This window comes from Streptomyces sp. NPDC058662 (assembly GCF_042716255.1).
Classification (GTDB): domain Bacteria; phylum Actinomycetota; class Actinomycetes; order Streptomycetales; family Streptomycetaceae; genus Streptomyces.
Genome location: NZ_JBHXRU010000022.1, coordinates 1 through 55348, shown reverse-complemented (window position 1 = coordinate 55348; position 55348 = coordinate 1). Strand labels below are relative to the sequence as shown.

Here is a 55348-nt window from a genome sequence, read left to right as displayed (position 1 = left end):
AAACTGACCTACCGGGCAACCGGGCGGCCGCCCTTCCCTCACGAAGGGATTCGTGAAAGCGTTCACATTCACAAGCAACTTGCCCGCAATACAAGGAGATGGAGCAGCCATGGACTGGCGTCACAACGCCGTTTGCCGCGAAGAAGACCCCGAGCTCTTCTTCCCCATCGGCAACACCGGTCCTGCGCTGCTGCAGATCGAGGAAGCCAAGGCCGTCTGCCGCCGTTGCCCCGTCATGGAGCAGTGCCTGCAGTGGGCGCTTGAGTCCGGTCAGGACTCCGGCGTCTGGGGCGGTCTCAGCGAGGACGAGCGCCGCGCGATGAAGCGCCGCGCCGCTCGCAACCGGGCGCGCAACGCCAGCGCCTGACAACGACTTTCGAGCCTCGACGCGCAGCGCGCAGTACCCGTATGAGCGCTTAGCAACGTGCTCCGAGCCCCGGACCGGGATTCTCCCCCAGCTACCGCTGGGAGTGGTTCCCGGTCCGGGGCTCAGTGCTTTCCGGGTTCCGTTCCGTCACGCACGGTGACGCTCGGGTAGGACCCCGGCGTCACCCCGGCGTCACTTCTGGGGGCTGGACGGTATGTCGAGGACGACCTTCGTACCGCGCGGCTGCGCCGGGAGCATGTCGAACGTACCGCCGAGCTCACCCTCCACGAGGGTCCGCACGATCTGCAGCCCGAGGTTGCCGGCGCGCTGCGGGTCGAAGCCCTCGGGCAGGCCGCAGCCGTCGTCGAGCACGGTGATCAGCAGGCGCCCGTCCGCCCGGCCGCTGCCGGTCCGGGCCGCGGCGACCTCGACGGTGCCCCGCTCCCCCTGGGTGAAGGCGTGTTCCAGGGCGTTCTGCAGGATCTCCGTGAGCACCATCGAGAGCGGTGTGGCGACCTCGGCGTCCAGGATTCCGAACCGGCCGGTGCGCCGGCAGTCGACCTTGCCCGGGGAGATCTCGGAGACCATCGCGATCACGCGGTCGGCGATCTCGTCGAACTCGACCCGCTCGTCCAGGTTCTGAGACAGCGTCTCGTGCACGATCGCGATCGAACCGACGCGGCGCACGGCCTCGTTCAGCGCCTCGCGTCCGGTCTCCGAATCCATCCGGCGGGCCTGCAACCGCAACAGTGCGGCCACGGTTTGGAGGTTGTTCTTCACCCGGTGGTGGATCTCCCGGATGGTCGCGTCCTTCGTGATCAATTCACGTTCGCGACGTCGCAGTTCGGTGACGTCGCGGCAGAGCACGAGGGAGCCGATCCGGATCCCCTTCGGCTTGAGCGGGATGGCGCGCAGCTGGATGACTCCGCCGTTGCCCTCGACCTCGGTCTCCCGGGGGGCCCAGCCGCTGGCCAGTTTCACGAGGGCCTCGTCCACCGGGCCCCGGATCGGGGCGAGTTCGGTGGTCGTGTCGCCCAGGTGCTGGCCGACCAGGTCGGAGGCGAGCCCCAGCCGGTGGTAGGCCGAGAGGGCGTTCGGGGAGGCGTAGGTGACCACGCCCTCGGCGTCGAGGCGGATCAGTCCGTCCCCGACACGCGGGGAGGCGTCCATGTCGACCTGCTGGCCGGGGAACGGGAAGGAGCCCGCGGCGATCATCTGGGCGAGGTCGGAGGCCGACTGGAGGTAGGTCAGCTCCAGCCGGCTCGGTGTACGCACAGTGAGCAGGTTGGTGTTGCGCGCGATCACGCCGAGCACCCGGCCCTCGCGGCGCACCGGGATGGACTCGACGCGGACGGGCACCTCCTCGCGCCACTCCGGGTCCCCCTCGCGGACGATGCGGCCCTCGTCGAGCGCGGCGTCGAGCAGGGGGCGGCGGCCCCGCGGCACCAGGTGGCCGACCATGTCGTCCTGGTACGAGGTGGGGCCGGTGTTCGGGCGCATCTGCGCGACCGACACGTAGCGGTTGCCGTCGAGCGTGGGAACCCACAGCACGAGGTCGGCGAAGGAGAGGTCGGAGAGCAGCTGCCACTCCGAGACCAGCAGGTGGAGCCACTCCAGGTCGGTTTCACTGAGAGCGGTGTGCTGGCGTACGAGGTCGTTCATGGAGGGCACGTGGCGAGCGTACCCCGGGTACGGCGCATGACTTTCCCCACGAGCTCTACTCAGGAGTATCCAGGAGGGGCCGGGGCCGCGTAGTGTTGGAGGAAGTGACGGTATTCCAGGTGCCGTCATTGGATAGACAGAACAGAATGGTCTAGTCCACAATTGAGTGAAGCTTCCGCCCTCCCCGCACAGGAGGACGGATCGAGGTAACCGCGCGCTCTGCCCTGACCGCGCTGGCACCTCCCCCCGGCCGGAGGGAACCGCACACCCGCCGGCCGTAAGTACTCCGGGCTGCGGTGCCGGGTGGGCTGAGGGTCCCGCCTCGGCACCGTGGCCCAGAGGAAATCGTGCGACGCGAATCGTGCGACGCGGCGACGCCGCCCCGCGGACTCAGGCCGGCCAGGCCGCCAGGGCCCGCCGTGCGACCGCTGCCAGCTCCTCGCCGGTCGCCCCGTCGCGCGCCTGCTGGGACATCCCCTGGAGTACCGGGCCAGCTCCCGCGCGTCGGTGTCGCCGGGCAGCACGCCGGCGGCCACATCGGCCCGGATCCGGCGCTCGAACAACGACCGGATCCACGCGCTGAACGCCAAAGCCGCCTTCTTCGTGATCCAGCACGGGCTGGACCGACTGCGCGAGGGCGGGCGGATCGTCACGTGGTGGCCTTCCTGGCCTCGCCGGACTCCCGCTGGGTCACGGGCCAGCACCTGGACGCGACGGGCGGCCTGCAGCCAGCGCTGCTGTGAGCGGAGCGGTCACGGGTCACGGGCAGTCGGCGGAGCGCCCGGCGGCAGTGAGTACGGCGGCGGTGGGGTGCGCGCGGCGGTGGAGCGCCACCGCGGCCCGGCCGCGGGGGCGTTCCGGCGGCTTTCCGGGCCTCCGTCCGGGAAGCCGCCACCGCCGATCGGGACGACGATGGAAAGGGGCGCGGAGCCGGGCGCCACAGGCCCCGTTCTGCTAGATTGGTCTATACCACATCCGTCCACACCTCTCAGATCGGCAGGCCCCGCGTGGAAGTTGTCATCGTCCCGGACGCCAAGGCAGGCGGCGAGCTCATCGCGGAGGCCATGGCCGCCCTGGTCCGCCGCAAGCCCGACGCCCTGCTCGGCGTGGCGACCGGCTCGACCCCGCTGCCCATCTACGAGGCCCTCGCGGCCAAGGTCGCGGCCGGCGAGGTGGACGCCTCGCGGGCCCGCATCTGCCAGCTCGACGAGTACGTCGGCCTCCCGGCCGGCCACCCCGAGTCCTACCGCGCCGTGGTCCTGCGCGAGGTCGTGGAGCCCCTGGGCCTGTCCGAGGCCTCGTTCATGGGCCCGGACGGCTCGGCCGCGGACATCGTGGGCGCCTGCGAGGCCTACGACCGGGCGCTCGCCGAGGCCGGCGGCGTCGACCTCCAGCTGCTGGGCATCGGCACGGACGGCCACATCGGCTTCAACGAGCCCTGCTCCTCGCTGGCCTCCCGGACCCGGATCAAGACGCTGACGGAGCAGACCCGCGTCGACAACGCGCGCTTCTTCGACGACGACATCGAGCAGGTGCCGCACCACGTCATCACCCAGGGCATCGGGACCATCCTCGACGCCCGCCACCTGGTCCTCCTGGCCACCGGCGAGGGCAAGGCGGAGGCCGTCGCGCAGACCGTCGAGGGCCCGCTGTCCGCGCTGGTCCCGGCCTCGGCGCTGCAGCTGCACCGGCACGCGACCGTCGTCGTGGACGAGGCCGCCGCCTCGAAGCTGAAGCTGGCGGACTACTTCCGCCACACGTACGCCGCCAAGCCGTCCTGGCAGGGCCTGTAGCCCCGCCGGCACGCCGAAGGGCCGGACCCCCGGGAGGGTCCGGCCCTTCGGCGTACGCGGGCGGGAAGCGCCGCTGCGCGGGGTGCGGGGCGTTGCCCCCGGCAGCGGTGCCGGCGCTCCGGCCTAAGCCCCCGCGATGACCTCGGCGGCGGCGCGGCCGCAGACGCGCGAGGCGCCGTGCGTGGCGATGTGGAGCGCGCCGCGCGGCTCGGCGCGCGGGAGGCCCATCTCGACCACGACCGTGTCCGGCCGGGCCGCGACCAGGGCGTCGAGCGCCTCGGTCATCCACGGGTGGCGGTGCGCGTCGCGGACCACGGCGACGACCGTACGCCCGCCCGCCGCGGCCAGGACCTCCCCGGCCACGGCGCCCTGCGGGTACGTGCCCGAGGCCGTCCCCGGCATCAGGGCGGCGAGTTGGGCGGCCACCCCCCACGGGGTCTCGTCGCCCACCGCGATGTTCGCGACCGGGGTCAGCGTGGCCACGTACGGAGGCGCGGCGACCGGGGTCCGGACGCCGGTGACCGTGAGCGCGCGGCGGGCGGCGGTCAGGCCGATGCCGGACGCGCCGCTCCCCTCCTGCCGCGCGTCCGGACGGACCCGCCGGGTCCACTCCGCCAGGGACCGCACCCGGGCGGCGGCTTCGGCGAGGCGGTCCTCGGGCAGCGTGCCCTCGCGGACCGCGGCCACGAGCGCGTCGCGCAGCCTCAGGACGGTCGCCTCGTCGGCGAGCCCGCCGCCCACGCAGATGGCGTCGGCGCCGGCCGCGATGGCCAGGACCGAACCGCGCTCGATGCCGTACGTCCCGGCGATGGCGTTCATCTCCATGCCGTCGGTGACGATCAGGCCCTCGTAGCCGAGCTCCTTGCGCAGCAGGCCCGTGAGGATCTGCGGGCTGAGCGTGGCGGGCCGGGTCGGGTCGAGGGAGGGCACCAGGATGTGCGCGCTCATCACGGCCTTGGTGCCGGCCGCGATGGCCGCCCTGAAGGGGACGAGCTCGCGGGCGTGCAGGGTGTCGAGGTCCACGTCGATGCGGGGCAGCGCGTGGTGCGAGTCGACGTTGGTGTCGCCGTGGCCCGGGAAGTGCTTGGTGCACGCGGCGACGCCGGCGGCCTGGAGGCCCTCGACGTACGCGGCCGTGTGCCGGGCCGTCAGCCGGGTGTCGGCGCCGAAGGACCGGACGCCGATGACCGGGTTGTCCGGGTTGGAGTTGACGTCGGCGGACGGGGCCCAGTTGAGGTTGACCCCGCACGCGGCGAGGCGGCGGCCGAGCTCGCGGGCGACGTCCCGGGTCAGGCCGGTGTCGTCGACGGCGCCGAGGGCCAGGTTGCCGGGGAAGGACGAGCCGCCCCGGACCTCCAGGCGGGTGACGTCGCCGCCCTCCTCGTCGATGGCGACCAGGACGTCGTCGCGCTCGGCGCGCAGCTGCGCGGTCAGCGCGGCGAGCTGCTCCGGCGAGGCGATGTTGCGGCCGAACAGGCCGACGGCGGTGAGGCCCTCGCCGACCTGGCGCAGCAGCCAGGCGGGGGCGGTGGTGCCTTCGAATCCGGGCTGGAGGACCGCGAGGGCGTCACGGGTGACGGCGTCGTTCGCGGCCGTGCGGTGCGCAAGGACAGTCATGGGGCCGTTATCCCTTCACGGCGCCGGCGGTCATGCCGCCGACGGCCTTGCGCTGGAGGAAGATGAAGATCAGCAGGACCGGGACCGCGAAGAGCGAGGACGCGGCCATGGTGGCGCCCCAGTCGTTGCCGAAGGCCGACATGAACTCGGTCAGCCACAGGGGCAGGGTCTGCGCGGACTTGTCCTTGTTCAGGATCAGGACCATCGCGAATTCGTTCCAGGCGGTGATGAAGCCGAAGAGCGAGGTGGACATCAGGCCGGGGGCCAGCAGCGGGAAGATCACCTTGCGGAAGGCCTGGCCGCGGGTGCAGCCGTCGATCTGGGCGGCTTCCTCCAGCGTCACCGGGACGGCGGCGATGAAGCCGCGCAGGGTCCAGATGGTGAAGGGGAGGATCATCGCGAAGTAGATCGCGGTGAGCAGCGGGAGGCTGTTCAGCATCTCGCTGTCGCGGGCGATCATGTACATCGCGATGACCATGACCTCCCAGGGGGCCATCTGCGCCATCATCACGGTGAGGACGAGGCCCTTGCGGCCCTTGAACTGCATCCGGGCGAGGGCGAAGCTCGCGGCGAGGGCGACGAGCAGGGACAGCGCGACGGCGCCGACGGTGACCAGGACGCTGTTGGTGACGTACGTCCAGAAGTTGGGGACCCCGGTGGCCTTGGTGAAGTTCTCCAGCGTCGGGGTGAAGACGAAGACCGGGTCCTTCGTGAGCATCTGGCTCGACGGCTTGAGGGCCGAGGAGAACATCCAGTACACGGGGAAGACGAAGACCAGGGCGAGAAGGAGCGCGCCGAGGTTCTTGGCCACTGCGGCGGGGCGGACCGGCTTGCGCGTACGCAGCTGCTGCGCGGGCTTCGGCGCGGTGGGGGTGGTGGCGGTGCTGCTGCTCACTGCTCCTCCTCCTGCTTCAGGATCAGGCGGAAGTAGAAGGACATGACGACCACGAGGATCAGGATCGTCAGAACGGAGATCGCGGCGGCGAGGCCGTAGTGCGCCTGGCTCTGGCCCTCGACGTAGGCGAAGACCGGGAGGATCTCGGAGGCGCGGTCGGGGCCGCCCTTGTTCATCGCGTAGACCTGGGTGAAGGCTTTGAAGACCCAGATCACCTCAAGGAACGTGGTGATGAGGAAGAACGGCTTGAGGTTCGGGAAGACGATCTTCCAGAAGGTCTGCCAGCCGTTGGCGCCGTCCATGCGGGCGGCCTCGTACAGCTCGGCGCCGACCGTGGTCAGTCCGGCGTACATGTTGAGGGCGACGAAGGGGATGGAGCCCCAGACCACGAGGATCGTCACGATCGTGAGCGTGGACAGGCCCGTCTGCATCCAGTTGTGCTGCTCGTAGCCGGCGAAGCCGGCGCTGCGCATCACCCAGTTCATGACGCCGAACTGCTCGTCGAAGAGCCACCGGAAGACCTGCACGGAGGCGACGATCGGCATGGCCCAGGCCATCACCAGCGCCATCGACAGGACCAGGCGCATCTTCTTGCCGAGCCGGTTCAGCAGGATGCCGACCAGGCTGCCGATCACCATGATCAGTACGACGTTGGCCGCGGTGAAGGCGAAGCTGCGGACGACCACGGTCCAGAAGTCCGCGTCGGCGATGAGCTCGGCGTAGTTGGAGAACCCGGCGAAGGGGTACTTCCGCTGGATGAACTCGACCTTGTTGATGTCCTGGAAGGACAGGATCACGTTCTTGATCAGCGGGTACAGCAGCAGTGTCGCGAGGGCGAGCACCGCGGGCCCGACCAGCAGGTAGGGCAGCCACCCCGAGGGGAGCGAGGTTCGGCCCCCGCGAGGGGACTGGGGACCGGGACCGGTCGGGGACACGGTCTTCCCGGGCCGTCCGGCGGACTTCTGTGGTGCGTCCTGTGGAGCGTCGGTCATCGCCCCGGGGGAGTGCACGGTCATGGCGTGGCTTCCTCGCGGTTGACTGTGGAGTCAAAGACGCGACCGGGGGCACGGCAGGCGGCTGGGCGCCTGCCGTGCCCCCGGTGCGATCACACTGCTGGGTGGTGCGGGAACTGCGGGGTGGGACTACTTGTTGATGCGGTTCGCGATTTCCTTGTCCGCGTCCGCGCCCGCCTTGGCGGCGTCCTCACCGTTCAGGACCTTGGTCATGAACTCCTTGATGGGGTTCGGCTCGGTCTCGACGTTCGCCCAGCCCGCGGTGACCGGGGTGATCTTGCCGTTGACGCCGGCCTTGGCCATGGCCTCGGCGAAGGAGCCCGCGGCCGGGGTGAAGTTCGCGCCGGCCTGGTTCGGCAGCAGGGCGCCCTTGGTCTCGGCGGCGTACTTGGTCATCTGGTCCTTGCCTGCGGCGAGGGCCAGCCACTCCTTGGCGAGGTCCTTGTTCTTGGAGCGCTCGGCGACCGCGAGGTTCGAGCCGCCGAGGAAGACGGTGCCGCTCTTGTCGGCGGTCTTGCCGGGGATCGGGAAGTAGCCGAAGTCGGCTTCCTTGCCCGCCTCCTTCAGGGCCTTCTCGGCGCCGCCGGCCTCCCAGCCGAGACCGATCCAGGACGCGACGCCGCCCTTGGGGACGATGTCGGTGGACTGCTGCGGGTTGGCCTCGTCCTTGTCCTTGGGGGCGGTGGAGAAGGACTGGATCTTCTTGTAGAAGTCCATCGCGGAGGCGGCCTGCGGGGTGCCCAGTCCGCCCTTCCACTTGCCGCCGTCCTTGACGGCGAGGTCGCCGCCCTCGTCCCAGACGAGACCGGCGAAGACGTACCAGCTCTGGCCCGGGAGGTAGATCGGCTGCGAGGCCGGGTCGGCCGCCTTCAGCTTCTCCAGACCCGCGACCCACTCCTCGCGGGTCTTCGGCGGGGTGACGCCGGCCTTCTCGAAGGCCTTCTTGTCGTAGATGACGACGCGGCTGGCGGCGTACCACGGGGCGGAGTAGAGCTTGCCGTCGACCTCGGCCGAGGCGAGCATGCTCTTCTGCCAGGCGTCGGCGCCGAGCTTGGCCTTGTCGCCGCTCAGGTCGGCGAGGCCGCCCGTGACCGCGTAACCGGCGGTCTGGGTGTTGCCGAGCTCAATGACGTCCGGAGGGGTGTTCTCGGAGAGGGCCGTGGTGACCTTCTCCTGGATGCCGGTCCACTTCTGCTCCTCGACCTTGACCGTCACACCGGGGTGCTTGGCCGAGAACTCCTTGTTGACCTCGTCGATCCAGGCCTTCGGCGCGGAGCCGTCCATCACCCAGACGGTGATTTCCTTGGGGCCCGAGTCGGCCTTGGCCTTGTCGTCGCCGCCGTTGCCGCACGCCGCGACTCCGGCCATCATGCCCGCGACACTGACCGCCACGATGAGCTTGCGCTTCACGCCACCCTCCTCAGGGATGCCTGCCTGCACTTCCCTTGCCCGCCGCGGTGACATACGCGAAGTACTGCCGTGGGGCCGGGATCTGATCCATATTGGTTTAGACCAGTAGCTGGAGCTTGGCCTAGACCTTTAGGGGTGTCAAGGGTCTAATGAGCGGGTGCTCGGTCCGTTATCGGACCGACACCTGGGGAGAGAGAAGGCCTGTCCCCCCACACGTGTCACGATGTGACCGCACATATCGGAGGAGCCGGTGACGGCAGCGAAAACGGAGTCGGGAAGGCGGGCGGCGATGGCCACCGAAGGGGCGATCACAGAGCCGGAGAGCGGGGCAGCCACCCGCACCGCGCGCGTTCCCAAGTACTACCGACTCAAGCGGCACTTGCTCGACATGACCGAAACCCTGCCGCCCGGCACCCCCGTGCCCCCGGAACGCACGCTCGCGGCCGAGTTCGACACCTCCCGGACCACCGTCCGGCAGGCGCTGCAGGAACTCGTGGTCGAGGGCCGGCTGGAGCGGATCCAGGGCAAGGGCACCTTCGTCGCCAAGCCCAAGGTCTCCCAGGCGCTGCAACTCACCTCGTACACCGAGGACATGCGGGCCCAGGGACTGGAACCCACCTCCCAGCTCCTGGACATCGGCTACGTGACGGCCGACGACACCCTCGCCGGACTGCTCAAGATCACCACCGGCGGCCGGGTCCTGCGCATCGAGCGGCTGCGGCTGGCCAGCGGCGAACCGATGGCCATCGAGACCACACACCTCTCGGCCAAGCGCTTCCCCGCCCTGCGCCGCTCGCTCGTCAAGTACACCTCGCTCTACACCGCTCTCGCCGAGGTGTACGACGTCCATCTCGCCGAGGCCGAGGAGACGATCGAGACCTCCCTGGCCACCCCGCGCGAGGCGGGACTGCTCGGCACCGACGTCGGCCTGCCGATGCTGATGCTCTCCCGGCACTCCCTGGACGCCGACGGGGAACCGGTGGAGTGGGTGCGCTCGGTGTACCGCGGGGACCGCTACAAGTTCGTCGCCCGGCTCAAGCGCCCCGCCGTCTGACCTCATTTTCTCCGGACCGGTATACGGACGGGGGCTTACGTTCACCGGTCCCTCTCCCGTAGATTCCCTGCGCTCACGCAGATGATCTACGAGGGGACGAGGATCATGCCGGAACCGGTAGCAACGGGAACAGAACGGGACGCGGCGAGTCCGGACAGCAGGCCGGGCTCGCCGTCTCCGAAGTCCATCGCCGCGTGGGTGCTCGTCGGACTCGTCGGCGCCATCGGCTGGGGCGTGCTCGCCCTCTCCCGCGGCGAGGAGATCTCCGCCGCCTGGCTGCTCGCCGCGGCACTGGGGTCGTACGCCATCGGCTACCGCTTCTACGCCCGGTTCATCGCGCGGCGCGTACTGAAGGTGGACAAGACCCGCGCGACGCCCGCCGAACGCCTTGACAACGGTGTCGACTTCCACCCCACCGACCGCCGGGTGCTCTTCGGCCACCACTTCGCCGCCGTCGCCGGCGCCGGGCCGCTCGTCGGACCCGTGCTCGCCGCGCAGATGGGCTACCTTCCCGGCACCATCTGGATCGTCGCCGGCGTCATCTTCGCGGGCGCCGTCCAGGACATGGTCACGCTGTTCTTCTCCACCCGCCGCGACGGCCGCTCGCTCGGCCAGATGGCCCGGGACGAGATCGGCCCCGTCGGCGGAGCCGCCGCGCTGGTCGCCGTGTTCGCCATCATGATCATCCTGCTGGCGGTGCTGGCGCTGGTCATCGTGAACGCGCTGGCCCACTCCCCCTGGGGCGTCTTCTCGATCGGCATGACGATACCGATCGCGCTCTTCATGGGCTTCTACCTCCGCGTGCTGCGCCCGGGCCGGGTCACCGAGGTCTCCGCCATCGGCGTGGCCCTGCTCCTGCTCGCCATCGTCTCGGGCGGCTGGGTCGCCGAGTCCTCCTGGGCGGACACCTTCACCCTGGAGAAGGAGACCCTGGTCATCTGGATGGTGGCCTACGGCTTCTTCGCCTCGGTGCTGCCGGTGTGGATGCTGCTGGCACCCCGCGACTACCTGTCCACCTTCATGAAGGTCGGCACCATCGCGCTGCTCGCCCTGGGCGTGGTCATCGCGATGCCCACCCTGAAGATGCCCGCCGTCACCGAATTCGCCACCCGCGGCGACGGCCCGGTCTTCGCGGGCTCGATGTTCCCCTTCGTCTTCATCACCATCGCGTGCGGGGCCCTGTCCGGATTCCACTCCCTGGTCTCCTCGGGCACCACGCCCAAGATGATCCAGAAGGAGACCCAGGTCCGGGTCATCGGCTACGGCGCGATGCTCACCGAGTCCTTCGTCGCCATCATGGCGATGATCGCGGCCTGCATCATCGAGCCCGGCCTCTTCTTCGCCCTGAACTCCCCTCCCGGCGTCATCGGCACCACCGTCGAGACCGCCTCGCAGGCGGTGACCAACTTCGGCTTCGCCATCAGCCCCGAGGCCCTCGCGCAGGCCGCGAAGGACGTCGAGGAGTCGAGCCTGCTCTCCCGTACCGGTGGCGCACCGACCTTCGCACTCGGAATGTCGGAGATCTTCTCGGCCGTGATCGGCGGCACCGCGATGAAGGCCTTCTGGTACCACTTCGCCATCATGTTCGAGGCGCTGTTCATCCTGACCACGGTCGACGCCGGTACCCGCGTCGGGCGGTTCATGCTCCAGGACACCCTGGGCAACGTGCACAAGTCCTTCAAGGACGTGAGCTGGAAGCCCGGCGTCTGGTTCGCCAGCGCGATCGTCGTCGGCGGCTGGGGCTACTTCCTGTGGGTCGGCATCAAGGACCCGCTCGGCGGCATCAACCAGCTCTTCCCGCTGTTCGGCATCGCGAACCAGCTGCTCGCCGCGGTCGCCCTCGCGGTCTGCACCACGCTGCTGGTCAAGTCCGGGCGCCTCAAGTGGGCCTGGGTGACGGGCCTGCCGCTCGCCTGGGACGTGTCGGTCACTCTCACCGCGAGCTACCAGAAGATCTTCTCCGAGGACGTGAAGGTCGGCTTCTTCGCGCAGCGCGAGAAGTACCAGGCGGGCATCGACGCGGACAAGGTGCTGCCGCCCGCCAAGACCATGGACGAGATGCACACCGTCGTCACCAACGCCACGGTGGACGGCGTGCTGTCGGCGCTGTTCGCGGTCCTCATCATCATCGTGCTGATCGACGCGGCCCGGACGTGCTTCAAGGCCATCGCCCACCCGCAGTCGGTGAAGCTGTCCGAGGTCCCCTGGACCGAGTCGAAGATCATCGCCCCGGCCGGTCTCATCCCGACCGCGCAGGAGCGCGCGGAACTCGCCGCCGCCGGCCTCGACCCCAACGGCGGCCGGGTGAAGGAGCCCGCGGCCTCATGAGCACGCTGCGCGGAGTCCTGGCCAAGACCTGGTTCTACCTGCGGGAGTTCTCGGGGGAGGCGGCGTACGACCGCTACGTCGCCCACACGCGCTCCCACGACCCCGACGCGGAGGTCCTGACGCGCAGGGCCTTCGAACGCGCCCGCACGGACTCCCGCGAGGCGGACCCCCGCGAGGGCTTCCGCTGCTGCTGAACACACCCGCGACGAAGGGCCCCGCCGGATCCGGCGGGGCCCTTCCGGTCTGTCAACGCACCCAGTCCTTCAGGGGCTCGGTTCGGAGCGTGACACCGACCGGATCGGGGAGCTCCACATCCTTGCCGAAGGGCACGGTCCTGACCGCCTCGTAGCAGTGGCCGTCGGGCTCGCTGTGGACCACGACCTGGCACGCGGTCCGGTCGATCAGCAGATAGACCGGAATGCCCGTCTCCGCGTAGGCGCGAGGCTTCTCCCGCCGGCCGCGGCGGTCGGTGTCCGAGTCCCACGAGGTCACCTCGACGACCATGAGGACAGGACTCGGATCGACCCACTCACCCTGCCCGGCGAAGGCTTCGGCGGGAGCCAGCGCGGCGTCCGGGATCGCCCGGCCTCGGTGAGCATGTGCGGCCGGTCGATCATTGCGGTCACGGAGGGCTCGCCTCCTTCGACGGTCTGCTTCGACCATAGCGGAGAGGTACGTCACGCGAACGCCGCGTCGCGTCCGACACAACATGTGGGGGCCAACGCAGACACCCGCCCCCACATGTATGCTCAAGGCTGCTGTCGCCGCAGGGGAATCCGGTGCGAATCCGGAACTGTCCCGCAACGGTATGAGATGCACCGATCAGTGCATCGCAAGTCCGAAGGCCTGCCGACAGCGCGCCCGGCTCGACCGAACCGGGCGTCGTACGTCCGGGCCTCGCGGTTGGGCCGAGGGACGCCATGCGGTGCACGTACTGCCTGCCCTGTCCGGGCCGACGCGTGCCCAGGCCCGCATGCGCCCGCTCGCGCGCCGATCCGACGAGGACCGGACCGAGCGAGGGAGAGCTCCCCCCGTGACCATCGCGCCTGCCGCACCGCGCTCCGAGTCCGCCGGCACCGAGACCGCGGCCGAGCCCGGGGGGCCCGGGGCCGCGCTGCTGCGCACCCTGACCGAACTCACGGCCGACCTCCCCGACACCGACCCCGGTCGGGTCGCCGCCGCCGCGCTGCGCGGCCGCAGCGCCGCCGCCGACGAGGCCGAGCTGCGCGGACTGGCCACCGAGGCCGCCGCCGGGCTCATCTCCGAGGACCCCGCGTACTCCCGGCTCGCGGCCCGGCTGCTGACGCTGGCCGTCGCCGACGAGGCGGCGGGCCAGGGCTCCACCTCCTTCTCCGCGTCCGTCGAGGTCGGCCACCGCGAGGGGCTCATCGCCGACCGCACCGCGGAGTTCGTCCGCACCCACGCGAGCCGGCTGGACGCGCTGGTCGAGCACACCCTGGCCGAGGGCGCCGACGACCGTTTCGGCTTCTTCGGCCTGCGGACCCTGCACAGCCGCTACCTGCTGCGCCACCCGATCACCCGCCAGGTCGTGGAGACCCCGCAGTACTTCATGCTGCGTGTCGCCTGCGGCCTCGCCGAGGACCAGAGCGTCCAGGCCGTCGAGGAAGTCGCCTCGCTGTACCGGCTGATGAGCCGCCTGGACTACCTGCCGTCCTCCCCCACCCTCTTCAACTCCGGCACCCGGCACCCGCAGATGTCCTCCTGCTACCTGCTGGACTCCCCGCTGGACGAGCTCGACTCGATCTACGACCGCTACCACCAGGTCGCACGCCTGTCCAAGCACGCCGGCGGCATCGGCCTCTCGTACTCCCGCATCCGGGCCCGCGGTTCGCTGATCCGGGGCACCAACGGGCACTCCAACGGCATCGTGCCGTTCCTGAAGACCCTCGACGCCTCCGTCGCCGCCGTGAACCAGGGCGGCCGCCGCAAGGGTGCCGCCGCCGTCTACCTGGAGACCTGGCACGCGGACATCGAGGAGTTCCTGGAGCTCCGCGACAACACCGGCGAGGACCAGCGCCGTACGCACAACCTGAACCTCGCCCACTGGGTGCCGGACGAGTTCATGCGCCGCGTGAACGCCGACGCCGACTGGTCGCTGTTCTCCCCCTCCGACGTGCCCGAGCTCGTGGACCTGTACGGCGACGACTTCGACGCCGCGTACCTGAAGGCCGAGGCCGCCGGCCTCGCCAAGAAGTCCATGCCCGCCCGCGACCTGTACGGCCGGATGATGCGCACCCTCGCGCAGACCGGCCAGGGCTGGATGACCTTCAAGGACGCCTCCAACCGGACCGCGAACCAGACCGCGCTGCCCGGCACCGTCGTCCACTCCTCGAACCTCTGCACCGAGATCATCGAGGTCACCAACGACGGCGAGACGGCCGTCTGCAACCTCGGCTCGGTCAACCTCGGCGCGTTCGTGCTGCCGGAGTCCGGCGAGATGGACTGGGAGCGCCTCGACGAGACCGTCCGCACCGCCGTGACGTTCCTCGACCGCGTGGTGGACATCAACTTCTACCCGACCGAGCAGGCCGGCCGCTCCAACGCGAAGTGGCGCCCCGTGGGCCTGGGCGCGATGGGCCTGCAGGACGTGTTCTTCAAGCTGCGGCTGCCCTTCGACTCCGCCGAGGCGCAGGCCCTGTCCACGAAGATCTCCGAGCGGATCATGCTGGCCGCGTACGAGGCCTCCTGCGACCTCGCCGAGCGCAACGGCCCGCTCCCGGCCTGGGGCGAGACCCGCACCGCCCAGGGCGTGCTGCACCCGGACCACTACGGCGTCGAGCCGACCTGGCCGGAGCGCTGGGACGCCCTGCGCGCCCGGGTCGCGACCTCCGGCATGCGCAACTCCCTGCTGCTCGCCATCGCCCCGACCGCGACGATCGCCTCCATCGCCGGCGTGTACGAGTGCATCGAGCCGCAGGTGTCCAACCTCTTCAAGCGCGAGACGCTGAGCGGTGAGTTCCTCCAGGTCAACGCCTACCTGGTGGACGAACTGAAGGAGCTCGGCGTCTGGGACGCGCAGACCCGCGAGGCGCTGCGCGAGTCCAGCGGCTCGGTCCAGGGCTTCGGCTGGATCCCCGCGGAGGTCCGCGAGCTGTACCGCACCGCGTGGGAGATCCCGCAGCGCGGCCTGATCGACATGGCGGCGGCGCGCACCCCGTACCTCGACCAGTCCCAGTCGCTGAACCTGTTCCTGGAGACGCCCACCATCGGCAAGCTCAGCTCGATGTACGCGTACGCCTGGAAGAAGGGTCTGAAGACCACGTACTACCTGCGCTCGCGCCCGGCGACGAAGATCGCCCGCGCGGCGTCGGGCGCGGCCGCCGTCCCGGCCGCCGCCACCGCCCTGCCGCAGGCCGTCGAATCCGACGCGCTGGCCTGCTCCCTTGAGAACCCCGAGTCCTGCGAGGCCTGCCAGTAATGAGCTCCACCCAGAAGAACCTGCTCGACCCGGGCTTCGAACTGACCCTGCGTCCGATGCGCTACCCGGACTTCTACGAGCGCTACCGCGACGCGATCAAGAACACGTGGACGGTCGAGGAGGTCGACCTCCACTCGGACGTCGCCGACCTCGCGAAGCTGACGCCCTCCGAGCAGCACATGATCGGCCGGCTCGTCGCGTTCTTCGCGACCGGCGACTCGATCGTCTCGAACAACCTGGTGCTGACGCTCTACAAGCACATCAACTCCCCCGAGGCGCGCCTGTACCTGTCGCGCCAGCTGTTCGAGGAGGCCGTGCACGTCCAGTTCTACTTGACGCTGCTCGACACCTACCTGCCCGACCCGGACGACCGGGCGGCCGCCTTCGACGCGGTCGAGGAGATCCCCTCCATCCGCGAGAAGGCGCAGTTCTGCTTCAAGTGGATGGACTCGGTCGAGAAGATCGACCGGCTGGAGTCGGCGGCCGACCGCCGCCGCTTCCTGCTGAACCTGATCTGCTTCGCCGCGTGCATCGAGGGCCTGTTCTTCTACGGAGCCTTCGCCTACGTGTACTGGTTCCGCTCGCGCGGCCTGCTGCACGGCCTGGCCACCGGCACCAACTGGGTGTTCCGCGACGAGACCATGCACATGAACTTCGCCTTCGAGGTCGTGGACACGGTCCGCAAGGAGGAGCCGGAGCTCTTCGACGACGCCCTCCAGCAGCAGGTCACGGACATGCTGAGGGAGGCCGTCGAGGCCGAGCTGCAGTTCGGCCGCGACCTGTGCGGTGACGGGCTGCCGGGCATGAACACGGAGTCGATGCGCGAGTACCTGGAGTGCGTCGCGGACCAGCGCCTGGTCCGGCTGGGCTTCCCCCCGGTCTACGGATCGCAGAACCCGTTCTCCTTCATGGAGCTGCAGGGCGTCCAGGAGCTGACCAACTTCTTCGAGCGCCGCCCGTCGGCCTACCAGGTCGCCGTCGAGGGCACGGTCGACCTGGACGAGGACTTCTAGGCCAGTCCGCCGCGTTCGGCCGCCGGGTTGGCCGAGAACCGCGGGGCGGTTGTCCCGATCCACCCCCGTGCGTAGTCGAACGGTGGCGTACGGTGAACGGGCTCGGGCCGGCCGCTCCCGCACAGTGGTCCCGCCGCACCCTCTCACCACAGCCCTGGGGGCCCGTATGTCCCGTACCGCCCGTATCGTCACCGCCGTCGCGTTCGCCGTACTGCTCGCCGGCGGCACGGCCGCCACCGCCGCCGCGGACAGCGGCTGGGGCGACGCCCCGGTCGACAGCGGCTGGGGGTCCGCCCCCGTCGACAGCGGCTGGGGCTCCGCTCCCGCCGGGGACCCGGCGCCGCGGGGGTGATCCCCGTCCCCGCCCGCGCACGGCTGAGGCCCCGCTCCGGATCCGGAGCGGGGCCTCGACCGTGCGGACGCGTCGGCGATCAGCCGTTCGGGACGGTCTCGTAGCGCGGGGTGCCCTCTTCCATCTGCCGCAGGGCGTCCTTGCGGTCCCGCTTGGAGAGCCGGTCGATGTACAGGTAGCCGTACAGGTGGTCGGTCTCGTGCTGGAGGCAGCGCGCGAAGTAGCCGGTGCCGCGCACCTTGATCGGGTTGCCCTGCGCGTCCTGGCCGGTGACCTCGGCGTAGTCGGGGCGGGCCAGCGCGGCGTAGGCGGTCGGGACCGACAGGCAGCCCTCGTTCGAGTCGTCGAGCACGCGCGCTCCGGCCGGCAGCTCCACGAGCTTCGGGTTGACCACGACACCGGTGTGCCGCCTGCCGTCGTCGTCCGGGCAGTCGTAGACGAAGACCTTGGCGTCGACGCCGATCTGGTTCGCGGCCAGGCCCACGCCCTCGGCCGCCTTCTGGCTGGCGAACATGTCGTCGATCAGCTGCGCCAGCTCGTCGCCGAACTCGGTGACGTCCTTGCACTCCCGGTGCAGGACCGGGTTGCCGACGACCGTGATGGGGCGGGCGGTGCCGCGCTCGCGGTGGGCGAGCTCGCGCTCCGCACAGTCCTCGGTGTCCACGACGTACCCGTCGTTCGGGACCTCGACCGCACCGACAACCTCGTTCTCCTGCTGCGCCATGTCCGCCGTACGCCTTCCGTAAGTCCCAGCCACCGATGGTCGCCGATGGCCATCAATGTGCCGGTACAGCCTACGGCCCCGGCTCAGCAGACTTCTTCGAGATCCCGCCACTCCCGGCTGTCCGGGCTGTCCGCGACCCAGCCGTCGAGCAGCCCGCGCACCAGGCCGGCCGGCGCCGCGATGCCGCACTCCCGCTCGGGCACCCACAGCGAACCGGAGCCGGCCGTGCGGTGCCCCAGCGGTCCGGGGTGCCCCGGCTCGCTGTGGTCGTGCGGGTCCAGGTGCTCCCCGTCGCCCTCGTCGCTCGGCATCTCGCTCTCGGAGCAGGTCCGGCACAGCAGCCGCACCGACGAGGACCAGTCCTCGGCGGCGAAACCGGCGTCCGAGGCCAGCTGCTCCAGGGCGTCGCGGTCCGCCTCGGTGGCGGCCTCCAGCAGCACCACCCAGGTGGGCACGGGCGACGGCGCCCACAGCTCGATCTCGTCGAAGACCGGGTACGAGGGCCCGGCCGCGGTGACCCGCTCCCCGTGCGGCACGCCGTCGTGGAGCACCACCTCGCCCCAGCGCCGCCCCGAGGAGGGCAGCGGGATCGACAGGACCTCCATGCGCGCAGGGTCCAGCCGGCGGCCCCAGACCACTTCCGCCTCGCCCTCGGGCGAGAGTCGTACCGCGGCGCTGCCGAGCTCCATCCCGACCGGTTCGCCGTTGCCCTTGCCGCCCGCTCCGTGCTGGTCCCCCGGCACCTTCAGTCCGTACGCCTGCCAGGCGCGCCGGGCCAGCGGCCAGTCCTGGAGCGCGGTGGCGGCGATGCCGACGTTCCACCAGTCCGGGGCTCCGGTCTCCCGGTCCAGCAGGGCCACGGCGCGCAGCCCGGCGGCCCGGGCCTGCTCCCAGTCGTGCCGGAACTTGTGCAGCAGCGCCAGGTTGAACCAGGACTCGGACAGCCAGGGCTCCAGGTCGGCGGCTCTGGTCAGGAGCGCGCCCGCGTCCTCGTACCGCCCGTCGCCGATCAGCGTGAACGCGCGGTCGGTGGCCTGCCGCCACGAGGCGGAGGGCCGATGCCGTACCTTCCCGAAGATCCTCACGATTCCCGCCTGCCGGTCCTACGGTGCAGCCTTGCGGACACTGTCTCGGTCCCTCTTACTGGCATCCAACCATGCCCACTCGGACGGCCGCTCATTACCCATGGGTTACCCAGGTAGGGCGGGAACAACTCTGTCACGTCCGCCCCTGGCCAGAACCCTCGCCAGGGACTCCACCACCTCCGGCTGGTAGTCCTGCCCGGTCCCCAGCCGGAGCTGCTCCAGGACGGCCAGTGAGCCACCCGGGTGAGGGCGCGCCCCGAGCAGGTCGTCGTACGCGTTCACCGCCCGCACGATGCGGGAGGCGACGGGCTGCTCCCGGTACGGGTCCGCCTGCCGCTCCACCACCACCGCCACCTCGGGGGGCACCCCGGTCTGGCGGGCCACCTCGCCGCCGAGAGCCGCGATCCGCCGGGCCTCGGCGGCGGGCAGCTCGGCGGTCGCCCCGGCCGGGACCGGGTCGACGAGGGAGAGCTGTCCGATGTCGTGCATCAGGGCCGCGTACTCCAGCACCGCGAGCTCCCGCTCCGACAGGCCCAGCTCGCGGCCGACGGCGCAGCTCAGGGCGGCGACCCGGCGGGCGTGGCCGGGCGGGGTGCAGCCGGCGATCTCCGTGGCGCGGGCCAGGGAGGTGATGGTCTGGCGGTAGGTGGTGCGGATGGAGGTGATCCGGTGGAAGGACAGCTGCGTCAGCAGCAGGGGCACGCTGAACACCGGCAGGGCCCACGGCCCGGCGACGGCCACCCCCAGGGCCATGACCACGCCGGTGGCGCAGATCGCCGAGCCGATGCCGGTCTGGGCCCGCAGCTCGTCGCGGAGCAGGGGCCCGTACGGCCGGCCGCCCTCGGCCCCGGCCAGGGCGGCCGCGAGCACGGCGTCGCACAGGGCGGTGAGGCCGAGCAGGAAGAGCAGGAAGAGGACGAGGTACGGGCCCGCGCCGACGTGCTCCGCCACATGGCCGGAGCTGTGCAGCGGCTGGAAGCAGACGGCGGCGAAGGTGACGGTGAGGACCCGGCGGGCCAGGTGGCCGACGGCGGGGCCCCGGCCCCGGGCCACGTGCGGGACGGTGCCGGCGAGGGCGGCGGCGACGACGACGGCGACGATCTGGAGCACCCCGTGGTGGGTGGGCTGCCCGGCGTTCTGGCCCAGCAGGGCGTAGGCGAGGGCCCCGGCGGAGGCGAGCGGCGCGGGCCGGCGGTCCTCGGCCGGCGGGTGGCCGGCGCCCTCGGCCCGGTGGCCCGCGCGGTGGTCGCGGCGGGCGAGCTCGCCCACGGTGATCAGGGTGCCGAAGAGCAGCGCGGTGGCGGGTTCGACGAGGCCGTTCCACAGGGTGTGGGCGAGGGCCGCGACGGTGAGCAGGGCGGCCGCCCCGCGCACGGCCCACGCGGCGCTCTTCCTCATGCGCCGGCCCCCGGTCCGCGCCGCGCGGCGTCGCCCTGCCCGGCCGGGGCGCCCCCGGCCGGACGGGAGCCCTGGCCGGGCAGGGCGGCCAGCGGCGGGACCGCGGGGCCGCCCCGGGCGGAGGCGGCCGGGATCTCGGCGGGGGCCGGGTCCGGGAGCGGTGCGGGACCGGCCGGCGGGCTGCTGCTGATCACCTGGAGGTCCGCGTCGGAGGTGACCACCGGATGCCATCCGTCGCGATCGACGGCCCCGGTCAGCGCCCGCACCATCGCCGGGTCGAACTGCGCCCCCGCGCACCGCTGCAGCTCGGCCAGGGCGGTGGCCACGGGTCGGGCCCGGCTGTAGGAGCGGGTCGAGGTCATCGCGTCGAAGGCGTCGGCCACCGCCACCACCCGGGCCAGTACCGGGATCTGCTCGCCGGCCAGGCCGTACGGGTAGCCGGAGCCGTCGATCCGCTCGTGGTGGTGCAGGATCGCCGCGCGCGCCTCCCCCAGGAAGCCGATGCCGCGCACCATCTCGTGCCCGTACTCGGGGTGGAGTTCGATGATCCGCCGCTCCTCGGCGGTGAGCGGCCCGTCCTTGCGCAGCAGTCGGGTGGGGACCCCGAGCTTGCCGACGTCGTGCAGGATGCCGGCGATGCGGACGACTTCGAGCCGGTCCTCCGCCATGCCGAGCTCGCGGGCGATCATCGCGGAGGCCTGGCCGACGCGTTCGCTGTGGCCGCGCGTGTAGCGGTCCTTGATGTCGACGGCCTGGACGAGCGCGCGGATGGTGGCCCGGTGGGCGGCGCGCTCGCGGTGGTACTGGGCGAAGACCCAGCAGGAGATGTACATCGGCAGCAGCACGAGCAGGGCGGCCGGCAGTCCGTACGGGCTGCGCCACATGACGGCCATCATCAGTCCGGCCAGGCCGTGCACGCAGTGCGGGACGAGGGAGCGGGTGAGCTGTCCGCGCCAGGCGGTGGCGGCGGGCCGGCGCTCGGCGGCGGCCAGCACACCCGCGTCCAGAGCGGTGAGCACGAGGCAGAACACGGCGGCCGCGACGGCGGCGGGGAGCAGCGCGTACGGGAAGTCGGCCATCCGGACGGCCGCCCCCGAGCCCCCGGGCGGTCCCCCGCCGAGCGCCTCGGGGCCGTGCAGCAGCCCGTACACCCGTCCGGCCGCCCAGGCGGCTGTCGCCTGCTGCGCGGCGTGCCACACGCGGCGCACCCACGCGGGCCGCTGGACGACGGCGCCCGCCAGCCCGCCGGGCAGCGCCACCAGCGCGGCGGCGGCGGGCGGCAGCAGGAGGACGGCGGCCAGCACCACGGGGAAGAAGGAGCCGATGCCCTCGGGCACGCGGCTGCCCACCAGCGGGCAGATCCGGACGAGTTCGCAGCCGAGGTAGAGCACGGCGAGGAGGGCCGCGGCCGGCCAGGGCGTGCCCGGGTCAGTGAGGGCGGGCGCGGCGCAGGCGAGGGCGGCCAGTACGGCGCACAGGATGTATCCACGGGCCAGTGGTGGAAGTGACCGCATGGTGCCCTCCTCCCCCTGTGCCGTGCACGCCCGGTACCGAATCGAACCAGTACCGAATGGGGAGAATAGGCGGGGCCGCGGGCCCGCCGGGGCACATTTTCCGATTGGGCCATGCGGACGCCCCCGGATTAGCACCTTCGGGTGAACGAAGTGCCCTTCCGGGGGCGGATGTCGAGAGCCGCGCCGACCGCGTCAGCCGGCGGCGGGATTCTCCGCGGTGATGTCGTGGTCGGGCACGGCCTGCCCGGACCTGATCAGTTCGATCCGACCCATCACTTTCGACCGCAGGTCGGCCGGCACGTCGTCCGATCCGCAGCAGCGCTTGACCAGCTTCTTCACGGCCTGCTCCAGGCCGTACTTCTCCAGGCAGGGGTTGCACTCGCCGAAATGGGTCTCGAACTTCGTGCAGTCACTGTCCGGCATCTCGTGGTCGAGGAACTCGTAGAGATGGTCCAGGACCTCGGCGCACTCCGTCTCGTGCGGCTCTCCGCAACTCATGAGCCCGAGCCTTTCCGGTCGTTCGACTCTCCCGCGCCGGCGGGGACGAGCCCGCGCTCACGGGCGTAGTCCTCCAGCATTCCGCGGAGTTGACGGCGGCCACGGTGCAGTCGCGACATGACCGTACCGATGGGTGTACCCATGATGTCCGCGATCTCCTTGTACGCAAAGCCCTCTACGTCGGCAAGATAGACCGCGATGCGGAACTCCTCCGGAATGGCCTGAAGGGCTTCCTTCACATCCGAATCGGGCAGGTGGTCGAGCGCCTGCGACTCGGCGGACCGCAGTCCCGTCGACATGTGCGACTCGGCGCGCGCCAGCTGCCAGTCCTCGATCTCCTCCGCGCCGCTGCGCTGGGGTTCGCGCTGCTTCTTGCGGTAGGAGTTGATGAACGTGTTGGTCAGGATGCGGTAGAGCCACGCCTTCAGGTTCGTGCCCTCGCGGAACTGGTGGAAGGACGCGTACGCCTTCGCGTACGTCTCCTGGACCAGGTCCTCGGCGTCGGCCGGGTTGCGCGTCATGCGCAGCGCGGCCGAGTACATCTGGTCGAGGTAGCCGAGGGCGTCCCGCTCGAAGCGCGCGTTGCGCTCCGGGGTCGTCTCCTCCGCGTGGCCTTCGTCGGTCCCAGCGACAGGACCCACCTCCTCCGACTGCGTGGCGGCTCCGAAAGCGGATCCGCTCGAATCGGAGAATAGTCGACCATCCCGGCCCTCCGCCGCCCGGAGCGAGCCGCGCTTGGGCCCGGGCAGGACCGTCCAGTCCAGGTCAGCGGCCTGCGGACGGTTCTGGCTGATGACCTGGGTCATGCGCTCGCTCTCCTCCGACGTTTTCCCGTGCGTACCGACATCCGGGACAACAGAGGTGCCCCGCGCCGCATTCCCGGCCCGGGGGCCCGGTTCTCGGCCCCCGGCCGGGCGGCGCGGGCTTTTCGGGGGCCGGGTGAGCTCCGTCACCGCCCGATCGCGCCGCCGAGTCCGTCAGGTTCCGGCCGCCGGGGTGCGGGCGTACGGCCGTCCGGTGGTGCGGAGCCGGCCCGGCCGGTCAGCCGGCGAGCCGCTCCAGCCACCGCGCCGCGGCCCCGGTGATCACGGCGAGGGCCTCCTCCTGGGTCGTCTCCGCCCGTTTCGGCACCGCGAAGCCGTGGTCGCCGTACGCCACCTCCACCAGCTCGTACGGGTCCCCCGGGCCCGGCGGCGGGAACTCCGCGGGGTGCCCGAAGGGGTCCCGGGCCCCCTGGACCACCAGCGTGGGCCGACCGGCGCCGGTGAGCTCCGCGGCGCGGGACTTCTCCGGGCGGCCCGGCGGGTGCAGCGGGAACGCCAGGGCCAGCACCCCGGCCGCGTCCAGTTCCGCGGCCGTCCGGCAGGCGACCCGGGCCCCGGCGCTGCGACCGCCCGCGACGACCGGCAGGCCCGGCTCCGTGAGCCTCGGCCACAGCGCCCGCCAGCCCTCGTCGAGCACCTTGGGGGCGGCGGCGACCTTCTTCCCGGCGACCCGCCAGGGCTGCTCGACCAGCGCCACGGTGATCCCCCGGGCGGGCAGGGCGGCGGCCAGCGCCTGGAGGTCCCTGGCCTCGACGCCGCCGCCCGCGCCGTGGCCGACGGCGAGGACGAGCCGGGCCCGGCGGGCCGGGTGCCAGGTGACGCGGGCCTCGCCCGCCGGGGTGTCGACACTCTCGGTACGCGTGGTCATGGCCCCATCCTGCCGCGCGCCGCCGCCCGGCCGAGGGACCGCGCGGCCGTGCGCTTCCGGCCGGGGGACCCGCGGTCAGAAGAGCGTCTCCTCCTCCGGCGCCGCCAGTTCCGTCAGGAGTTCCGCCCCGTTGTTGCGCACGCTGCTCACGGCCGTGGACACCGGGTAGGCGCGCATCAGCCCGCCCGGCGGCGGCGAGAGCAGCTCCCGCAGCGAGCCCTCGGTGTCGGTGTTCGCCGGGTCCAGCCAGGCGTCCCAGCGGTCGGGGGTCAGCATGAGCGGCATCCGGGGGTGGATGTCGGAGAGTGAGCGGGGCCCCTCGGCCGGCGCCGCCGCCAGCGGTCCGGTCTCCGCCTCCGTGGTGATCACCGAGCAGGTCGCCCACCAGGCGCGGGGGTGCTCGTCGGGCAGGGTGCGGTCGCGCCAGAACTCGTAGATCCCGGCCATGGCGAGGAGGCCGCCGTCGGCGGGGAGCACGAAGTACGGCTGCTTGCGGGCGCGTTTGCGCCTGCCCTCGACCTCCAACCGCCGCTCGTCGTGGGCCGTGACCCACTCGTAGTAGCCGTCGGCGGGGACGATGCAGCGGCGCTGGGCGAAGGGGCGCCGGAAGGAGGGCTTCTCGGCGAGCGTCTCGGCCCGGGCGTTGATCATCCGGGCCGCGCCGTCGGGATTCTGGGCCCAGGAGGGCACGAGCCCCCACGTCAGGACGCGCAGCTGGCGAACCGGACGGCGGTCCCCGGCGTCCTTCACGGGACGGTCGAGGACGACGTGCACCGCTTTCGTCGGCGCCACGTTCCAGTCGGGGGCCAGGGCCTCCTGCGGCTCCCACCTCTCGACACCGAAGGCCTCCACGAGCTCCTCGGGTCCGCGACCCGCCGCATACCTTCCGCACATGGCTGCCACACTGCCATGGCATCCGACCACCACCGCAAGGAGCCCGTCACTTCATGGACCTCAGCACCACGGCCGGCCTGTGGGACCGGCTCACGGGTATACAGGCGGCGCCCGACCTGTGGCTGGTCGTCGCGACCGGGCTGGCGGCGCTGGCCGCCGTTGGCCCGCGGCCGCTGTGGCGGCTGTCGCGCAACGCGATCACCATCGCGCACGAGGGCGGCCACGGCCTGCTCGCGCTGCTGACCGGGCGCCGCCTCGACGGGATACGGCTGCACTCGGACACCAGCGGCGTCACCGTCAGCCGCGGCCGGCCGACCGGCATCGGCATGATCCTCACGGCCGCCGGCGGCTACACGGCGCCGTCCCTGCTCGGCCTCGGCGGGGCGGCCCTGCTGTCCGCGCACCGGATCACCCTGCTGCTGTGGGCGGCCACCGCCCTGCTGGTGGCGATGCTGGTGATGATCCGCAACGCGTACGGGGCCGTGACCGTGGTCCTGACCGGCGGAACGTTCGTGCTGGTGTCCTGGCTGGCCCCGGCCGACGTACAGGCCGTCTTCGCGTACGCGGTGGTGTGGTTCCTGCTGCTGGGCGGGGTCCGGCCGGTCTTCGAGCTCGGGGCCAAGCGGCGGCACGGCGGGGCGCCGGATTCCGACGCCGACCAGCTGGGACGGCTCACGCACCTCCATCCGGTGGTGTGGCTCGTCTTCTTCCACATCGTCGCGCTGTCCTCGCTCGTGGGCGGCGGCCGCTGGCTTCTCGCCCTCTGAGACCCACCGGGCGATCAAGATCCGGCGCCGGGGGAAGCCATTAAAGTGGGGGCCATGACCGAGACCCCCGCGCTCCCCGCCCTCTGGCCCGCTCCGCTCGCCGACGGAACCGTCCACGCCACCGTCACGGTCCCCGGGTCCAAATCGGTCACCAACCGCGCCCTCGTGCTGGCCGCGCTCGCCTCCGAGCCGGGCTGGGTGCGCCGGCCCCTGCGCTCGCGCGACTCCCAGCTGATGTCCGACGCGCTGCGCGCGATGGGCGTCGGCATCGAGGAGACGGTCTCCTCCAGCTCGGCCGGCGCCACCGGCCACACGGTCGGCGGTGAGGCCTGGCGGATCATTCCCGCCGCCCTGCACGGCCCGGCCGCCGTCGACGTCGGCAACGCGGGCACGGTCATGCGCTTCCTGCCGCCCGTCGCCACCCTCGCCTCCGGTGACATCCGCTTCGACGGCGACCCGCGCTCCTACGAGCGCCCGCTCGGCGAGGTCGTCAACGCGCTGCGGGTCCTCGGCGCCCGGATCGACGACGACGGCCGGGGCGCGCTGCCGCTGACCGTGCAGGGCGGCGGGGCCCTGGAGGGCGGCACGGTCGAGATCGACGCCACCAACTCCTCCCAGTTCGTCTCCGCGCTGCTGCTCTCCGCCCCCCGCTTCAACCAGGGCGTCGAGGTCCGGCACGTGGGTACCAACCTGCCGTCGATGCCCCACATCCGGATGACCGTGGAGATGCTCCGTGCCGCGGGCGCCCAGGTGGACACCCCGGAGGCGGGCGGCGAGAAGAACGTGTGGCGGGTCGCGCCGGGCGCGCTGCTCGGCCGCGACCTGGTCGTGGAGCCGGACCTGTCCAACGCCCAGCCCTTCCTGGCGGCGGCCCTGATCACCGGCGGTACGGTCACCGTCCCGGACTGGCCGCGCCGCACCACACAGCCCGGGGACGCGCTGCGCCGGATCTTCACCGAGATGGGCGGCTCCTGCGAGCTGACCGACGACGGTCTGGTCTTCACCGGCACCGGCAAGATCCACGGCATCGACGTGGACCTGGGCGAGGTCGGCGAGCTCACCCCGGGCATCGCCGCCGTGGCGGCCCTGGCCGACTCGGAGTCCGTCCTGCGGGGGGTCCAGCACCTGCGGCTGCACGAGACGGACCGGCTGGCCGCGCTGACCCGGGAGATCAACGCGCTGGGCGGCGACGTCACCGAGACCGCTGACGGACTGCGGATCCGGCCGCGCCCGCTGCACGGCGGCACCTTCCGCACGTACGACGACCACCGGATGGCCACCGCCGGCGCGGTGATCGGCCTGGCCGTCGAGGGCGTGCTCATCGAGAACGTGGCGACCACCGCGAAGACCCTGCCGGACTTCCCCCGGATGTGGGCGGACATGCTCGGCCATGCGCCGCGGGGAGCGGGAGCGTAGGGCCCGTCATGCGCAGGTACGGCAAGAACACCGATGAGGACGACATCCGCCAGCGGCCCAACCCCAAGGGCAACCGGCCCCGGACGAACATCCGGCCCAAGCACGAGGACGCCTCGGAGGGCTTCGTCCTGACCGTGGACCGGGGCCGGCTCACCTGCCTGGTCGGGGACCGCACGGTCCACGCGATGAAGTCCCGGGAACTGGGCCGCAAGGCGGCGGTGGTCGGCGACCGGGTGTGGATCGTGGGCGACCTGTCGGGCAAGAAGGACACGCTCGCCCGGATCGTCCGGATCGAGGAGCGCAGGTCCGTCCTGCGGCGCACCGCCGACGACGACGACCCGTACGAGCGCGTCGTCGTCGCCAACGCCGACCAGCTGGCCGTCGTCACCGCCCTGGCCGACCCCGAGCCGCGGCCCCGCATGATCGACCGCTGCCTGGTCGCGGCGTACGACGCCGGGCTGGAGCCGCTGCTGGTGCTCACCAAGTCCGACCTGACCTCGGCCGACAAGATCCTGGAGATCTACTCGACGCTCGGGGTGAACTACGTGGTGACCAACCGCGAGGAACTGGCCGCGGGCGACGCCGCCGACCGGGTCCGGGAGCGGCTGAACGGCCGGATCACCGCCTTCGTCGGCCATTCGGGCGTCGGCAAGACGACCTTGGTGAACTCCCTGGTCGCCGAGGGCCGCCAGCGCGCCACCGGGCACGTCAACGCGGTCACCGGTCGCGGCCGGCACACCACCACCTCGGCGCTCGCGCTGCCGCTGCCCTCCGGCGACGGCTGGGTCATCGACACCCCGGGTGTGCGCTCCTTCGGCCTGCACCACGTGGATCCGTCCCGGGTGATCCTGGCCTTCCCGGACCTGGTGCCCGGCACGGAGGGGTGCCCGCGCGCGTGCAGCCACGACGAGCCGGACTGCGCGCTCGACGCGTGGGTGGAGGACGGCCACGCGGACCCGGCGCGGCTGTACTCGCTGCGACGGCTGCTGGAGACGCGGGAGCGCCGCGAGGGGGACTGATCCCGCGGCGCCGGGGGTTTGGTTTGCGGGAGGCCCCCTGTGGTGAATGGATAGTCGCATCGAGTGGCGCGCAGGATCGGGCCCGGCCCGCGGCCCCGATCCCGACCGCGGCACGTGACTGCGGGGAGGCATTCGACATGGCCTGGCTGCTGGTCGTGGTCGCCGGACTGCTGGAGACCGGTTTCGCTGTCTGCCTCAAGCTGTCGCACGGGTTCACCCGGCTGTGGCCCACAATCGCCTTCGCCTGCTTCGCGCTCGGCAGCTTCGGCCTGCTGACGCTCGCCCTCAAGAAGCTGGACGTGGGCCCCGCGTACGCGGTGTGGACGGGGATCGGCGCGGCCGGGACGGCGATCTACGGCATGGTCTTCCTCGGCGACCTGGTCTCCACGCTCAAACTCGTCTCGATCTCGCTGGTCATCCTCGGCGTCATCGGGCTGCAGCTGTCCGGCTCGGCGCACTGAGGAGTACGAGCAGCTCCCCCGGCCCCGGCTCCTCCCCCGGCGCGATCACATAGGACAGTGCGAGGCGTACCGCCAGCTCGCAACGGGCCCCGCCCTCGGCCGGTGTCAGCGCGGCGGCGGCCCGGTCGCGGACGGCGCGGGTCAGCTCCCCCGGCCCGGGCGCCCGCCCCGCCGCGGGCAGCCCGGCGTCCCAGCACCCGGTGAGCAGCGCCCGTACGAGGGGGTGCGCGCGGGCCGCCCGTACGGTCCACTCGGCGACGGCCGCGAGCCGCTCGGGGCCCTGCGCCGGGGTGGACAGGGCCCGGTCCACCCCGTCGAGGTAGCGTTCCGCGGCGCGCCGGACCAGGGCGCGGCCCAGCCCCGCCTTGCCGCCGAACTCGTTGTAGAGGGTCTGCCGCGACACTCCCGCGGCCGCCGCCACGTCGACCATCCGCACGGACGGCCAGGGGCGCGCCGAGAGCGCCGCTCCCGCCGCCTCCAGCAGGGAATCCCGGGCTGCCGGCATCATCGCCTCCCACGGGGCCGTGTCACGGGCTTTCGCTGGGCATCCCCGCCAGAGTTGACGGGCCGACAGATCCTGTCAAGGGCGCGTCCCGGGCTCCGGGTCGGCCGCGATACTGTTCGGCCATGTCCGAGTATGACGATGACCTGCGCCTTGCCCTTGAGCTCGCCGACGCGGCGGACGCCGCCACGATGGAGCGGTTCCGCGCCCTCGACCTGCTGGTCGAGACGAAGCCGGACATGACCCCGGTGAGCGAGGCCGACCGGGCCGCGGAGGAGATCGTCCGGGCGGGCATCGCCGCCGCGCGGCCCGACGACGCCATCCTGGGCGAGGAGTACGGCCTGCGGGGCGGCGGCCCGCGCCGCTGGGTCGTGGACCCGATCGACGGTACGAAGAACTACGTGCGCGGGGTCCCCGTGTGGGCCACGCTGATCTCGCTGATGACCGAGGGCGCCGACGGCGTCTTCCGGCCCGTGGTCGGTGTGGTGTCCGCGCCGGCGCTGGGCCGCCGCTGGTGGGCGGCGCAGGGCGGGGGCGCGTTCACGGGCGGCGCGCTCGGGGAGACCACCGCGATCGGCGTGTCGAAGGTGGGCACCCTGGGCGACGCCTCGTTCGCGTACTCCTCGCTGAGCGGTTGGGAGGAGCAGGGGCGCCTCCCCGGCTTCCTGGACCTGACGCGCGCGTGCTGGCGGACGCGCGGGTACGGCGACTTCTGGCCGTACATGATGGTCGCGGAGGGTTCGCTGGACCTGTGCGCGGAGCCGGAGCTCAACCTGTGGGACATGGCGGCCCTCGCGGTCGTCGTCGAGGAGGCCGGCGGTCGCTTCACCGGCCTCGACGGGGTGGACGGCGTGCACGGCGGGAACGCGGCGGCGTCGAACGGGCTGCTGCACGAGGAGATGCTGGGCCTGCTGCGGCCGCGCGCCTGAGCTCCCGCACGCGGGTATCGCGCCGAGCGCGCGCCCTTGTTGGCGCCGCGGACCCGTGGGAATCTGAGGATCCCCCCGCTTGTGCGCTTGTGAAGCTTTTCTCCAGCGTGCTTCCACGACCGCACCCACCCGAGCGGGGGGACTCACCCAGGAGGTGGCTCTCTTCATGCTCGTCCGCGACGCAATGAGCTCCGTGATCCTCACCCTCGGACCCGCGCACACCCTCCGGCAGGCGGCCTGCCTGATGTCCGGCCGCCGTGTCGGCGCGGCCGTCGTCCTCGACCCCGAGAACAGCGGAATCGGCATCCTGACCGAGCGCGACATCCTCAACTCGATCGGCGCGGGCCACGATCCCGACCGGGAGTCCGTGGGCGCGCACACCACCAACAACGTGGTGTTCTGCACGCCGGACGCCACGGTCCAGGAGGCCGCCGAGGCCATGGCCAACGGCGGCTTCCGGCACCTGATCGTGCTGGAGGACGGCGGCCCGGTGGGCATCGTGTCCGTGCGCGACGTCATCCGCTGCTGGGTGCCGGCGCGGCGCGCGGTCTCCGCGTAACCGGCCGCACGCGAACGGCGCCCGCACGCGAACGGCGCCCGTACGCGAACGGCCGCCGGGCCGGAACCCTGGGGTTCCGGTCCGGCGGCCTGCTCCGACAAGGGGCCGTCAGCCGCGCAGGGCCTGGACCGCGGCGTCCAGCCGCTTGCCGAAGTCGCCGTCCGCCTGGCGGAAGTTGTTGATCGCCCGCTCGACGATGTCGTCCCGGGAGACCTTGGCGATGAAGCCGGAGAGGTTCTCGATCAGACGCGCCTTCTCGTCCTGCGAGTACAGGCGGTAGAGGTTGCCCGCCTGGACGAAGTCGTTGTCCTCGCGGTGGACGGGCGCCGCGTGGTTGCCCGTACCTCCGGTCAGGGAGACCGGCTGCCACAGCGGGCGGTCGCTCTGGTGCGGGCCGCCGAAGCTGTTCGGCTCGTAGTTCTTCGCGCCCTTGTGGCGGCCGTCGTACAGGTGGCCGTCGCGGGAGTTGGTGCGCGCCTCGGTGGCGTGCGGGCGGTTCACCGGCAGGTGGTCGGCGTTGATGCCGACGCGGTAGCGGTGGGCGTCGCCGTAGCCGAAGAGGCGGCCCTGGAGCATCTTGTCCGGGGAGGGGCCGATACCGGGCACGAAGTGGGCGGGGCTGAAGATGCTCTGCTCGACCTCGGCGAAGACGTTCTCCGGGTTGCGGTTGAGCTCCAGCTTGCCGATCTCGATCGGCGGGTAGTCCTCGTGCGGCCACACCTTGGTGAGGTCGAACGGGTTGAAGCGGTACTCGGCCGCCTCGGCCGCCGGCATGATCTGGACCTGGACGGTCCAGGACGGGAAGTCGCCGCGCTCGATGGACTCGCGCAGGTCGCGCTGGTGGGAGTCGGGGTCCTCGCCGGCGAGGAGGTTGGCCTCGGCCTGGGTGAGGTTCTTGATGCCCTGGTCGGTCTTGAAGTGGTACTTGACCCAGAAGACCTCGCCGGCCTCGTTGTTCCACTGGAACGTGTGCGAGCCGTAGCCGTTCATGTGCCGGTAGCTCGCCGGGATGCCGCGGTCACCGAAGAGCCAGGTCACCTGGTGGGTGGACTCGGGCGACAGGCCCCAGAAGTCCCAGACGTTGTCCGCCTCCTGCGAGCCGGTGTACGGGTCGCGCTTCTGGGTGTGGATGAAGTCCGGGAACTTGATGGCGTCCTTGATGAAGAACACCGGGGTGTTGTTGCCGACGAGGTCGTAGTTGCCCTCTTCGGTGTAGAACTTCAGCGCCCAGCCGCGGGGGTCGCGCACGGCGTCGGCGGAACCGAGGTTGCCCGCGACGGTGGAGAAGCGCAGGAACGTCTCGGTCTGCTTGCCGACCTCGGACAGGAACGCGGCCCGGGTCCACTGGGAGACGTCGCGGGTCAGCGTGAAGGTGCCGTAGGCGCCGGCGCCTCGGGCGTGGACCACGCGCTCCGGGATGCGCTCGCGGTTGAAGTGCGCGAGCTTCTCCAGCAGCAGCTGGTCCTGGACGAGCACGGGGCCGCCGACGCCGGCGGTCTCACTGTTCTGGTTGTCGGCGACCGGAGCCCCGGCCTCCGTGGTGAGCGGTCCCTGCGTCACGTGCGCCTCCTGCGTCATTCCTGCATGTCCTGTCCTCGGCCTGTGCCGTAACCGATCCTACATTGGACTTAGTCCAAGTCAAGCAACCATCTAAATCAACATCGATTCGGGAGTTACACGGAGTCCCCGCACTGTTAGGCTGATGGGCATGAGTGACCTGCTGGAACGACTGCGCGGACGCGGCTGGCGCATGACGGCGCAGCGCCGCGTCGTGGCCGAGGTGCTCGACGGCGACCACGTCCACCTGACGGCGGACGAGGTCCACGCGCGCGCCGCCGCCAAACTGCCCGAGATCTCGCGGGCGACGGTCTACAACACCCTGGGAGAGCTGGTCACGCTCGGCGAGGTCCTGGAGGTCGCCACGGACCGGCGCGCGAAACGGTACGACCCCAACGCCCACCGGCCGCACCACCACCTGGTCTGCGCCCGGTGCGGCGCGATCCGCGACGTCCACCCGGCGGGCGACCCGCTCGGCGACCTCCCGGACACCGAGCGCTTCGGCTTCGTCGTGTCGGCGGTCGAGGTGACCTACCGCGGGGTGTGCCCCCACTGCGCCGGAGCCTGAATCCGCGCGCTCCGCTGGCGAGGGCCGGGGGTATCCGCTCCCGGCCTCTGTCGTATCCGCGCCCGGAAACGACTCAAGGCCCGGATCCATGGGATCCGGGCCTCGGGCCTTCAGTAGCGGGGACAGGATTTGAACCTGCGACCTCTGGGTTATGAGCCCAGCGAGCTACCGAGCTGCTCCACCCCGCGTCGGTAAACCCAACGTTACGTGAGAGGCCCCGGCAGATGCAAATCGGTTAACCGGCTCAGGCCGACAGCTCCTCGGCCAGGGCCTCGCGCAGGCGCGCCGCCCGCTCCGAGACCTCCGCCGGGCCCAGCTCCATGGCGCGCGCGCACCACTTCTGCCCCTCGGCCAGGTCGCCGTGGCGCGCCGCGAGCAGCCCCAGCCGCAGGGCGGCCCGGCCGTGGCCCGCCACCGCCGCGCGGGTCCACCACAGGGCGGCCTCCGGCTCGTCCCCCTCGCGGGCCAGCAGCAGCCCGAGGTTGAAGGCGCCGTTGCGGGAGCCCGCCTCCGCCGCCTCCCGGTACCACCGGGCGGCGAGCGCCAGGTCGCCCCGGGCGGCGGCCAGCATGCCGACCCGCACCTGGGCGCGGCGGTGCCCCAGCTCGGCGGCCCGCTCGTACCACTCCTCGCTCTCGGTGCGCGGGGTGCCGCCCGCCGGCTCGCCCAGGGCCACCGGCTCCGGCGGCGGGGCGAGCGACTCCAGCAGGGCGGCCAGCCGGAAGGCCGCCTCGGCGCTGCCGCCGCCCGCGGCGCACCGCAGGTGCCGCTCGGCGGCGCGCTCCTCGCCGTCGCGCACCAGGGCGATGCCGACCTGGAGCGCGGCGTCGGTGTGCCCCGCGGACGCGGCCCGCTCGTACCACTTCAGCGCCGTACGGTCCTCGTCGCGGCTCGCGAAGAGGATCCCGAGGTTGAACGCGGCGTCCACGCTGCCGGCCTCGGCGGCCTTGGAGAACCAGGGCTCGGCGCCCGCGGCGTCCCCGCCCTGCAGCAGGAGGATGGCCAGCGCGTTGGCCGCCTCGCGGTGCCCGGCGTAGGCGGCCCGCCGGTACCACTGCTCGGCCTGCGCGGTCCGGTCCTGTGCGACGCACAGCAAAGCAAGGTTGTACGCCCCGTTCTGGTCGCCCGCGTCCATGGCGGCGCGGTACCAGCGCTCGGCGGTCTGCGTCTCCCCCCGGGCGGCGTGCAGCGCGCCCAGGGCGTTGGCGGCGTTCCCGTCGCCGTCCTGGGCGGCCCGGTGCCACCACGCGGCGGCGCTGTCCTCGTCACCGGCGTCGCGCAGCAGGAAGCCCAGGGCGCACGCGGCACGCGCCTCGCCCTGTTTGGCGGAGGTCAGGTACCAGCGCCCCGCCTCCTTGAGCTCGCCGCGCGCCTCCAGCAGGGCGCCCAGGTGCAGCGCGGCCCGCCGGTGACCGCGCGCGGCGGCCTGCCGGTACCACTGCTCGGCCTCGACCGGGTCGCCCTTGCGCAGGTGCCGCGCCAGCCGGTACGCGGCTTCGCGGTGGCCCTGCTCGGCGGCGGCGCGGAACCACCGCTCCACGCCCCGGTCGCCCCGGTGCTCCAGCAGGTCGGCCAGCCCGTAGGCGCCGAGCGCGTGGCCGGATTCCGCCGCCTGGCGGAGCCAGTACTCGGCGGCCGGCTCGTCCCCGCGCTCGCGGAAGTGGCGGCCCAGGGCGTGCGCGGCGGGCGCGGATCCGGCCACGGCGGCCACGCGCCACCAGCCGGCGGCGTCCTCCGGGTAGCCCCGCTGGTGCAGCAGTACGCCGAGGTTGTTCGCGGCCGCCCGGTCCCCCGCGGCGGTGGCGCCGCGCAGGTACGGCTCGGCCCCGGCCAGGTCGCCGCGGCGCAGCAGCAGCGCACCGAGCACGCTCATGGCGCCCGGGTCGCCCTTGTCGGCGGCCGCGCGGTGCCCGGCTTCGAGCTCGGCGTCGCTCGCCGTGTCGGTCTCGGCGAACACGTCCTGCGTGAGCTCCGCGTCGGTCAGTACGGTCTGCGTGTCCACGGCCGGAGCCGCTCCCTTGGCCTCTGTTCCCGCTTCGGCCTCCGCCCTCACAAACCGCCCTGTCTCCAGCAGAGTTGACCTGTCCCCCATAAATCCCATCGTCGCATCACCTGCTACCCGCGTACACCTGGTATGTCGCAGCCCGTGAGGTCACTACAGCGTTTTGTCGACATGCCCACAGTGGCGTAAGTCAAACACGCTCCTACCCCAAGTCACCCACCCCAGCTAACGCGTGTCCGCTGCGGACATGACGAAGGCCCGGATCCCATTGGATCCGGGCCTTCATCTTCAGTAGCGGGGACAGGATTTGAACCTGCGACCTCTGGGTTATGAGCCCAGCGAGCTACCGAGCTGCTCCACCCCGCGTCGGTGAGACCACAGTATCACGACGCGGGACCGAGCCATTACCCACGGGACATCAGCCGCCCGGATTCGGCGCGGCCGACTTCGCCTCCGCGTCGATCGCCCGCTGCAGCGCCGCCTTGATGTCCTCCTGCGCCTTGCCGTAGGCCGCCCAGTCGCCGGCCTGCCTGGCCTTGTCGGCCTCGTCGACGGCCTTCTGCGCGTCGGCGAGCGCCGCCTTGACCGTCGGGTCCTGGTTGGTCGGCGGAGTGGTCGTGCCCTCGCCCGGGGGCTGGTCCGGCGGGACCGGCGTGGTCGGGGCGGCGGCCCCGAAGACCACGTCCAGCGCCTTCTCCAGGGTGTCCTCGAACGCGGTCGCGCCGCCGTAGGTCACCAGGACCTTGCGCAGCAGCGGGTACTTGAGGCCGGAACTGCGCACGTACACCGGCTCGACGTAGAGCATCCCGCCGTCGAGCGGCACGGCGAGCAGGTTCCCGTACTCGATCTCCGAGTCGCCACCGCGCAGCAGCCGGATCGACTCGGCGATCTTCGGCTCGGACTGGAACTTGCTCTGCACCTGCCCGGGGCCGTCCGGCGGCTTGCTGGTCGGCATCTTCAGGATTCTGATCTTGCCGTAGTCCGCGGTGCCCGTATCGGCGTTGACCGCCATGAAGGCGCTGAGGTTCGGCCGCTCGTTCGGCGTGAACGTCGTCGTGAGCGAGAAGACCTGCTCCTTCTCCTTCTGGCCCGGCATCTTCATCGACAGGTAGTACGGCGGGACCGCCGTGCCGGCCTTCGTCGTCGGGTCGTCCGGGACGGCCCACGCCTCACTGCCGCTGAGGAAGGTCTGCGGGTCGGTGACGTGGTAGCGGGTCAGCAGCTCGCGCTGGACCTTGAAGAGGTCCTGCGGGTACCGCAGGTGGTCCATCAGCGGCTTGGCGATGTCGCCCTTGGGCTTCACCGTGCCCGGGAACGCCTTCATCCAGGTCTTGAGGACCGGGTCCTGGGTGTCCCACTGGTACAGGTCGACCGTGCCGTCGTACGCGTCGACGGTGGCCTTCACCGAGTTGCGGATGTAGTTGACCCGGTTCTCCTGGGCCACCACCGCGCGCTGGCTGTTGGTGAGCGAGTCGGCCGTGCTCTGGCCCAGCGTGGTGCGCGACGCGTACGGGTAGCCGTTGGTCGTCGTGTAGGCGTCGACGATCCACTTGATCCGGCCGTCGATGACGGCCGGGTACGGCGCTCCGTCGATGGTCAGCCACGGCGCGACCGCCTCGACCCGCTCCTTGGGCGTGCGGTTGTACAGGATCCGCGATCCGTCGCCGATGGCTCCGGAGTAGAGGATCTGCGGCTCGTTGAAGGTGAGCGCGTACGCGGCCCGGTTGACCGGGTTGTCCAGGTTGACCCCGGACCCGCCCTCGTAGCTCGTCTCCTTCTCGCCCTTGTCGTCCGAGTAGTCGAGCTCCTTCTGCGGCCCGCCGACGATCGAGTACTGCTTCGTCTGCTCGCCGTAGTAGATGCGCTGCTCGAAGTCGGTGCCGAACATCCCCTTGGAGGGGAGGTCGGACTGGGTGAAGTCCGGCGAGCCCTGGTCGCCGACGGTGGTGCCCTTGGCGGCGACCACGCCGTAGCCGTGCGTGTACTTGAAGTGGTCGTTGATCCAGTTGTTCTTCGGGATGCCGCCGATGTTCAGCTCGCGCAGGCCGATGACCGTGTCCTGGCCGCTGTACCGGTCCACGGCGAGCGTGGACGGGAAGGCGTAGTAGCCCTTGACCTGCTGGAGCTGCTGGAAGGCCGGCGAGACGATGTTCGGGTCGAGGATCCGGATGCTCGCGGTCGTGTCGGCCGGCGCCCGGAGCTTGGTCCGGTCCTGCGTCTGCGGCACGCCCGGATAGTCCGTGACCTCGGAGCCGGCGATCCCGTAGGCGTCCCGCGTCGCCTTGATGTTCTTCTGGACGTACGGGGATTCCTTGGCCTGCTCGTTGGGCTGGACCTGGAACTTCTGCACGATCGCCGGATAGAGCCCGCCGATCAGGATCGCCGACAGGACCATCAGTCCGAAGCCGATGACGGGGAGCTGCCAGGTGCGGCGCCACAGCGTCGCGAAGAACAGCACGGCGCAGATCGCCGCGATGGCGACCAGGATCGTCTTCGCCGGCAGGTAGGCGTTCGCGTCGACGTACCGCAGACCGGTCCAGTTGTCCGCCGCCTTGAAGTCGCTCGACTTCACGGCGAGGCCGTACCGGTCGAGCCAGTACGCGACCGCCTTGAGCGTGACGAACAGGCCGAGCAGCACCGAGAGGTGCCCGGTCGCGGCGGCGGTGGCCCGGGCGCCCGGGCTGGTCACGCGCAGTCCGCCGTACAGGTAGTGCACGACGGCCGCGGCGATCACCGAGAGCACGACCGCGGCGAAGCCGAAGCCGAGCAGGAAGCGGTACCAGGGCAGGTCGAAGGTGTAGAACGAGACGTCGAGGTTGAACTGGGGGTCCTTCGTGCCGAAGGGCACCCCGTTCACGAACATCAGCCAGGTCTTCCACTGGCCGGCCGCCGACGCGCCCGCGATCAGGCCGACGAGGACGGAGATGCCCAGGAGCGCCCACTTCTTGTACGGGGCGATGCTCATCCGGTAGCGGTCGAGGCTCTGCTGCTCCATCGACATCGCGCTGAGCGGCGGCCGCAGCCGGTACGCCAGCCAGATGTTCAGTCCGACGGCGCCGGCCATCAGCAGGCCGAAGACGGCGAAGAGGCCGACCCTCGTCCACAGGGTGGTGGTGAAAACGGTCGAGTACTTCACGGACCGGAACCAGAGCCAGTCGGTCCAGAAGCCCGCGAACATGATGAAGAGCATGGCCAGGACGGCCAGTACGCCCAAGGTCATGAGGAGAGTGCGGGCCCGCCGGGACGGGCGGCCGACTCTCATCCGTGGCCCGGAGGGGCCTCCGCCGCGGTCCGGCATCTGGAAAGCCAAGGTGCGCACCTCGAAAGTCGCTGAGTCTGGGTCTGGTATGTAACGGGCCCCCGATCGTAGAGCCCACTCATGCAACTTACTGAGGCTTTAGTCAGTTCCCGGTATCCGGCGGAAAGGAGGCAGGATGTTGCCCATGTCCAACCTTTCTCCTTCCCCCGGCACGCCGATGGCGGCCAGTCCGCTCACCCGCGCCTGCCTTGAGATCGACGAGTACGCGGCCGGCCTCGGCTGGGACAAGCCCGCCCGGCTGTTCGCGCTCGTAGACACCGCCCGGCTCAAGAGGCAGGAGCCGCGGCTCGCGGGCCAGCTCGGCCTCGACCAGGACGACGCCGGCAAGAGCTCCCTGACCCCGGTGGAGCAGGACGAGGTCCCGGCCGGGACCCCGCTCGACCGGTTCCTCGGCACCATCGCCTGGCCCGACGCGGTGGTCGGCTGCGCGCTGACGGTGGAGCGGCTGATGCTGCCGCCGTCGGCGGAGGCCTCCGTACCGGAGGGGCTGAACGACAAGCAGCTGGCGAAGTGGGTCGCCGGCCACCCGGAGCGGCAGGAGGTGCGGCTGACGGTGGCGGTGCTGCGGGACGGGTCCCGGGAGTCGGCCGTGCGGCTGCGGGACAAGGACTCCTCGACGGAGGTCCTCACCGGCGGGAACCTGGTGCCGGGGCTGGCCGAGGCCCTGGCCGCGACCTTCTCGTAGCGTCGCGTCGGGCGGGGGCGCGCCCGGCGCGCCCCGTCCGGCCGCGCAGGGCGGTCCGGGCGGTCCGGTCCGGTCAGGACGCGGCGGTCGTGCACCGCGCGAGCCCGGCCGTGTCCCCCGCCCGGATCTTCTCCAGCGCCTTCATGGCGTCGTCGATGGTGGAGACCTTGACGAGGGTCAGGCCGTCGGGGACGTTCGCGGCCGCGGCGGCGCAGTTCTCGGCGGGCGTCAGGAAGTACTCGGCGCCGGCCTCGCGGGCGGCGATGGTCTTCATCGGGATGCCGCCGATCGGGCCGACCTCGCCCGCGTCGTCGATGGTGCCCGTGCCCGCGACGAACGCGCCGCCGGTCAGGTCCTCCGGGGTGAGCTTGTCGACGATGCCGAGGGCGAACATCAGGCCCGCGCTCGGGCCGCCGACGTCCGCGAGCTTGATGTCGATCATGAACGGGAAGGTGTGGTCGGTGCCGGCGCGGATGCCGACGACGGCGTGGCCGTCGCCCTCCGCCTTGCCCGAGACGATGGTCACCTTGGTGGAGCCGGTGGGTTCGCGGTTCGCCTTCTCGGCCTCGGCCGCCTCCGCGGCGGGCACGACGGTGAACTCGACGGGCTCGCCGGCCTTGTGCTTGGTGACGAGCTCGGCCACGTCCCCGGGGGCGTTCACGGGAGCGCCGTCCACGGCCCGGATGATGTCCCCGGCGTGCAGCTTGCCCTCGGAGGGGCTCGACTTGACCACCGAGGAGACGATCACGCGGGCGGTCACCGGGATGTCGAGCTGCTTGAGGGCCGCCACCTTGGCGCTCTCCTGCGACTGGCTGAACTCCTCGGCGTTCTCCTGCGTCGACTCGGCTTCCGTCTTGCCGTCCGGGTAGAGGTTCTCGTGGGGCACGACGATGTTGTCGTCGGCCAGCCAGCCGTAGACCGCTTCCAGGAGGTTCATCTCGTAGTCGGCGCTGGTCACACGGACCGTCGTCATATTGAGGTGGCCGCTGGTCGGGTAGGTCTTGCGCCCCGAGATGCTGAGGACGGGCTCGCCGCGCGAGTCCCCGAGCGTGTTCACGGTGGGGCCCGGGCTCATCTCGGCGTACGGGACCCGGATGAACACCCCTGCGCAGAGCAGCGCGAACAGGACGAGGGTGGAGGCGAGCATCGTCGCAGTGCGGCGTGGCATGGATCCGACAGTACGTGACGGCCCTGGCGGGCGGCCCTCGGGGCCGGTCCGTACGGGGCCCGCGCGAAGAACTCTCAGGCGTTTCTCACGGGACGCGTCAGACCGCGTCGGAACCGGAGTGCGCCTCGGCCTTCGCCCTGCTCTGATCGGCACTGCCCATCGCTTCGCGGAAGCGGGCGTATCCGGCCAGTTCGGATATGTCGCCCTGTGTGCGGTCGCGTGCCGCCCAGCTGCCCCATATCGCTGCACCGATCGCGGCGAACAGCGGAATCAGCAACCACACCAGAGACGCCATGGGCCTGCCTCCCTACCCCTGAAGTACGTGTTGTCGTCGGTGGTTTCAACGCTCATGCCCGGGAGGGGGTTACGCAAATCGAGGGCGTGTTGCGAGGCCGAACGGGTGCGAGGCTACCCCCTTCCGGGGGAGGTTCCGCGCGCGGGGTTTCGTATCGGGGCGAGTGGTGCTCAGCAGGCGCCGACCCACTCCTCCGTGCCGTCCGAGAAGGTCTGGTGCTTCCAGATCGGGACCTCGTGCTTGAGGTCGTCGATCAGCATCCGGCAGGCCTCGAACGCCTCGCCGCGGTGCGGGCAGGAGACGGCGACGACGACGGCCAGGTCGCCCACGGACAGGTCGCCGACCCGGTGGACGGCGGCCAGGGCGCGGACCGGGTACTTGGCCACGACGCGCTCGGCGACGCGGCGCATCTCGGCCTCGGCGGTCGGGTGGCAGGAGTAGCCGAGCGAGTCCACGTCGGCTCCGCCGTCGTGGTCGCGGACCGTGCCGACGAAGAGCGTCGTACCGCCGGTCGCGTCGTCGCCGACGGCCCGGAAGACCTCGTCGAGCGAGAGCGGTGTCTCGCGGATTTCGAGCAGCCGGATCGGGTCCGGAGCGGCCTGCTCGCCGGGGTGGTCGAAGTGCGGTGCCATGCCTTCATCGTGCCCTAGCCGCTGACGTGGCGGAATAGCCGTTTCACCCGTGCCGCGCCGCTTCCCTTGGGAGCCTCCTACAGAAACCGCGTCCGGCCGCGCCGCCATCCGGGGCGGGGCCCGGTCCTTGTCCCCGGTCCCGGTCCCGACACGCCGCCGGGCCCGGAGCCGGCGCACGCGGGGGCCGCGCGCCCCGGGCGCCCGGCCCGGCGGGCGCCGGCTGCGCTGCCGCGGACGTCGACGGAGGCGGACGTCAGATGCCGCGCCGGCGCCGCGCCCGGCGTACGGCCGCCGCCGCGCCGAGCAGCGCCACCGTCGCCCCGGCCGCACCCGCGGCCGTCGCGGCGTCCTTGCGCCCGAGCCGCCGCCCCGCGACCGTGTGCCGCCCAGCGACCTCCTGGAGCAGCTCCGCCAGGACCTCCTCGTTGGTCCAGCGCGGGCGCCACCCCGCCGCGTGCAGGCCGCTGACGCTGACCACCCACGGGTGCATCGTGTACGCCAGGTCGCCGGCCGGGGACGGCGTCAGCCCGATCCGGTGCAGCCTCGCCGCGGCGCCGAGGGCGACTGCCGACGGGAGCTCCATCCGGCGGATGCCGCTCAGCTCCTCGACCTCCTCCTGCTCCAGCCAGCCCTCGCAGCCGACGGCCAGCTCCCCCTCGACCTTCTCCAGAGCCGCGTACTCCAGGGCGGTGACCAGGTCGTCCACGTGGCAGAACTGCCACATCGGGCGGGAGCCGGCCACCACGAGCAGGCGCGGGGACTCGAAGTACCGGGTGAGGGCCGTGTCGGTGCCGCCGACCAGGACCGCCGGGCGGACCACCGTCACATTGAGACCGGGGTGCGCCCGCGGCGCGCGGCGGCCCAGCCGCTCGATCTCCAGCAGGTCGCCGACGCCGGTCGCCTCGGCGGTGGCCCGCAGCTCGGAGTCCTCCGACAGCGGGATGTCGTTGTCCGGGAGCGCGCCGTAGACCATCGCGGAGGTGCACAGGACGACCCGGTGCACCCCGGCCGCCGCGGCGGCCGTCAGCACGGTCTGGGTCCCGCGCACGTTGTACGCCGTACGGGCCGCCGGGTCCGTCTCCAGGTCGAGGTCGAGGGCGAGGTGGACCACGACGTCCGCGCCGCGCAGCTTCTCGGCGATCGCCGGGTCGCGGACGTCGAGGACGTGCCACTGCGCCGCGGCGCACTCCCCGCGCCGCTCGTCGATGGCCACGACCTGCTTGACCTCGTCGGAGGCCGCCAGCCGTCCCACCAGGGCCGCGCCGACCCCCGACGCGGCGCCGGTCACGGCGATGACGGGGGTGTGGCGGCGCGGTCCGGCCGGGTTTCGCGGCCGGCGAACGCCGGGGTCGCCTTCGCCGTGCTCGGGGCGGTCTTCGTCGTCGTGGGTCGCGTGAACCTGCGGATCTCGGGAACTCACCGGGCGTCTCCAGCGGTTGTCTTCAGTAGGGACGCGCCGTGACGCGTACCTACCAGGTGATGTCCATCCTGCCGCAGCCCAGGAGTCGGCGGAGCACCGAGCCCGTGACCGGGCCGGGTGTCTACGCTGGGTGGTGTTGTCGGACCATTGCCCGTCGGCTCCCGCCGGCGGCCCTACGAGCCGAGGAAACCCGTGAGCGACACCCCATTCGGATTCGGCCTTCCGCCGGAGGAGCCGGAGGACGGCGACGAGGGCAGGAAGAAGGGCGGCGCCGGTGGCCAGGACGGCCCGAATCCGTTCGGGTTCCCCGGCATGGGCCTCCCGGGCGGCGCCGGCGGCCAGGGCGGCGCGGACAACCCGTTCGCCGCGATGTTCGGCTCAATGAACCCGAACGACCTCGGCGCGGCCTTCCAGCAGCTCGGCCAGATGCTGAGCTACGAGGGCGGTCCCGTGAACTGGGACATGGCCAAGGACATCGCCCGCCAGACCGTCGCCCAGGGCACCTCGGACGGCGTCAAGGACGCGAGCGTCGGCGTCGCGGAGAAGTCCGCGGTCCAGGAGGCCCTGCGGTTGGCCGACCTGTGGCTGGACGGCGTGACCTCGCTCCCCTCGGGCGCGGGCACGGCCGTGGCGTGGAGCCGCGCCGAGTGGGTCGAGGCGACCCTCCCGGTGTGGAAGGAGCTCGTGGACCCGGTCGCCGAGCGCGTCGGGGCGGCCATGGGCGGCGTCGTCCCGGAGGAGATGCAGGCCATGGCCGGCCCGCTGCTCGGGATGATGCGCTCCATGGGCGGCGCCATGTTCGGCCAGCAGATCGGCCAGGCCGTGGGCGTGCTCGCGGGCGAGGTCGTGGGCTCGACCGACATCGGGCTGCCGCTGGGCCCCGCCGGCAAGGCGGCGCTGCTGCCGCTGAACATCGCGAGCTTCGGCAAGGACCTGGGCGTTCCCTCGGACGAGGTCCGGCTGTACCTGGCGCTGCGCGAGGCCGCGCACGCCCGGCTCTTCGCGCATGTGCCGTGGCTGCGGTCGCACCTGTTCGGCGCGGTCGAGGGGTACGCGCGCGGGATCAAGGTCGACACCTCGAAGCTGGAGGACGTGGTCGGCCAGCTCGACCCGTCCAACCCGGAGCAGCTGCAGGAGGCGCTCCAGGGCGGCATGTTCCAGCCGCAGGACACCCCCGAGCAGAAGGCGGCCCTGGCCCGGCTGGAGACGGCGCTGGCGCTGGTCGAGGGCTGGGTGGACGCCGTGGTGCACGAGGCGGCCAAGCCCCGTCTGACCTCGGCGGACGCCATGCGCGAGACCATGCGCCGGCGGCGTGCGTCGGGCGGTCCCGCCGAGCAGACGTTCGCCACCCTGATCGGCCTGGAGCTGCGCCCGCGCCGGCTGCGCGACGCGTCGCGGCTGTGGGCCTCGCTGACGGACGCGCGGGGCGTGGACGGCCGCGACGGGCTGTGGGAGCACCCCGACATGCTGCCGACGGCGTCCGACCTGGACGACCCCGACGGTTTCGTGCACCGCGAGCAGCTGGACTTCTCCGAGATCGACAAGATGCTCGGCGAGGCCGCCCGCGGCCGCGCCGAGGGCGGCGCCGGCGGCACGGACGGCTCCGCGGGCGGTACGGACGGCACCGACAGCGCCGACGGCCCCGACGGCGACGAGAAGAAGTGAGCCTGCTCGAAGACGCCGTCCTCGTACTGAAGGCGTACGAGGGTGACGGTGAGGCGGACCAGAGGGCGCTGCGCGACCTGTACCTGGAGCACCTGGCGGCCCATCCGGACGGGGTCTACAAGCCCTGCACGGCCGGGCACGTCACCGGCAGCGCGCTGGTGGTCGACCCGGCGGCGGAGCGCGTCCTGCTGACCCTGCACAAGAAGCTGGGCATGTGGCTGCAGATGGGCGGCCACTGCGAGCCCGGCGACGCCACGCTGGCCGCGGCGGCGCTGCGCGAGGCCGGCGAGGAGTCGGGCATCGCGTCCGGTCTGACCCTGCTGCCCGGCGGCCCGGTGCGGCTGGACCGGCACCCGATCCCGGCGCCGTGCCACTGGCACCTGGACGTGCAGTACGCGGCGCTGGCCCCGGCCGGCGCGGTGGCGGAGATCAGCGAGGAGTCCCTGGACCTGCGCTGGTTCCGGTACGAGGAGGTGGCCGGGGTGGCCGACACCTCGGTCGTGCGGCTGCTGGAGGCGACCCGGGCCCGGCTCGGCGCGTGAGCGACGGCCCCGGCCCGGCGCTCACCGGGGCGTCGGGCCGGAGCCGAGTACGACGCGGGGGGGGTCCCCCCCGGGACCGCCCCCGCGTCCACGCTGAGCGCTAGTTCCAGGCGTTGTTCTGGTTCTGCGCGTGCGCGCCGTGCTGGCCCATCCCGAACTGCGCCGCGGCGCCCTGTCCGAGCTGGGCGTTCTGCGGCGGCAGCGCCTCGCTGGGCTGCACCAGCGCGAAGCCGGTACCGAGGAAGCTCAGCTCCCAGCCCTCGCCGGTGTTGCCGCGACGGCGCCACACCCCGGTGGAGTGGGTCTGGGCCTGCATCTGCACGCGCAGGGAGGTGGACCAGGCGACGATCGCGTCGGCGTCGGCGTTCACGTACTTGTCCGGGGTGACCTGCATCATCAGCGGCTGCCCCGAGGTCATCAGCGCGACCTTGCCGCGGCCGGTGATGTTGAGCTGGTACTTGCCGGACCCGGAGATCCCGTACTGGCTGTCCACCGCGATGACCTCGGTGTGCAGGGTGGAGTCCAGGGCGAGCACGTAGCTGCTGTCGACCGTGAGGCCCTCCTGGTCCACGTCGACGACGTGGACGTACTGGGCGAGATTGGCCAGGTAGACCGTGCCCTGCCCGGAGCAGCGCATCAGGTCCAGGCCCTCGCCGGTGCGGCTGCGGGCCCCCCGCTGGTTACTGCTCTGGTACTCGCCGTCGAAGTCGACGATGCCCTGGTAGGCGACCATCGCGCCCTTGCGGGCGAGGATGTCGTCGGAGCCGTTCAGCGCCACCCTCAGGAGCTGGGGGTTCTGGACGGTGTACCGGTCCTGGGACTGCGCTTCCGCGTAGCCGAAAAGTGAGCTCTGCATGATGTGTGTCCGCTCCCCCTCAGCCCCGGGCCCGGAGCCGGTCGGTGCTGTCCTCGCTGGGCTGTACGACGACGATGCCCTGGCCGGAGAAGGCCATCTGGTAGGCCTCCCCGCTGCCCCTGCCGATCATCGACGAGGCCTTGAAGCTGCGCTTCCCCTTGACCTTGAGGTTCGGGGACCAGGCGACGAGCGCGTCCGGGTCCACGTACGTCTCGTCGTCGCCGCGGCCGCAGTCGACGACGATGGGGGTGCCGCGGGAAGTGATCGCGACCCAGCCCGTGCCGGAGATCTGCACGTTGAACAGGCCCTGGCCGGCGAACTTCGCCATGCCCTTGACCCGCTCCACGCCCCACTGGAGGTGGGCGTCGAAGGCGAGCAGGTTGGTGCCGTTGACGGACAGGGCGTCGTTGTTGAGGTTGATCACGACCACGTCCGCGCCGTAGTCGGCGAGGTAGAGCAGGCCGTCGCCCGTGGCCTTCATCAGCGGGGCGCCCTCGCCGGTCAGCCACTGGGAGGCCATCTGGCGCACGGCGGGCGGGTTGGGCTCGTACTGGACGAAGCCCTCGTAGGCGACCATCGAGCCGGTGCGGGCGAAGAGGTCCTGGCCGCTCTGCATGGCGACCTTGAGCATGGCCCGGCCGTGGTTCTCCATGCGGGCCGTGACGGGGGTCGGGGCGTAGCCCGCGAGCTGCTGGTTCATTGCGTTCATGTCGGGCTCCCTCAGACCTCGTACGGCTGGACGACGATGAAGTTGCCGGGAGCGCCGCGGAACTGGAGGTTCACGGTCTCCCCGCTGTGACCGGGGTAGGCGTTGCGCCGCAGCCGGACCTGGCTGGAAATGATCACTTGCGAGGCGGCCGACCACGCGACGACGGCGTTGCTGTCCGCGAACGTGGTCGGGGTGACGGGCAGGACGACGGGCACGCCGTGCGTCTTGACGATCACCGTGCCGGTGCCCTGGAAGAGCATGGTGAACAGGGCGCCCCCGGGGATGCCGTGCCCCTCGATCCGGCGCACCTCGTGCTGGAGGGTCTCGTCGAAGGCGAGCACGTTCTCGGCGGAGACGCAGATGCCGTCGCCCTGGAGCTCGATGGCGTGCAGGTGGGCGCCGGTCTCGGCGAGGAACACCTGGCCGCGGCCGGAGCAGCGCATGAGCTGCATCTCCTGGCCGGTGGCGTTGCCGACGACGCGGCCGGCGAAGCCGGCTCCCTTGTAGCTGAAGTCGACCTTGCCCTGGTACAGCACCATGCTGCCCTGGCGGGCGAGGACCGCCTGGCCGCCCATGGCCAGGTCGACCCGCATGAGCTGCTGGTTCTGCGGGGTCCAGCGGGCACCCGTCGGGGCTTCCTTGTACGGCTGGAGAGCGGCCGCGAGGCCGGCTCCGGCGGCCTGGGGGGCGTAGCCCGGCTGCTGGCCGGGAGGCTGTCCCGGGACCTGGCCGTAGCCCGGCTGCTGCTGCCCGTAGCCCGGCTGCTGCCCGTAGGGCGCGGGGGCCGGGGCGGGCGGGGGCACCTGGCCGGGGTACTGGCCGCCGGGGGCCTGGCCCCCGTACGAGGGCTGCTGCTGCGGCGGCTGGCCGTACGGCGCGGGGGCCGGCGGGGCGAGCGGCGCGGCCATGGTGGGCGCGGTGTGGGCGGCGGGCTGCTGGTACGCCTGCGGCTGCGGGGCGGGGGCGTGCGGGGGCGCGGCCTGCGGGGGCGCGCCGAAGGACGGTGCGGGGGCCGGGGCGGGCGCGGCCTGGGCCGGGGCGCCGAAGGACGGGGCCGGGGCGGCTGCCTGCGGCGCGCCGAATCCCGGCGAGGCGGCGGCCTGGGCCGGGACCTGGGGCTCCGGTTGCGCCTCCTCGGCGACCTCGCCGCCGAAGTTGCGCAGCAGCGCGTCGAGTCCGCCGTCGAAGCCCTGGCCGACGGCGGCGAAGCGCCACACGTCCTTGAGGTAGAAGTCGCCGAGCATCACGGCCCGCTCGGTGGTGAATTCGGCGCCGGTGAACGCGTACCGGACGACCTCCTCGCCACCCGCGACGATCCGGATGTAGCCGGGTCCGATCTGCGACATCTGCCCGGCGCCGTCGATGGTGGCGGTGAAGGACAGCTTGTGGATGGACGCCGGAACGCGGTCGAGGGTCACCCGGAAGGATTCCGTGTCCCCGGCCTGCGCGCCGAGCTGCTGGATGGACTCCTCGGGCGACTTCGGCTGGTTGAAGAAGACGAAGTAGCGGTCGTCCGACAGCTGCTCGTTCGCGTCGAGTCCGAAGCAGCTGATGTCGAAGGAGAGTCCGGGCCCGGCGATCTGGACGCCTACGTACAGATCGGTGCCCGCCGTCAGATCACTGATCTTGGCCTTGTGGCCGCGCTGGAATTCCCTGGCCATACGTAACGACCGTCCCCCATCCCGACTGTGAATACGTGCGGCTCAGGCTAACGGCAACTGCCGACATCCGGCCAAGTCGGTACCGACCCGGTACATATTCGCAGCGGAGCGACAGATCGACGGCCGATTGAGGCCCGTTCACAGCGGTTCGCCCTATTCGTCCGAGGACGCGGGGACCGTGGGGAGGCGCTCGGCGGCGACCACGCCCTCCAGGTAGCCGCGGGCCCGCTCGGTGCGCGGGTACGCCTCCAGCAGCGCCCAGAAGCGGGGCCCGTGACCGGGCACCAGCAGGTGCGCCAGCTCGTGGAGGAGCACGTAGTCCACTACGTACTCGGGCATGCCCTGGAGGCGGTGGGACAGCCGGATGCTGCCCTCGGCCGGGGTGCAGGAGCCCCAGCGGGTGTTCTGGTTGGTGACCCAGCGCACGGTGCGGGGGCGGGCGCGGGAGCTGAAGTACTGCTCGGACAGGCGCGCGGCGCGCTCGGTGAGCTCCGCGTCCCCGAGGGTTCGCCGGCTCTCCTGCGCGGCCAGCTTGTCGAGCATGACGCCCACCCAGCGCCGCTCCTCGGCCTCGGACATCCGGGCAGGGATGAGGACGACCGTACGGTCACCCTCGCGGTAGGCGGATACGGTCCTGCGGCGGCGCGCGCTCCGGCGTACTTCGACGGCGCGCTGCGGGGAGTCGGCGGACACGCCACGACGGTACCCGGTCGCCGTGTGCGAAGTCCCGCCCCTCCGGCCCTCGGACATGATCGATTCGCCGGCGGTGACAGGAACACCACTTCTCTTCATCTCATATGGCTAATACCCCTTGCCTGTGGACAAATTCCCGCGGGCATCGCGGATGGCGGGCACTGTGGCGGAAGAACGGGAGGGCGGGCGGCGAGAGCCCGCGCACACGGAGAAGAGGGGGCCGCGATGTATCCGAAAGTGAAGCCGGCGCTGGCACGGGCCTGGCGGGATCTGCAGACGGTGCAGTTCGGGGTGACGCCTGCCCACGCGGTGGTGCTCGGCCCGGTGGACACCGCGACCGGTTCGCTCATCGACCGGATCGACGGGACGCGGGGGATGGACCTGCTGCGGGCCGAGGCCGCCGGCATGGGGCTGCCGGACGGCCGTGCCGACGAGGTGGTGCGGCGGCTGGCGGGCGCGGGCCTGCTCGACGACGCCACCGCGGGCGGGCCCCGGGCCCAGGCCGTGCGCGCGCGGCCCGAGGTGCTGGAGCGGCTGGGTCCCGACCTGGGCTCGCTGTCGCTGGTCCACCGGGACCCGGGCGGGGACTTGCGCGGGGTCGCCGCGCGCCGGGCGATACGGGTCCGGGTGCGCGGGGCCGGCCGGGTGGGGGCCGCGGTCGCTGCGGTCCTGGCGGGAGCCGGCGTGGGCCGCGTCGAGGTCCTCGACGGGGGCCGGGTCGAGGCGGCGGATGTGGCGCCGGGCGGGCTGGGCCCCGATGCCGTGGGCCGGATGCGGGCGGAGGCGGCGGGAAGGATGGTGCGCGAGGCCGCTCCGGGACGGGCCCCCCGGCCCGGGGAGGAGGGCGGACCGGAGCCGGGGCTGGCGCTGGTGGTGGTCGCGCCCAGGGACGGACTGCACGCCTGGGCCCCGGACCCGGACACCGCGGCGGGCTGGGTCACGACCGGGATCCCGCACCTCTACGCGGGGGTGCTGGAGGGCACCGGGCTGGTGGGCCCGCTGGTGCTGCCGGGGGCCACGGCGTGCGCGGGGTGCATGGAGCGCGACCGGGTGGACCGGGATCCAGCCTGGCCGAGGATGCTCGTGCAGTGGCGCTCGGCCCATCGCCGACGCGCCACCGCCGCCTGCGATCTGGGCCTGGCCGCGGCGGTCGCCGGACTGGCCGCCGCCCACGCGCTGTCCTTCCTCGACGGGGAGCTGCCCGCTTCCACCGCCGCGCGCTGGGAGGCCGCGCTGCCGTCCCTGCACTGGGAGCGCACCGAGGTCCCGGCGCACGGGGACTGCCCGTGCGGTGCGGGCCGCCCGGCGGTGCCCGCGCGTACGGGAGGCGGATCGGGAGCTGACCGGCCGCAGGGGCCATGACAGGATGCTGGTGGCCAGGGGCAATTCCCGCACCGCCGCTCGCGGCGCAGCTGTCTGGGACATGGAGGGGCGCGTATGTCTGATCTTCCGCGCAAGGCGGTCACCCGTACCGTCAAGCTGGCCGCGCTGCCGCTCGGCATCGCGGGCAGGGCGACCTGGGGGCTGGGCAAGCGGATCGGCGGCAAGTCGGCCGAGATCGTCGCGCGCGAGCTCCAGCAGCGCACCGCCGAGCAGCTGTTCCGCACGCTCGGGGAGCTGAAGGGCGGTGCCATGAAGTTCGGGCAGGCCCTGTCCGTCTTCGAGTCGGCGCTTCCCGAGGAGGTCGCGGGGCCCTACCGGGCGGCGCTGACCAAGCTCCAGGAGGCGGCTCCGCCGCTGCCCGCCGCGACGGTGCACCAGGTGCTGTCGGACCGGTTGGGCGAGGACTGGCGGGACCTGTTCGAGGAGTTCGAGGACAAGCCCGCGGCGGCTGCCTCGATCGGGCAGGTGCACCGGGCGGTCTGGCACGACGGCCGGCAGGTGGCGGTCAAGGTGCAGTACCCGGGCGCGGGCGAGGCGTTGCTGTCGGACCTCAAGCAACTGGGCCGGTTCGCGGGGCTGCTGGGCCCGCTGATACCCGGCATGGACATCAAGCCCCTGATCAAGGAGTTGCGCGACCGGGTCTCGGAGGAGCTCGACTACGAGCTGGAGGCCGAGGCGCAGCGGACGCACGCGGACGCCTTCGAGGGCGACCCGGACGTGGTCGTTCCCGACGTGGTCCACCAGGGCGACGACGTGCTCGTCACCGAGTGGATGGAGGGGACCCCGCTGTCGGAGGTGATAGCCGACGGCACCCAGGAGGAACGCGACCGCGCCGGGCAGTTGCTGGCCCGGTTCCTCTTCTCGGGGCCGGCGCGCACCGGCCTGCTGCACGCCGATCCGCATCCGGGCAACTTCCGGCTGATCTCGGGGCCGGACGGGCGCGCGCAGTTGGGCGTCCTGGACTTCGGGACGGTCGACCGGCTGCCCGGAGGCTGGCCGAAGCCCATCGGCCGGTCGCTGCGGATGACGCTGGACGGTGACGCGGAGGGGGTCTACGGCCACCTGCGCGCCGAGGGCTTCGTGAAGGAGTCCATCGAACTGGACCCCCAGGCGGTGCTGGACTACCTGAAACCGATCATCGAGCCCGCCGAGGCGGAGGAGTTCACCTTCACCCGGACATGGCTGCGCGGGCAGGCCGCGAGGATCGCCGATCCCCGCTCCCCCGCGCACCAGTTGGGTCGGCAGATCAATCTGCCGCCCTCGTACCTGCTGATCCACCGGGTGACCCTGAGCACGATCGGGGTGCTCTGCCAGCTGGGTGCGACGGTACGGCTGCGGGACGAACTGGAGTCGTGGCTGCCGGGGTTCCCCGCCGCGCAGTGACCCGGGGGGCCGGACGTGCGGGCACGGGGTCCCGCGGTCACCACCAGGAGGAGTCGAGCCTGCCCTCGATGGCCCGGATGTTGGCCCGGGCGCAGTCGTGGCAGAAGTACTGCCTGCTGCCGTTCTCCACGGAGCAGGTCCAGGTGACCGGGGCGCCGGCCGGGGACAGGGCACCGCAGCGCGCGCAGACGACGGGCTGGGCCTCGGGTCCCGGTTCGGCGGGGTGGGGAGGAGTCGGCTGGTCCACCTCAGGACGATATCCCCGCCGGGGCTCCGTACCGTCCGCAACGCACCGGGGGGACCGGTCCGTTCGGACCGGTCCCCCCGGGACGGTGTAACTGCCGCAGCCGTGGGCTGCCTACTGCATGACGGCCATGGCCAGTGCGCGCCGGGCGCGCAGCGAGACGCGCTCGGCTCGCCGCTGCATGCGGCGGGCGGCGACCAGGCGCAGGGCGTGACGCTCGGCGTCGGCCTCACGCATGCGGTCTTCCATATGGGCACGGGCCAGGGCTTCTGGGATGAGTTGCATTTCGCGGGTCCTGTTCTGACGCGAGGTGATCGCGTCGGCGGTGATGGAGTCTGCGGTGGCGGAGCCGTGGGGCTGCTCGCTCGTGGCGTTGGTGGTCATGAGGGCCTGCTTCAGGGGGTCGTGCGTGAGGGGGCGGTCGATGGTTCCGATGGCGTTCATACCGCGACCGGGTTCTTGCGCGGACGCCCACGCGGACGCTTGCGGGCGACGACCACACCCTGGACGAAGAGCTCGCCACCCCAGACGCCCCAGGGCTCCCGGCGCTCGGTCGCTCCGGCGAGGCAGGCCTCGACCAGCGGGCAGGTGCGGCAGAGCGACTTGGCGTACTCGACGTCCGCCGGGGACTCGGCGAAGAAGACCTCCGGGTCGAAGGTGCGGCAGGGGACGGGTACGCCGAGGTTCTCGATGGCGTCGTCGAGCGCGGTGAGCGCGGTGAGCGGGGTCAAGGTGCGGTCCTCCGGAACTGCGGGCGGGGAGATCGTTTGGGTCTGCGGTACGGACGGGGCGTGCGCTTCGAGTTGCACGGTGTTTTCTTCCTCGTCTTGTTCGACTAGTCGTTCCGGCCGGTCGGCCGGTTCCGGCTGGTACCTGGTCCTGCCAGTCCCGAGGCCCCTTCGCTCCGTCGTCCCCCGGTCGGGGACAAACAGAAGGGCCGCGGATCCCGGGTGGGGTTCCGCGGCCCTGAAGGCGCCGGCCTGATCATGCGATCAGGCTGGATCACTCCAGGGTTCGAGCCCGCGGAAGGCCCACATCAGGTGGTGCTGGTGCTTCTTCGTCTGCTTCTGGGATCCGGCACCGGCTGCGGGCGCGAAGCCATAGGCGTCGTGCGCCTGGGCTTCCAGCACTGCCACCGGTGCCTGGGTCGGTCGCTCGTTCCGCTCACGCACGGGCAGCGTGGCCAGCAGGGCAGGGCTGTCAGCGCAAATCGCGGACAGACCGGTACCCGTGAGCGGGAGGAGCGAGGAGGAGCCGAGCAGGCAGGAAGCGGCGACCGAGCGATCGGTCATTTTGGTGAAGGTCGTGGAGCTGATCACTGGTCTCGCCTCCTCTCGGCGTCTCGGGGACCCGGCCCGGGGGCCTGTCCCATGCGTATTCGGATAAGTACAGCACGGATCGAGGGCTTCGGAGAAGCCACCGTTTCCGTTGCTAAGAACCTATGGGGATTCGCTGGGCATGTGCAAACTATTTTTCCGACGAGTTTCTACGCGTCGTCAGGATCCCCGGTCCCGGGCTCGCGACCTGCGCAGATGGCGAGGACGTCGGCTCCGTACCGGTCCACCTTGCGGCCGCCCACCCCGGAGATCATCGAGAGCTCTCCCTCCTCGCCCGGCGCGGCCTCCGCGATCGCCATCAGCGTCTTGTCGGTGAAGACGCAGTAGGCGGGCAGGCCCTGCTCCTTCGACTGGGCCGCGCGCCAGTCCCGCAGCCGCTCGTAGAGCCCTTCGTCCATGTCGGACGGGCAGTCCTCGCAGCGCAGCAGCTTCAGCTCGCCGGCGTCGGTCAGCGTCCTGCCGCAGACCCGGCACAGCGCCGGACCGCGCCGGCCGCGCTTGCGGGCCCCCCGCTCGCCCCCGGCGCCCGCCGCGGGGCCCGGGGCCGCGGAGCCCGGTCGCAGGCCGTTCAGGAAGCGGCTGGGGCGCCGGGAGGCCCGGCCGCCCGGAGCGCGGGAGAGCCCCCAGGAGAGGGTCAGGTGCAGTCTCGCCCGGGTGACCCCGACGTAGAGCAGCCGGCGCTCCTCCTCGACCTGCTCGTCGGTCTTCGCGTACGTGATCGGCACCATGCCGTCGGTGAGGCCCACGAGGAACACGGCGTCCCACTCCAGGCCCTTCGCCGCGTGCAGCGAGGCGAGGGTGACTCCCTGGACCGTCGGGGCGTGCTGGGCCGCCTTGCGCTCCTCCAACTCGACGGTGAGGTCGGCCAGGGTGGCGCCGGGGCGCGTGCGGGCGAAGTCCTCGGCGAGGCGTACCAGCGCCGCCACCGATTCCCACTGGTCGCGCACGGCGCCGGAGCCGGCCGGGGGCTCGCTGGTCCAGCCGGTGGAGCTGAGGACGGCGCGGACCTGCGCACCGAGCTCGACGACGTCGTCGAGCAGCGGGTCGTTGCCACCCGAGCGGGCGGCTCCGCGCAGGGCGAGGACGGCCTTCTGGACCTCCTGGCGCTCGAAGAACCGCTCGGCGCCGCGGAGCTGGTACGGGACCGCGGCGTCGGCGAGGGCCTGCTCGTAGACCTCGGACTGGGCGTTGATGCGGTACAGCACGGCGATCTCGCCGGCCGGCACCCCGGCGGCGATCAGGTCCCGGATCCGGTGGGCGACGCCCTCGGCCTCGGCGGGCTCGTCCGGGTACTCGGCGTACACCGGGTCGGGGCCCGGCTCGCGCTGGGAGACCAGCTCCAGCCGGTGCTCGGCGGCGCGCCCCTTGGCCTGGTCGAGCAGTCCGTTGGCCAGGTGCACCACCTGGGGGGTGGAGCGGTAGTCCCGGACCAGCTTGACCAGCGTGGCCTGCGGGTAGCGGGTGCGGAAGTTCAGCAGGTGGTCCGGGGTGGCGCCGGTGAAGGAGTAGATCGTCTGGCTGGCGTCGCCGACGACGCAGAGGCTGTCGCGTTCGCCGAGCCAGAGGTCGAGCAGCCGCTGCTGCAGGGGGCTGACGTCCTGGTACTCGTCCACCACGAAGTGCTGGTACTGCGTGCGGATCTGCTCGGCGATGTCGTGGCGGTCCTGGAGGATGCCGACGGTGAGGAGCAGCACGTCCTCGAAGTCGATCATGCCGCGGTCGCGCTTGAGCTGCTCGTACGTGCCGTAGATCTGGGCGATCTCCGCCGGGTCCCGGGGCGCCTCTCGGCCGGATTTCAGGACGGCCGCCGGGTAGTCGGCGGGCACGGTCTGGGTGACCTTGGCCCACTCGATCTCGCCGGTGACATCGCGCAGCTCGTTGCGGTCGAGCCGGATACGGCAGCGCGCGCCCGCCTCGGCGACGAACTGGATCTTGCGCTCCAGCAGCCGGGGCACCTCCCCGCCGACGGCTTTCGGCCAGAAGTACTGGAGCTGGCGCAGGGCGGCGGAGTGGAAGGTCCGGGCCTGGACCCCGCCCGCGCCGAGGCTGCGCAGGCGGCCGCGCATCTCGCCGGCCGCGCGGTTGGTGAAGGTGACGGCGAGCACGCTGGCCGGCATGAGCTGGCCGGACCGGACCCCGTAGGCGATGCGGTGGGTGATCGCGCGGGTCTTGCCCGTACCAGCACCCGCCAGCACACACACCGGTCCGCGCAGGGTGGTCGCGACCTCGCGCTGCTCCGGGTCCAGGCCCAGGAGCACCGCGTCGGCCGAGTCCGCGTCGGCGGGGAAGGATGAGGAGTGCGTTGCTGCTGTCACCCCGCCATGCTGCCAGGTCCCGTGGGCCGGACGGGAAAGTCGTCCACAGCCCGCAGGGGTCCGTCGTACTTGTCACACCGCGGTGGCGGGAACGGCCGGGAAGGGGCGGGAATGTCGGAGCGATCCCGTACGTTCGAGTACTCGGACCGACGCGACCCGACCCCACAGAGGAGACGCAGCATGCAGGACACGGGCTCCATCACGATGTACAGCACGACCTGGTGCGGCTACTGCCGCCGGCTGAAGTCCCAGATGGACCGGGAAGGCATCGCGTACAACGAGATCAACATCGAGCTCGACCCCGCTTCGGCGGCCTTCGTCGAGAAGGCCAACGGCGGCAACCAGACCGTTCCCACCGTCCTGGTGGTCTCCGCGGCGGGCAGCGAGTCGGTCATGACGAACCCGAGCCTGGCCCAGGTCAAGCAGGCTCTCACCGCCTGACCCGGCGCGCGCGGCCCCGCGCCGCGCGGAGCGGCACGACGAGGGCGGGGCCCCCGCGACGCGCGGGGGCCC

51 protein-coding genes, 2 tRNA genes, 2 pseudogenes and 1 riboswitch are annotated in these 55348 nt (G+C 72.0%); of the genes and pseudogenes, 21 read left to right on the top strand and 34 right to left on the bottom strand.

Annotated features, from left to right (window positions below):
* Positions 1 to 109: 109 nt before the first annotated feature.
* On the top strand, positions 110 to 367 hold the full coding sequence (locus tag ACFWUQ_RS11215) for a WhiB family transcriptional regulator (RefSeq protein WP_003953983.1): 258 nt from the start codon (positions 110 to 112) through the stop codon (positions 365 to 367).
* Between the two features lie 192 nt (positions 368 to 559).
* On the opposite strand, the gene ACFWUQ_RS11210 is transcribed toward ACFWUQ_RS11215, so the two are convergent.
* Positions 560 to 2029, bottom strand: a complete 1470-nt coding sequence (locus tag ACFWUQ_RS11210; protein ID WP_384536030.1) for a sensor histidine kinase — start codon at positions 2027 to 2029, stop codon at positions 560 to 562.
* Positions 2030 to 2419: 390 nt separating this feature from the next.
* A pseudogene (locus ACFWUQ_RS11205) lies at positions 2420 to 2589 on the bottom strand (TetR/AcrR family transcriptional regulator); the annotation flags it as partial.
* Positions 2590 to 3036: 447 nt separating this feature from the next.
* Here ACFWUQ_RS11205 and nagB point away from each other — a divergent pair.
* The gene (gene nagB / locus ACFWUQ_RS11200) at positions 3037 to 3822 is read left to right on the top strand and encodes a glucosamine-6-phosphate deaminase (RefSeq protein WP_384535966.1); all 786 of its coding nucleotides are present in this window, start codon (positions 3037 to 3039) and stop codon (positions 3820 to 3822) included.
* 123 nt (positions 3823 to 3945) lie between these two features.
* Here nagB and ACFWUQ_RS11195 read toward each other — a convergent pair whose 3' ends face one another.
* From ACFWUQ_RS11195 to ACFWUQ_RS11180, 4 genes are all read right to left on the bottom strand, one after another.
* Positions 3946 to 5439, bottom strand: coding sequence for a glycoside hydrolase family 3 protein (locus ACFWUQ_RS11195; RefSeq protein WP_384535963.1), 1494 nt, complete (start codon positions 5437 to 5439; stop codon positions 3946 to 3948).
* A gap of 7 nt (positions 5440 to 5446) precedes the next feature.
* A complete protein-coding gene (locus ACFWUQ_RS11190) occupies positions 5447 to 6283 on the bottom strand; it encodes a carbohydrate ABC transporter permease (RefSeq protein WP_384536027.1) in 837 nt (278 codons plus the stop codon).
* A gap of 47 nt (positions 6284 to 6330) precedes the next feature.
* Positions 6331 to 7350: a carbohydrate ABC transporter permease gene (locus ACFWUQ_RS11185; RefSeq protein WP_384535960.1), complete on the bottom strand. Its 1020-nt coding sequence runs from the start codon at positions 7348 to 7350 to the stop codon at positions 6331 to 6333.
* Positions 7351 to 7476: 126 nt separating this feature from the next.
* Positions 7477 to 8757 carry an extracellular solute-binding protein gene (locus ACFWUQ_RS11180; protein WP_384535957.1) on the bottom strand — a complete coding sequence of 427 codons (1281 nt, stop codon included), beginning with the start codon at positions 8755 to 8757 and terminating at the stop codon, positions 7477 to 7479.
* A 289-nt stretch (positions 8758 to 9046) separates the two neighbouring features.
* On the opposite strand from ACFWUQ_RS11180, the gene ACFWUQ_RS11175 reads away from it, so the two are divergent.
* The 3 genes from ACFWUQ_RS11175 (at position 9047) to ACFWUQ_RS11165 (ending at position 12333) form a co-directional block, all read left to right on the top strand.
* On the top strand, positions 9047 to 9811 hold the full coding sequence (locus ACFWUQ_RS11175) for a GntR family transcriptional regulator (protein WP_384535955.1): 765 nt from the start codon (positions 9047 to 9049) through the stop codon (positions 9809 to 9811).
* 198 nt (positions 9812 to 10009) lie between these two features.
* Entirely contained in the window at positions 10010 to 12139 is a 2130-nt protein-coding gene (locus ACFWUQ_RS11170; protein ID WP_384535952.1) for a carbon starvation CstA family protein, read from the top strand.
* Positions 12136 to 12333, top strand: coding sequence for a YbdD/YjiX family protein (locus ACFWUQ_RS11165; protein ID WP_384535949.1), 198 nt, complete (start codon positions 12136 to 12138; stop codon positions 12331 to 12333). Before ACFWUQ_RS11170 ends, ACFWUQ_RS11165 begins: the two co-directional genes overlap by 4 nt.
* 52 nt (positions 12334 to 12385) lie before the next feature.
* Here the strand turns inward: ACFWUQ_RS11165 and ACFWUQ_RS11160 are convergent.
* Positions 12386 to 12730 (bottom strand): annotated as a pseudogene (locus ACFWUQ_RS11160) (Uma2 family endonuclease); the annotation flags it as partial.
* Between the two features lie 144 nt (positions 12731 to 12874).
* A riboswitch (cobalamin riboswitch) is annotated at positions 12875 to 13008 on the top strand.
* 164 nt (positions 13009 to 13172) lie between these two features.
* Here ACFWUQ_RS11160 and ACFWUQ_RS11155 point away from each other — a divergent pair.
* The 3 genes from ACFWUQ_RS11155 (at position 13173) to ACFWUQ_RS11145 (ending at position 16943) form a co-directional block, all read left to right on the top strand.
* Complete coding sequence (locus ACFWUQ_RS11155) at positions 13173 to 15578, top strand: ribonucleoside-diphosphate reductase subunit alpha (protein ID WP_384535946.1); 2406 nt, start codon at positions 13173 to 13175, stop codon at positions 15576 to 15578.
* Complete coding sequence (locus ACFWUQ_RS11150; RefSeq protein ID WP_384535943.1) at positions 15578 to 16591, top strand: ribonucleotide-diphosphate reductase subunit beta; 1014 nt, start codon at positions 15578 to 15580, stop codon at positions 16589 to 16591. The genes ACFWUQ_RS11155 and ACFWUQ_RS11150 overlap by 1 nt, the downstream gene beginning before the upstream one ends.
* Positions 16592 to 16757: 166 nt before the next feature.
* Positions 16758 to 16943: a hypothetical protein gene (locus ACFWUQ_RS11145; RefSeq protein ID WP_384535941.1), complete on the top strand. Its 186-nt coding sequence runs from the start codon at positions 16758 to 16760 to the stop codon at positions 16941 to 16943.
* A 79-nt stretch (positions 16944 to 17022) separates the two neighbouring features.
* Here ACFWUQ_RS11145 and def read toward each other — a convergent pair whose 3' ends face one another.
* The 8 genes from def to ACFWUQ_RS11105 form a co-directional block, all read right to left on the bottom strand.
* Positions 17023 to 17667 (bottom strand): peptide deformylase, encoded by a 645-nt coding sequence (gene def, locus ACFWUQ_RS11140; RefSeq protein ID WP_384535938.1) that lies wholly within the window; start codon positions 17665 to 17667, stop codon positions 17023 to 17025.
* An 83-nt stretch (positions 17668 to 17750) separates the two neighbouring features.
* Positions 17751 to 18752, bottom strand: coding sequence for a tetratricopeptide repeat protein (locus ACFWUQ_RS11135; protein WP_384535936.1), 1002 nt, complete (start codon positions 18750 to 18752; stop codon positions 17751 to 17753).
* Between the two features lie 105 nt (positions 18753 to 18857).
* The gene (locus ACFWUQ_RS11130) at positions 18858 to 20150 is read right to left on the bottom strand and encodes an HD-GYP domain-containing protein (RefSeq protein WP_384535933.1); all 1293 of its coding nucleotides are present in this window, start codon (positions 20148 to 20150) and stop codon (positions 18858 to 18860) included.
* Positions 20147 to 21664: an HD-GYP domain-containing protein gene (locus tag ACFWUQ_RS11125; RefSeq protein ID WP_384535931.1), complete on the bottom strand. Its 1518-nt coding sequence runs from the start codon at positions 21662 to 21664 to the stop codon at positions 20147 to 20149. The genes ACFWUQ_RS11130 and ACFWUQ_RS11125 overlap by 4 nt, the downstream gene beginning before the upstream one ends.
* A gap of 192 nt (positions 21665 to 21856) precedes the next feature.
* The gene (gene rsrA / locus ACFWUQ_RS11120; protein ID WP_384535928.1) at positions 21857 to 22162 is read right to left on the bottom strand and encodes a mycothiol system anti-sigma-R factor; all 306 of its coding nucleotides are present in this window, start codon (positions 22160 to 22162) and stop codon (positions 21857 to 21859) included.
* Positions 22159 to 22803 carry a sigma-70 family RNA polymerase sigma factor gene (locus tag ACFWUQ_RS11115; protein WP_384536025.1) on the bottom strand — a complete coding sequence of 215 codons (645 nt, stop codon included), beginning with the start codon at positions 22801 to 22803 and terminating at the stop codon, positions 22159 to 22161. The genes rsrA and ACFWUQ_RS11115 overlap by 4 nt, the downstream gene beginning before the upstream one ends.
* 400 nt (positions 22804 to 23203) lie before the next feature.
* On the bottom strand, positions 23204 to 23854 hold the full coding sequence (locus ACFWUQ_RS11110; RefSeq protein WP_384535926.1) for an alpha/beta family hydrolase: 651 nt from the start codon (positions 23852 to 23854) through the stop codon (positions 23204 to 23206).
* A gap of 75 nt (positions 23855 to 23929) precedes the next feature.
* Positions 23930 to 24748, bottom strand: a complete 819-nt coding sequence (locus ACFWUQ_RS11105) for an SOS response-associated peptidase (RefSeq protein ID WP_384535923.1) — start codon at positions 24746 to 24748, stop codon at positions 23930 to 23932.
* Between the two features lie 53 nt (positions 24749 to 24801).
* Between ACFWUQ_RS11105 and ACFWUQ_RS11100 the strand changes: the two genes are divergently transcribed.
* The 4 genes from ACFWUQ_RS11100 (at position 24802) to ACFWUQ_RS11085 (ending at position 28411) form a co-directional block, all read left to right on the top strand.
* Positions 24802 to 25515, top strand: a complete 714-nt coding sequence (locus tag ACFWUQ_RS11100; RefSeq protein WP_384535920.1) for a M50 family metallopeptidase — start codon at positions 24802 to 24804, stop codon at positions 25513 to 25515.
* A 54-nt stretch (positions 25516 to 25569) separates the two neighbouring features.
* Entirely contained in the window at positions 25570 to 26931 is a 1362-nt protein-coding gene (aroA, locus tag ACFWUQ_RS11095; protein ID WP_384535917.1) for a 3-phosphoshikimate 1-carboxyvinyltransferase, read from the top strand.
* A gap of 8 nt (positions 26932 to 26939) precedes the next feature.
* A complete protein-coding gene (gene rsgA / locus ACFWUQ_RS11090; protein WP_384535915.1) occupies positions 26940 to 27950 on the top strand; it encodes a ribosome small subunit-dependent GTPase A in 1011 nt (336 codons plus the stop codon).
* 137 nt (positions 27951 to 28087) lie between these two features.
* Positions 28088 to 28411 carry a multidrug efflux SMR transporter gene (locus ACFWUQ_RS11085; RefSeq protein ID WP_329099136.1) on the top strand — a complete coding sequence of 108 codons (324 nt, stop codon included), beginning with the start codon at positions 28088 to 28090 and terminating at the stop codon, positions 28409 to 28411.
* Here the strand turns inward: ACFWUQ_RS11085 and ACFWUQ_RS11080 are convergent.
* Positions 28377 to 28916: a TetR/AcrR family transcriptional regulator gene (locus ACFWUQ_RS11080; RefSeq protein WP_384535912.1), complete on the bottom strand. Its 540-nt coding sequence runs from the start codon at positions 28914 to 28916 to the stop codon at positions 28377 to 28379. The genes ACFWUQ_RS11085 and ACFWUQ_RS11080 overlap by 35 nt on opposite strands.
* A 122-nt stretch (positions 28917 to 29038) precedes the next feature.
* Between ACFWUQ_RS11080 and hisN the strand changes: the two genes are divergently transcribed.
* Both hisN and ACFWUQ_RS11070 read left to right on the top strand, forming a co-directional pair.
* Positions 29039 to 29842 (top strand): histidinol-phosphatase, encoded by an 804-nt coding sequence (gene hisN, locus ACFWUQ_RS11075; protein ID WP_384535909.1) that lies wholly within the window; start codon positions 29039 to 29041, stop codon positions 29840 to 29842.
* 166 nt (positions 29843 to 30008) lie between these two features.
* The gene (locus ACFWUQ_RS11070) at positions 30009 to 30401 is read left to right on the top strand and encodes a cyclic nucleotide-binding/CBS domain-containing protein (protein ID WP_384535906.1); all 393 of its coding nucleotides are present in this window, start codon (positions 30009 to 30011) and stop codon (positions 30399 to 30401) included.
* A gap of 108 nt (positions 30402 to 30509) precedes the next feature.
* Here ACFWUQ_RS11070 and ACFWUQ_RS11065 read toward each other — a convergent pair whose 3' ends face one another.
* Positions 30510 to 31979: a catalase gene (locus ACFWUQ_RS11065; protein WP_384535904.1), complete on the bottom strand. Its 1470-nt coding sequence runs from the start codon at positions 31977 to 31979 to the stop codon at positions 30510 to 30512.
* 130 nt (positions 31980 to 32109) lie between these two features.
* Here ACFWUQ_RS11065 and ACFWUQ_RS11060 point away from each other — a divergent pair, with 130 nt between their 5' ends.
* On the top strand, positions 32110 to 32526 hold the full coding sequence (locus tag ACFWUQ_RS11060) for a Fur family transcriptional regulator (protein ID WP_384535902.1): 417 nt from the start codon (positions 32110 to 32112) through the stop codon (positions 32524 to 32526).
* Positions 32527 to 32640: 114 nt separating this feature from the next.
* Here ACFWUQ_RS11060 and ACFWUQ_RS11055 read toward each other — a convergent pair.
* From ACFWUQ_RS11055 to ACFWUQ_RS11040, 4 genes are all read right to left on the bottom strand, one after another.
* A tRNA-Met gene (locus tag ACFWUQ_RS11055) sits at positions 32641 to 32714 on the bottom strand.
* Positions 32715 to 32770: 56 nt separating this feature from the next.
* Positions 32771 to 34627, bottom strand: coding sequence for a sel1 repeat family protein (locus ACFWUQ_RS11050; protein ID WP_384535901.1), 1857 nt, complete (start codon positions 34625 to 34627; stop codon positions 32771 to 32773).
* A 193-nt stretch (positions 34628 to 34820) separates the two neighbouring features.
* Positions 34821 to 34894 (bottom strand) — tRNA-Met (locus tag ACFWUQ_RS11045).
* A 52-nt stretch (positions 34895 to 34946) separates the two neighbouring features.
* Positions 34947 to 37826, bottom strand: a complete 2880-nt coding sequence (locus tag ACFWUQ_RS11040) for a UPF0182 family protein (protein WP_384536022.1) — start codon at positions 37824 to 37826, stop codon at positions 34947 to 34949.
* A gap of 136 nt (positions 37827 to 37962) precedes the next feature.
* On the opposite strand from ACFWUQ_RS11040, the gene ACFWUQ_RS11035 reads away from it, so the two are divergent.
* Positions 37963 to 38532: a PPA1309 family protein gene (locus ACFWUQ_RS11035; protein WP_384535898.1), complete on the top strand. Its 570-nt coding sequence runs from the start codon at positions 37963 to 37965 to the stop codon at positions 38530 to 38532.
* Positions 38533 to 38605: 73 nt separating this feature from the next.
* Here ACFWUQ_RS11035 and ACFWUQ_RS11030 read toward each other — a convergent pair whose 3' ends face one another.
* The 4 genes from ACFWUQ_RS11030 to ACFWUQ_RS11015 all read right to left on the bottom strand — a co-directional run bounded on the left by ACFWUQ_RS11030 (position 38606) and on the right by ACFWUQ_RS11015 (position 42047).
* The gene (locus tag ACFWUQ_RS11030) at positions 38606 to 39700 is read right to left on the bottom strand and encodes a PDZ domain-containing protein (RefSeq protein WP_384535895.1); all 1095 of its coding nucleotides are present in this window, start codon (positions 39698 to 39700) and stop codon (positions 38606 to 38608) included.
* Positions 39701 to 39797: 97 nt separating this feature from the next.
* On the bottom strand, positions 39798 to 39995 hold the full coding sequence (locus ACFWUQ_RS11025; RefSeq protein ID WP_384535893.1) for a hypothetical protein: 198 nt from the start codon (positions 39993 to 39995) through the stop codon (positions 39798 to 39800).
* Positions 39996 to 40165: 170 nt separating this feature from the next.
* Positions 40166 to 40627: a molybdenum cofactor biosynthesis protein MoaE gene (locus ACFWUQ_RS11020; protein WP_384535890.1), complete on the bottom strand. Its 462-nt coding sequence runs from the start codon at positions 40625 to 40627 to the stop codon at positions 40166 to 40168.
* Between the two features lie 253 nt (positions 40628 to 40880).
* A complete protein-coding gene (locus ACFWUQ_RS11015; RefSeq protein WP_384535887.1) occupies positions 40881 to 42047 on the bottom strand; it encodes an SDR family oxidoreductase in 1167 nt (388 codons plus the stop codon).
* A gap of 192 nt (positions 42048 to 42239) precedes the next feature.
* Between ACFWUQ_RS11015 and ACFWUQ_RS11010 the strand changes: the two genes are divergently transcribed.
* Complete coding sequence (locus tag ACFWUQ_RS11010; protein ID WP_384535884.1) at positions 42240 to 43712, top strand: zinc-dependent metalloprotease; 1473 nt, start codon at positions 42240 to 42242, stop codon at positions 43710 to 43712.
* A complete protein-coding gene (locus ACFWUQ_RS11005; protein ID WP_384535882.1) occupies positions 43709 to 44254 on the top strand; it encodes an NUDIX hydrolase in 546 nt (181 codons plus the stop codon). Before ACFWUQ_RS11010 ends, ACFWUQ_RS11005 begins: the two co-directional genes overlap by 4 nt.
* Before the next feature lie 100 nt (positions 44255 to 44354).
* Here the strand turns inward: ACFWUQ_RS11005 and ACFWUQ_RS11000 are convergent, their stop codons facing one another.
* The 4 genes from ACFWUQ_RS11000 to ACFWUQ_RS10985 all read right to left on the bottom strand — a co-directional run bounded on the left by ACFWUQ_RS11000 (position 44355) and on the right by ACFWUQ_RS10985 (position 48230).
* Entirely contained in the window at positions 44355 to 45110 is a 756-nt protein-coding gene (locus ACFWUQ_RS11000) for an AIM24 family protein (protein WP_384535879.1), read from the bottom strand.
* 19 nt (positions 45111 to 45129) lie between these two features.
* Positions 45130 to 45810 carry an AIM24 family protein gene (locus tag ACFWUQ_RS10995; protein ID WP_384536020.1) on the bottom strand — a complete coding sequence of 227 codons (681 nt, stop codon included), beginning with the start codon at positions 45808 to 45810 and terminating at the stop codon, positions 45130 to 45132.
* Between the two features lie 20 nt (positions 45811 to 45830).
* Positions 45831 to 47480 carry a TerD family protein gene (locus ACFWUQ_RS10990; protein WP_384535876.1) on the bottom strand — a complete coding sequence of 550 codons (1650 nt, stop codon included), beginning with the start codon at positions 47478 to 47480 and terminating at the stop codon, positions 45831 to 45833.
* A gap of 153 nt (positions 47481 to 47633) precedes the next feature.
* Positions 47634 to 48230, bottom strand: a complete 597-nt coding sequence (locus tag ACFWUQ_RS10985) for a M48 family metallopeptidase (protein ID WP_384536018.1) — start codon at positions 48228 to 48230, stop codon at positions 47634 to 47636.
* Between the two features lie 168 nt (positions 48231 to 48398).
* On the opposite strand from ACFWUQ_RS10985, the gene ACFWUQ_RS10980 reads away from it, so the two are divergent.
* Both ACFWUQ_RS10980 and ACFWUQ_RS10975 read left to right on the top strand, forming a co-directional pair.
* Positions 48399 to 49535, top strand: a complete 1137-nt coding sequence (locus tag ACFWUQ_RS10980; protein WP_384535874.1) for a ThiF family adenylyltransferase — start codon at positions 48399 to 48401, stop codon at positions 49533 to 49535.
* A gap of 75 nt (positions 49536 to 49610) precedes the next feature.
* On the top strand, positions 49611 to 50939 hold the full coding sequence (locus ACFWUQ_RS10975) for an ABC1 kinase family protein (RefSeq protein ID WP_384535871.1): 1329 nt from the start codon (positions 49611 to 49613) through the stop codon (positions 50937 to 50939).
* A 37-nt stretch (positions 50940 to 50976) separates the two neighbouring features.
* Here the strand turns inward: ACFWUQ_RS10975 and ACFWUQ_RS10970 are convergent, their stop codons facing one another.
* From ACFWUQ_RS10970 to ACFWUQ_RS10950, 5 genes are all read right to left on the bottom strand, one after another.
* Complete coding sequence (locus tag ACFWUQ_RS10970) at positions 50977 to 51186, bottom strand: hypothetical protein (protein WP_384535868.1); 210 nt, start codon at positions 51184 to 51186, stop codon at positions 50977 to 50979.
* Positions 51187 to 51297: 111 nt separating this feature from the next.
* Positions 51298 to 51627 carry a hypothetical protein gene (locus ACFWUQ_RS10965; RefSeq protein ID WP_384535865.1) on the bottom strand — a complete coding sequence of 110 codons (330 nt, stop codon included), beginning with the start codon at positions 51625 to 51627 and terminating at the stop codon, positions 51298 to 51300.
* Complete coding sequence (locus tag ACFWUQ_RS10960; protein WP_384535862.1) at positions 51624 to 51992, bottom strand: WhiB family transcriptional regulator; 369 nt, start codon at positions 51990 to 51992, stop codon at positions 51624 to 51626. Before ACFWUQ_RS10960 ends, ACFWUQ_RS10965 begins: the two co-directional genes overlap by 4 nt.
* A gap of 183 nt (positions 51993 to 52175) precedes the next feature.
* On the bottom strand, positions 52176 to 52502 hold the full coding sequence (locus ACFWUQ_RS10955) for a hypothetical protein (protein WP_384535860.1): 327 nt from the start codon (positions 52500 to 52502) through the stop codon (positions 52176 to 52178).
* A 167-nt stretch (positions 52503 to 52669) separates the two neighbouring features.
* Entirely contained in the window at positions 52670 to 54835 is a 2166-nt protein-coding gene (locus tag ACFWUQ_RS10950) for an ATP-dependent DNA helicase UvrD2 (protein WP_384535857.1), read from the bottom strand.
* Between the two features lie 180 nt (positions 54836 to 55015).
* On the opposite strand from ACFWUQ_RS10950, the gene ACFWUQ_RS10945 reads away from it, so the two are divergent.
* On the top strand, positions 55016 to 55276 hold the full coding sequence (locus ACFWUQ_RS10945; protein ID WP_384535854.1) for a glutaredoxin domain-containing protein: 261 nt from the start codon (positions 55016 to 55018) through the stop codon (positions 55274 to 55276).
* Positions 55277 to 55348: the final 72 nt, after the last annotated feature.

Excerpts from the sequence above, each read along its gene's own strand:
- ACFWUQ_RS11215 (WP_003953983.1), top strand. The coding sequence starts at position 110 with ATGGACTGGCGTCACAACGCCGTTTGCCGCGAAGAAGACCCCGAGCTC.
- ACFWUQ_RS11210 (WP_384536030.1), bottom strand. The coding sequence starts at position 2,029 with ATGAACGACCTCGTACGCCAGCACACCGCTCTCAGTGAAACCGACCTG.
- ACFWUQ_RS11195 (WP_384535963.1), bottom strand. The coding sequence starts at position 5,439 with ATGACTGTCCTTGCGCACCGCACGGCCGCGAACGACGCCGTCACCCGT.
- ACFWUQ_RS11185 (WP_384535960.1), bottom strand. The coding sequence starts at position 7,350 with ATGACCGTGCACTCCCCCGGGGCGATGACCGACGCTCCACAGGACGCA.
- ACFWUQ_RS11175 (WP_384535955.1), top strand. The coding sequence starts at position 9,047 with ATGGCCACCGAAGGGGCGATCACAGAGCCGGAGAGCGGGGCAGCCACC.
- ACFWUQ_RS11165 (WP_384535949.1), top strand. The coding sequence starts at position 12,136 with ATGAGCACGCTGCGCGGAGTCCTGGCCAAGACCTGGTTCTACCTGCGG.
- ACFWUQ_RS11150 (WP_384535943.1), top strand. The coding sequence starts at position 15,578 with ATGAGCTCCACCCAGAAGAACCTGCTCGACCCGGGCTTCGAACTGACC.
- ACFWUQ_RS11145 (WP_384535941.1), top strand. The coding sequence starts at position 16,758 with ATGTCCCGTACCGCCCGTATCGTCACCGCCGTCGCGTTCGCCGTACTG.
- def (WP_384535938.1), bottom strand. The coding sequence starts at position 17,667 with ATGGCGCAGCAGGAGAACGAGGTTGTCGGTGCGGTCGAGGTCCCGAAC.
- ACFWUQ_RS11130 (WP_384535933.1), bottom strand. The coding sequence starts at position 20,150 with ATGAGGAAGAGCGCCGCGTGGGCCGTGCGCGGGGCGGCCGCCCTGCTC.
- ACFWUQ_RS11125 (WP_384535931.1), bottom strand. The coding sequence starts at position 21,664 with ATGCGGTCACTTCCACCACTGGCCCGTGGATACATCCTGTGCGCCGTA.
- rsrA (WP_384535928.1), bottom strand. The coding sequence starts at position 22,162 with ATGAGTTGCGGAGAGCCGCACGAGACGGAGTGCGCCGAGGTCCTGGAC.
- ACFWUQ_RS11110 (WP_384535926.1), bottom strand. The coding sequence starts at position 23,854 with ATGACCACGCGTACCGAGAGTGTCGACACCCCGGCGGGCGAGGCCCGC.
- ACFWUQ_RS11105 (WP_384535923.1), bottom strand. The coding sequence starts at position 24,748 with ATGTGCGGAAGGTATGCGGCGGGTCGCGGACCCGAGGAGCTCGTGGAG.
- ACFWUQ_RS11100 (WP_384535920.1), top strand. The coding sequence starts at position 24,802 with ATGGACCTCAGCACCACGGCCGGCCTGTGGGACCGGCTCACGGGTATA.
- aroA (WP_384535917.1), top strand. The coding sequence starts at position 25,570 with ATGACCGAGACCCCCGCGCTCCCCGCCCTCTGGCCCGCTCCGCTCGCC.
- rsgA (WP_384535915.1), top strand. The coding sequence starts at position 26,940 with ATGCGCAGGTACGGCAAGAACACCGATGAGGACGACATCCGCCAGCGG.
- ACFWUQ_RS11085 (WP_329099136.1), top strand. The coding sequence starts at position 28,088 with ATGGCCTGGCTGCTGGTCGTGGTCGCCGGACTGCTGGAGACCGGTTTC.
- ACFWUQ_RS11080 (WP_384535912.1), bottom strand. The coding sequence starts at position 28,916 with ATGCCGGCAGCCCGGGATTCCCTGCTGGAGGCGGCGGGAGCGGCGCTC.
- hisN (WP_384535909.1), top strand. The coding sequence starts at position 29,039 with ATGTCCGAGTATGACGATGACCTGCGCCTTGCCCTTGAGCTCGCCGAC.
- ACFWUQ_RS11070 (WP_384535906.1), top strand. The coding sequence starts at position 30,009 with ATGCTCGTCCGCGACGCAATGAGCTCCGTGATCCTCACCCTCGGACCC.
- ACFWUQ_RS11065 (WP_384535904.1), bottom strand. The coding sequence starts at position 31,979 with ATGACGCAGGAGGCGCACGTGACGCAGGGACCGCTCACCACGGAGGCC.
- ACFWUQ_RS11060 (WP_384535902.1), top strand. The coding sequence starts at position 32,110 with ATGAGTGACCTGCTGGAACGACTGCGCGGACGCGGCTGGCGCATGACG.
- ACFWUQ_RS11050 (WP_384535901.1), bottom strand. The coding sequence starts at position 34,627 with ATGGGATTTATGGGGGACAGGTCAACTCTGCTGGAGACAGGGCGGTTT.
- ACFWUQ_RS11040 (WP_384536022.1), bottom strand. The coding sequence starts at position 37,826 with ATGCCGGACCGCGGCGGAGGCCCCTCCGGGCCACGGATGAGAGTCGGC.
- ACFWUQ_RS11035 (WP_384535898.1), top strand. The coding sequence starts at position 37,963 with ATGTTGCCCATGTCCAACCTTTCTCCTTCCCCCGGCACGCCGATGGCG.
- ACFWUQ_RS11030 (WP_384535895.1), bottom strand. The coding sequence starts at position 39,700 with ATGCCACGCCGCACTGCGACGATGCTCGCCTCCACCCTCGTCCTGTTC.
- ACFWUQ_RS11025 (WP_384535893.1), bottom strand. The coding sequence starts at position 39,995 with ATGGCGTCTCTGGTGTGGTTGCTGATTCCGCTGTTCGCCGCGATCGGT.
- ACFWUQ_RS11020 (WP_384535890.1), bottom strand. The coding sequence starts at position 40,627 with ATGGCACCGCACTTCGACCACCCCGGCGAGCAGGCCGCTCCGGACCCG.
- ACFWUQ_RS11000 (WP_384535879.1), bottom strand. The coding sequence starts at position 45,110 with ATGCAGAGCTCACTTTTCGGCTACGCGGAAGCGCAGTCCCAGGACCGG.
- ACFWUQ_RS10995 (WP_384536020.1), bottom strand. The coding sequence starts at position 45,810 with ATGAACCAGCAGCTCGCGGGCTACGCCCCGACCCCCGTCACGGCCCGC.
- ACFWUQ_RS10990 (WP_384535876.1), bottom strand. The coding sequence starts at position 47,480 with ATGGCCAGGGAATTCCAGCGCGGCCACAAGGCCAAGATCAGTGATCTG.
- ACFWUQ_RS10985 (WP_384536018.1), bottom strand. The coding sequence starts at position 48,230 with ATGTCCGAGGGCCGGAGGGGCGGGACTTCGCACACGGCGACCGGGTAC.
- ACFWUQ_RS10980 (WP_384535874.1), top strand. The coding sequence starts at position 48,399 with ATGTATCCGAAAGTGAAGCCGGCGCTGGCACGGGCCTGGCGGGATCTG.
- ACFWUQ_RS10975 (WP_384535871.1), top strand. The coding sequence starts at position 49,611 with ATGTCTGATCTTCCGCGCAAGGCGGTCACCCGTACCGTCAAGCTGGCC.
- ACFWUQ_RS10965 (WP_384535865.1), bottom strand. The coding sequence starts at position 51,627 with ATGAACGCCATCGGAACCATCGACCGCCCCCTCACGCACGACCCCCTG.
- ACFWUQ_RS10945 (WP_384535854.1), top strand. The coding sequence starts at position 55,016 with ATGCAGGACACGGGCTCCATCACGATGTACAGCACGACCTGGTGCGGC.